Origin of the sequence: Enterobacter ludwigii, assembly GCA_023023105.1 — a bacterium.
In the GTDB taxonomy this organism is placed as follows: domain Bacteria; phylum Pseudomonadota; class Gammaproteobacteria; order Enterobacterales; family Enterobacteriaceae; genus Enterobacter; species Enterobacter adelaidei.
Genome location: CP083824.1, coordinates 865,071 through 922,741, shown reverse-complemented (window position 1 = coordinate 922,741; position 57,671 = coordinate 865,071). Strand labels below are relative to the sequence as shown.

Sequence of the window (57,671 nt, the reverse complement as noted above, 5' to 3'; positions counted from 1 at the left end):
CGATAAATGTCCCCAGCGGTACGCCTGTAACAAGCGCGACAGTCAGTCCACCAAACATAATCGCAATCGCTGATGCCGCTTTCTCTTTGGGTACCAGACTTGTGGCAATGGTAGAACCAATTGAGAAAAAGACACCATGAGCAAGGCCGGTCAGCAGGCGGGCAATCACCAGTGTGGTGTAATCCGGGGATTGCCAGGCCAGAACGTTACCCGCTGTGAACAACACCATTAGCGCCACCAACAGTTGCTTGCGAGGGAATCGACCGGTGAGTGCCGTCAATACAGGCGCACCGACAGCAACACCCAGTGCATAAATAGATACCAGCAGCCCGGCAGATGGCAGCGAAATCGCAAGCTGGTCGGCGATGGTAGGAACCAGTCCTACGATAACAAATTCGGTCGTGCCAATTGCAAAGGCACTGATCGTGAGGGCAAGTAGCGCCAGTGGCATAAAATACTCCGTCTCTTCAGGATTAAGATGACAGGCAGTATGCGCCAGTGCTTAAATAACAAAAATGGTCAAAATATCAATTGAATTTTGCAGGTGGTGCAACAATGAAAGCAACGTCGGAAGAGCTGACAATCTTTGTCGCCGTCGTCGAAAGCGGCAGTTTTAGCCGTGCGGCTGAACAGTTAGGGCAGGCTAACTCGGCCATCAGTCGCTCGGTGAAAAAGCTGGAGATGAAGCTTGGAGTCAGTCTGCTCAACCGTACGACGCGGCAGCTCAGCCTGACGGAAGAAGGAGAGCGCTATTTCCGCCGCGTGCAGTCCATCCTGCAAGAAATGGCCGCTGCAGAGACGGAGATTATGGAAACCCGCAGCACACCACGTGGATTGCTGCGCATTGATGCGGCCACGCCGGTTGTGCTTCACTTTCTGATGCCGCTGATCAAACCTTTCCGCGAACGCTATCCGGAGATGACGCTCTCTCTGGTCTCCTCAGAGACGTTTATCAATCTTATCGAACGGAAAGTGGATGTGGCCATCCGGGCAGGAACCCTCACAGATTCAAGCTTGCGTGCCCGTCCACTGTTTGCGAGCTACCGCAAAATTATCGCCTCACCGCAGTATATTGCAGAGCATGGAAAACCTGAGACGGTTGAAGAGTTAAAGCAGCATCTGTGCCTGGGCTTTACGGAACCTGTGTCGCTGAACACCTGGCCTGTCGCCTGCCCTGACGGTCAGTTACATGAGATCACCTGCGGGTTGTCGTCTAACAGCGGGGAGACGCTGAAGCAATTGTGCCTTGAAGGTAACGGGATCGCCTGTCTGTCTGACTACATGATTGATAAAGAGATTGCGCGTGGCGAACTGGTGGAACTGATGGCAGATAAACGTCTGCCGGTCGAAATGCCGTTTAGTGCGGTGTATTACAGTGACAGAGCGGTAAGCACGCGCATTCGTGCCTTTATTGACTTCCTGAGCGAGCATATAAAAACAGCTCCCGAAGGAGCTGTATGAGGGTTTCAGGATACAAAGGGTGGGGTCAAACTTAATCCCAGTGAGGGGCTAACCCTTCCGGGCTGACCTGGCGATCGTTGCAATCCAGTGCGGCGATCGCCTTTTTGTCTTCGTCGTCGAGCTGGAGATCCTGTGCTAACAGGTTGCTGGCCAGGTTTTCACGTTTAGTTGAAGATGGGATCACGGCATAACCTTCACCCATTGCCCACGCCAGGATGACCTGAGCTGCAGTCACATTATGTTTTGCTGCGATGCGTGCAATCACTTCATCTTTCAATGCTTTGCCATAAGCCAGCGTCATATAAGACGTAATATGAATGCCATGCTGTTTTGCCCAGTCAACAACTTTGCGGTTTTGCAGGTAAGGTGACAGTTCAATCTGGTTAGTCGCAATATTTTCTGCACCAACGGCCGCAATTGCTTTTTCCATCAGCGGAATAGTGAAGTTAGAAATACCAATTTCACGGGTTAAGCCCTGTTTTTTCGCCTCCAGCAATGCCTGCATGAATTCTTCCACTGAAACAGCATCATTCGGTGAAGGCCAGTGGATTAGAGTCAGATCGACGTAATCAGTACGCAGTTTTTTCAGACTCTCTTTCAGGCTGGGGATTAGCTTGTCTTTGCTGAGGTTTTCAATCCAGATTTTCGTGGTGATAAACAGTTCGTTACGCGGTACACCACTCTCTTCGATAGCCTGACCAACAGCAGCTTCATTTTCATAAATTTGTGCCGTATCGACGGCACGATAGCCAAGTTCAAGAGCAGTTTTTACAGATGCGATAACAACGTCGTCTTTCAGGCGGAAAGTGCCGAGACCAAATGCAGGGATAATCATGTAATTCCTCGTTAATCATAGTTTTCGTTAACTGAGGAAGATTATCGCTATTGTCGTTGTTCAGAAAAAGAGCGTAAAAAGCAGAGGATTTTTGCTAATTAAGCAATAATTATACGACAGATAAGAAAAAAGCCCTGAGCGTTAACTCAGGGCTTTTAATAAGTGGCGGAACGGACGGGACTCGAACCCGCGACCCCCTGCGTGACAGGCAGGTATTCTAACCGACTGAACTACCGCTCCACCGAAGACTACTGTAACCACCGGATTTATGCACCGGCTTACTACTTAATTTGATGCCTGGCAGTTCCCTACTCTCACATGGGGAGACCCCACACTACCATCGGCGCTACGGCGTTTCACTTCTGAGTTCGGCATGGGGTCAGGTGGGACCACCGCGCTAAAGCCGCCAGGCAAATTCTGTTAATCTGTATCAAAGCTGAAAATCTTCTGTCTCTCTTCGCCGAAACAGCTTCGGCGTTGTAAGGTTAAGCCTCACGGTTCATTAGTATCGGTTAGCTCAACGCATCGCTGCGCTTACACACCCGACCTATCAACGTCGTAGTCTTCAACGTTCCTTCAGGACTCTCAAGGAGTCAGGGAGAACTCATCTCGGGGCAAGTTTCGTGCTTAGATGCTTTCAGCACTTATCTCTTCCGCATTTAGCTACCGGGCAGTGCCATTGGCATGACAACCCGAACACCAGTGATGCGTCCACTCCGGTCCTCTCGTACTAGGAGCAGCCCCCCTCAATTCTCCAGCGCCCACGGCAGATAGGGACCGAACTGTCTCACGACGTTCTAAACCCAGCTCGCGTACCACTTTAAATGGCGAACAGCCATACCCTTGGGACCTACTTCAGCCCCAGGATGTGATGAGCCGACATCGAGGTGCCAAACACCGCCGTCGATATGAACTCTTGGGCGGTATCAGCCTGTTATCCCCGGAGTACCTTTTATCCGTTGAGCGATGGCCCTTCCATTCAGAACCACCGGATCACTATGACCTGCTTTCGCACCTGCTCGAGCCGTCACTCTCGCAGTCAAGCTAGCTTATGCCATTGCACTAACCTCCTGATGTCCGACCAGGATTAGCTAACCTTCGTGCTCCTCCGTTACTCTTTGGGAGGAGACCGCCCCAGTCAAACTACCCACCAGACACTGTCCGCAACCCGGATTACGGGTCTACGTTAGAACACCAGCCATTAAAGGGTGGTATTTCAAGGGCGGCTCCACGCAGACTGGCGTCCACGCTTCAAAGCCTCCCACCTATCCTACACATCAAGGACCAGTGTTCAGTGTCAAGCTATAGTAAAGGTTCACGGGGTCTTTCCGTCTTGCCGCGGGTACACTGCATCTTCACAGCGAGTTCAATTTCACTGAGTCTCGGGTGGAGACAGCCTGGCCATCATTACGCCATTCGTGCAGGTCGGAACTTACCCGACAAGGAATTTCGCTACCTTAGGACCGTTATAGTTACGGCCGCCGTTTACCGGGGCTTCGATCAAGAGCTTCGCGTTACCGCTAACCCCATCAATTAACCTTCCGGCACCGGGCAGGCGTCACACCGTATACGTCCACTTTCGTGTTTGCACAGTGCTGTGTTTTTAATAAACAGTTGCAGCCAGCTGGTATCTTCGACTGATTTCAGCTCCACCCGCAGGGGCTTCACCTACATATCAGCGTGCCTTCTCCCGAAGTTACGGCACCATTTTGCCTAGTTCCTTCACCCGAGTTCTCTCAAGCGCCTTGGTATTCTCTACCTGACCACCTGTGTCGGTTTGGGGTACGATTTGATGTTACCTGATGCTTAGAGGCTTTTCCTGGAAGCAGGGCATTTGTTACTTCAGCACCGTAGTGCCTCGTCATCACACCTCAGCGTTAATAAGGTACCGGATTTACCTGGAACCTCCGCCTACATGCTTAAACCGGGACAACCGTCGCCCGGCTAACATAGCCTTCTCCGTCCCCCCTTCGCAGTAACACCAAGTACAGGAATATTAACCTGTTTCCCATCGACTACGCCTTTCGGCCTCGCCTTAGGGGTCGACTCACCCTGCCCCGATTAACGTTGGACAGGAACCCTTGGTCTTCCGGCGTGCGGGCTTTTCACCCGCATTATCGTTACTTATGTCAGCATTCGCACTTCTGATACCTCCAGCATCCCTCACAGGACACCTTCAACGGCTTACAGAACGCTCCCCTACCCAACAACGCATAAGCGTCGCTGCCGCAGCTTCGGTGCATGGTTTAGCCCCGTTACATCTTCCGCGCAGGCCGACTCGACCAGTGAGCTATTACGCTTTCTTTAAATGATGGCTGCTTCTAAGCCAACATCCTGGCTGTCTGTGCCTTCCCACATCGTTTCCCACTTAACCATGACTTTGGGACCTTAGCTGGCGGTCTGGGTTGTTTCCCTCTTCACGACGGACGTTAGCACCCGCCGTGTGTCTCCCGTGATAACATTCTTCGGTATTCGTAGTTTGCATCGGGTTGGTAAGCCGGGATGGCCCCCTAGCCGAAACAGTGCTCTACCCCCGAAGATGAGTTCACGAGGCGCTACCTAAATAGCTTTCGGGGAGAACCAGCTATCTCCCGGTTTGATTGGCCTTTCACCCCCAGCCACAAGTCATCCGCTAATTTTTCAACATTAGTCGGTTCGGTCCTCCAGTTAGTGTTACCCAACCTTCAACCTGCCCATGGCTAGATCACCGGGTTTCGGGTCTATACCCTGCAACTTAACGCCCAGTTAAGACTCGGTTTCCCTTCGGCTCCCCTATACGGTTAACCTTGCTACAGAATATAAGTCGCTGACCCATTATACAAAAGGTACGCAGTCACACCACGAAGGTGCTCCCACTGCTTGTACGTACACGGTTTCAGGTTCTTTTTCACTCCCCTCGCCGGGGTTCTTTTCGCCTTTCCCTCACGGTACTGGTTCACTATCGGTCAGTCAGGAGTATTTAGCCTTGGAGGATGGTCCCCCCATATTCAGACAGGATACCACGTGTCCCGCCCTACTCTTCGAGTTCACAACCTGTGCATTTTCGTGTACGGGACTATCACCCTGTACCGTCGGACTTTCCAGACCGTTCCACTAACACACAAGCTGATTCAGACTCTGGGCTGCTCCCCGTTCGCTCGCCGCTACTGGGGGAATCTCGGTTGATTTCTTTTCCTCGGGGTACTTAGATGTTTCAGTTCCCCCGGTTCGCCTCGTTAACCTATGTATTCAGTTAACGATAGTGTGACGAATCACACTGGGTTTCCCCATTCGGACATCGCCGGGTCAAAGGTTCATATCACCTCGCCGGCGCTTTTCGCAGATTAGCACGTCCTTCATCGCCTCTGACTGCCAGGGCATCCACCGTGTACGCTTAGTCGCTTAACCTCACAACCCGAAGATGTTTCTTTCGATTCATCATCGACTTGCGAAAATTTGAGAGACTCGAACACACATAACATGTGTGTCGTTTCAATTTTCAGCTTGATCCAGATTTTTAAAGAGCAAAACTTCGCAGTGCACCTTTTCAGGTTCACTCTGAAGTTTTCTTGGGTTCGCAGTAAAGGATGGTGGAGCTATGCGGGATCGAACCGCAGACCTCCTGCGTGCAAAGCAGGCGCTCTCCCAGCTGAGCTATAGCCCCATCGTTTGCAATCTCTGTACCGCTCATCCTTTAAAAGGAGTTTGGTAGGCCTGAGTGGACTTGAACCACCGACCTCACCCTTATCAGGGGTGCGCTCTAACCACCTGAGCTACAAGCCTGCAGAGATTTTTACTGCTGTTTTTCATCAGACAATCTGTGTGAGCACTACAAAGGCAGGTTCTTTAAGGTAAGGAGGTGATCCAACCGCAGGTTCCCCTACGGTTACCTTGTTACGACTTCACCCCAGTCATGAATCACAAAGTGGTAAGCGCCCTCCCGAAGGTTAAGCTACCTACTTCTTTTGCAACCCACTCCCATGGTGTGACGGGCGGTGTGTACAAGGCCCGGGAACGTATTCACCGTAGCATTCTGATCTACGATTACTAGCGATTCCGACTTCATGGAGTCGAGTTGCAGACTCCAATCCGGACTACGACGCACTTTATGAGGTCCGCTTGCTCTCGCGAGGTCGCTTCTCTTTGTATGCGCCATTGTAGCACGTGTGTAGCCCTACTCGTAAGGGCCATGATGACTTGACGTCATCCCCACCTTCCTCCAGTTTATCACTGGCAGTCTCCTTTGAGTTCCCGGCCGGACCGCTGGCAACAAAGGATAAGGGTTGCGCTCGTTGCGGGACTTAACCCAACATTTCACAACACGAGCTGACGACAGCCATGCAGCACCTGTCTCAGAGTTCCCGAAGGCACCAATCCATCTCTGGAAAGTTCTCTGGATGTCAAGAGTAGGTAAGGTTCTTCGCGTTGCATCGAATTAAACCACATGCTCCACCGCTTGTGCGGGCCCCCGTCAATTCATTTGAGTTTTAACCTTGCGGCCGTACTCCCCAGGCGGTCGACTTAACGCGTTAGCTCCGGAAGCCACGCCTCAAGGGCACAACCTCCAAGTCGACATCGTTTACGGCGTGGACTACCAGGGTATCTAATCCTGTTTGCTCCCCACGCTTTCGCACCTGAGCGTCAGTCTTTGTCCAGGGGGCCGCCTTCGCCACCGGTATTCCTCCAGATCTCTACGCATTTCACCGCTACACCTGGAATTCTACCCCCCTCTACAAGACTCTAGCCTGCCAGTTTCGAATGCAGTTCCCAGGTTGAGCCCGGGGATTTCACATCCGACTTGACAGACCGCCTGCGTGCGCTTTACGCCCAGTAATTCCGATTAACGCTTGCACCCTCCGTATTACCGCGGCTGCTGGCACGGAGTTAGCCGGTGCTTCTTCTGCGGGTAACGTCAATTGCTGAGGTTATTAACCTCAGCACCTTCCTCCCCGCTGAAAGTACTTTACAACCCGAAGGCCTTCTTCATACACGCGGCATGGCTGCATCAGGCTTGCGCCCATTGTGCAATATTCCCCACTGCTGCCTCCCGTAGGAGTCTGGACCGTGTCTCAGTTCCAGTGTGGCTGGTCATCCTCTCAGACCAGCTAGGGATCGTCGCCTAGGTGAGCCGTTACCCCACCTACTAGCTAATCCCATCTGGGCACATCTGATGGCAAGAGGCCCGAAGGTCCCCCTCTTTGGTCTTGCGACGTTATGCGGTATTAGCTACCGTTTCCAGTAGTTATCCCCCTCCATCAGGCAGTTTCCCAGACATTACTCACCCGTCCGCCGCTCGTCACCCGAGAGCAAGCTCTCTGTGCTACCGCTCGACTTGCATGTGTTAGGCCTGCCGCCAGCGTTCAATCTGAGCCATGATCAAACTCTTCAATTTAAAAGTTTGATGCTCAATGTTTCTTTATTTCTAAAGAAAAGAACTTCGTAATGAATTACGTGTTCACTCGTTGAGACTTGGTATTCATTTATCGTCCGAGGACGTTAAGAATCCATGTCACTTTGAGTGCCCACACAGATTGTCTGATAAATTGTTAAAGAGCAGTGCAACGTGGCTTTCAGCTCACCGTTGCGAGGTGGCGTATATTACGCTTTCCTCTTTCAGAGTCAACCCGTTATTTCAGGATTTTTTCTCTTCAACCGACCGGGTTGTTTGTGAAGTGATTCACATCCGCCGTGTCGATGGAGGCGCATTATAGGGGGCCGCCGAGGAATGACAAGCGGAAAAATGCATTTTTATTTCAACCGCTCACCTTTTCACCAAAAAGGTTATTTTTGGTGCTTTTTGATCTCTTTTGGCAGTTCAGCCAGACTATTAATCACCCAATCCGCTGCATTCTCTGCTTCTGGCGTCACTGGCTTACCGGTGCGTACTAATATTTTGGTGCCTACGCCAGCTGCGGTTGCCGCCTGCATGTCTTCAAGTTTATCGCCCACCATATAAGAAGCAGCCATATCAATGTGCAAAAATTCCTGCGCAGAGATAAACATGCCTGGATGAGGCTTACGGCAGTCGCAGGTCTGGCGATACTCTTCGACTGTTCCTTGCGGATGATGCGGACAATAATAGATACCGTCGAGATCAACACCGCGATCGGCCAGCGACCAGTCCATCCATTCTGTCAGCGTTTCGAACTGCGCTTCGGTAAATTTACCGCGAGCAATACCAGACTGGTTGGTGACAACCACCAATGCATAGCCCATCTCTTTCAGCTGACGCATTGCATCTATTACGCCTTCGATAAACTCGAACTCATCAATCTCATGGACATAACCGTGATCCACATTAATAGTGCCATCACGATCGAGAAAAATTGCGGGTACTGATTTTGCCACCGGTTTGCTCCTGAAAAAGGCATGTCCGGCTAGTATCTCATGAATCGCAGCGCAATAAAGTGCTCATCGTACAGAGTTGGATTGATTTAGACGTCTGGATGCCTTAACATCCGTTTTGTTTACGGTCATCACCCGTATATGGCAGAAGAAAATGCCACGGCTAACTTACATACGATAAAAATAATCTAATGATTAAACTTTCCAATATCACCAAAGTGTTCCAGCAGGGGAACCGAACCATTCAGGCGCTGAACAACGTCAGCCTGCATGTCCCTGCTGGTCAAATTTATGGCGTCATTGGCGCATCGGGTGCAGGTAAAAGCACGCTGATTCGTTGTGTTAACCTGCTTGAGCGCCCAACCCAGGGCAGCGTAGAAGTTGGCGGCCAGGAACTTACCGCCCTCTCAGAGAAAGAACTCACCAAAGCGCGTCGTCAGATTGGAATGATCTTCCAGCACTTTAACCTGCTGGCCTCCCGCACCGTTTTCGGCAACGTCGCCCTGCCGCTTGAGCTGGATAACACGCCAAAAGAAGAAGTGAAGCGTCGCGTCATCGAACTGCTCGACCTCGTGGGTCTGGGAGACAAACATGATAGCTACCCGGCCAATCTGTCCGGTGGGCAAAAACAGCGTGTGGCCATTGCCCGCGCGCTGGCCAGTAATCCAAAAGTACTGCTGTGTGATGAAGCCACCAGCGCATTGGATCCCGCCACTACACGTTCAATTCTGGAACTGCTGAAAGACATTAACCGTCGTCTGGGCCTGACAATTCTCCTTATTACGCATGAAATGGACGTGGTGAAACGCATCTGTGACTGCGTCGCAGTGATCAGCAACGGCGAACTGATTGAGCAGGATACGGTAAGTGAAGTGTTCTCTCATCCGAAGACACCGCTGGCACAGCAGTTCATTCAGTCCACGCTGCATTTGGATATCCCGGAAGATTATCTGGAGCGTTTGAAAACTGAACCCACTGCAGACAGCGTCCCGATGCTGCGCATGGAGTTCACGGGCCAATCTGTCGATGCTCCCCTGCTTTCCGAAACCGCGCGTCGCTTTAACGTGAACAACAACATCATCAGCGCGCAGATGGATTACGCCGGTGGCGTGAAGTTCGGCATCATGCTGACAGAAATGCACGGCACACAAGAAGAAACCCAGGCCGCGATTGCCTGGCTGCAAGAACACCACGTAAAAGTAGAGGTACTGGGTTATGTCTGAGCCGATGATGTGGCTGCTGGTTCGCGGCGTTTGGGAAACGCTGGCAATGACCTTTGTATCTGGCTTCTTTGGGTTTGTGATTGGTCTCCCGGTCGGCGTGCTGCTGTATGTGACACGTCCGGGGCAAATCATTGAGAACGCGAAACTATACCGCACGCTCTCTGCGCTGGTGAATATCTTCCGTTCTATCCCGTTCATTATTCTGCTGGTATGGATGATTCCATTCACCCGCGTGATTGTCGGTACCTCTATCGGTCTGCAGGCTGCCATCGTTCCCCTGACTGTCGGCGCTGCGCCGTTTATCGCACGTATGGTTGAAAACGCCCTGCTGGAAATCCCGACAGGTTTGATTGAAGCCTCCCGCGCAATGGGTGCCACACCGATGCAGATCGTACGCAAGGTGCTGCTGCCGGAAGCACTGCCAGGGCTGGTCAACGCGGCTACCATTACGCTTATCACCCTGGTGGGTTATTCCGCGATGGGGGGTGCAGTTGGCGCTGGCGGTTTAGGCCAAATTGGTTACCAGTACGGCTATATTGGATATAACGCTACCGTGATGAATACCGTTCTGGTATTGCTGGTTGTGTTGGTTTACTTAATCCAGTTCTCTGGCGATCGCATCGTCCGGGCTGTTACGCACAAATAACGTTACACACAACACAAACTCTACGAGTTAAGGATAAAACATGGCGTTTAAATTAAAGACCTTTGCAGCAGTAGGCGCGCTAATCGGCTCTCTGGCACTGGTGGGTTGCGGTCAGGACGAAAAAGATCCAAACCACATTAAAGTGGGCGTTATCGTGGGTGCAGAACAACAGGTTGCTGAAGTCGCTCAGAAAGTCGCAAAAGAGAAATATGGTCTGGACGTTGAACTGGTCACCTTCAACGATTACGTTCTGCCGAACGAAGCGCTGAGCAAAGGCGATATCGATGCTAACGCCTTCCAGCATAAACCGTACCTGGATCAGCAGATCAAAGATCGTGGCTATAAACTGGTTGGTGTGGGTAACACCTTCGTTTACCCAATTGCGGGTTACTCCAAGAAAATTAAATCTTTGGACGAACTGCAGCCAGGTTCTCAGGTTGCCGTGCCTAACGACCCAACCAACCTTGGACGCTCTCTCCTGCTGTTGCAGAAAGTGGGTCTGATCAAACTGAAAGACGGTGTTGGCCTGCTGCCAACCGTTCTGGATGTCACTGAAAACCCGAAAAATCTGAAAATTGTTGAGCTGGAAGCACCACAGCTGCCACGTTCTCTTGACGATGCGCAGATTGCCCTGGCCGTTATCAACACCACTTACGCCAGCCAGATTGGCCTGACGCCAGCCAAAGACGGTATCTTCGTTGAAGATAAAGACTCCCCGTACGTTAACCTGATCGTGACTCGCGAAGACAATAAAGACGCGGAAAACGTGAAGAAGTTCGTTCAGGCCTATCAGTCTGATGAAGTTTACCAGGAAGCGAACAAAGTGTTTAACGGTGGCGCTGTTAAAGGCTGGTAATCTCACCTCAGTGTAATATCATCAGGACGGGCTTATGCCCGTCTTGTCATTTGTGCAGTCAACTGATTCAATATCTGACGTTTTGATTATCCATTGAGGAACTATTATGCGTGCTTTACCGATCTGTCTTTTAGCACTCATGTTGAGCGGCTGTTCTATGCTAAGCAGATCTCCCGTTGAACCTGTTCAAAGCACGGCAACCCCGCCAAAAACAGAGCCTGCGAAACCGAAAGTGGTTCGTCCTGCACCGGTTCGCATTATCACTAAGGCTGATGAGCTCGTCGGTAAACCGTTCCGTGAACTGGGTGAAGTGAGCGGTGAGTCCTGCCAGGCGACCAACCAGGACTCTCCACCGAATATCCCGACAGCGCGTAAACGCATGCAGATCAATGCCGCAAAAATGAAAGCTAACGCTGTTCTGCTGCACAGCTGCGAAGTGACCAGCGGTACACCGGGCTGCTACCGTCAGGCAGTATGCATCGGTTCTGCGCTGAATATTACGGCGAAATGAGTGCATTTCAGTTCGAGCAAATAGGCGTTATCCGCTCGCCCTATAAAGAGAAGTTCGCCGTACCTCGCCAGCCCGGTCTTGTCACCAGCGGAAGCGGTGAACTTCACCTGATTGCACCTTACAATCAGGCCGATGCGGTACGCGGACTCGACGCTTTCAGCCATTTATGGGTGGTATTTGTGTTTCACCAGACGATGGAAGGTGGCTGGCGTCCAACCGTACGCCCACCCCGGCTTGGTGGAAATGCGAGAATGGGGGTGTTTGCGACGCGTTCGACCTTCCGTCCAAACCCGGTTGGAATGTCGCTGGTCGAACTGAAGGGTATACGTTGCCAGAAGGATCAGGTGATACTCGAGTTAGGCAGTCTTGATCTTGTGGATGGCACACCGGTTATCGACATCAAACCCTATTTGCCTTTCGCCGAAGCTCTCCCGGACGCGCGCGCAAGTTATGCTCAGGATGCCCCCCAGGCGGACATGCCTGTATATTTTACGCCTGAGATAGCAACTCAGCTGAGTCAACTGGAGAAACACTATCCTCGTTTGCAGAATTTCATCACCGAAGTTCTGGCGCAGGACCCCCGTCCCGCTTATCGCAAAGAAGAGGAAGCCGGGAAAACCTACGCTGTCTGGCTGCTGGATTTTAACGTTCGCTGGCGCGTCACACAGGCAGGTTTTGAAGTGTTTGCCCTGGAACCCAGGTAATTTTAATCTCCTCTCTTTTGGCATCTTTGCCACACTGGTAAACTAAACCACTTTTTTTGTGTCAGGTTGACCTTTCAGCCTGTCTCACTAGTCGAAACGGAACCGTAACAACATGCGTACTAGCCAATATCTGCTCTCCACTCTGAAGGAGACGCCTGCCGACGCCGAAGTGATCAGCCATCAGCTGATGCTGCGCGCCGGGATGATCCGCAAGCTGGCCTCCGGGTTATACACCTGGCTGCCGACCGGCGTGCGCGTCCTGAAAAAAGTCGAAAACATCGTGCGTGAAGAGATGAACAACGCCGGTGCTATCGAGGTGTTAATGCCGGTTGTTCAGCCCTCTGAGCTGTGGCAGGAGAGTGGTCGCTGGGAGCAGTACGGTCCGGAACTGCTGCGAATTGCCGATCGAGGCGATCGTCCGTTTGTCCTCGGCCCAACGCATGAAGAAGTCATTACCGACCTGATTCGTAATGAGCTGAGCTCTTACAAACAGCTGCCGCTGAACTTCTTCCAGATCCAGACCAAATTCCGTGACGAAGTTCGCCCACGTTTCGGCGTCATGCGCTCTCGCGAATTCCTGATGAAAGATGCTTACTCTTTCCATACCTCTCAGGAATCCCTGCAAGAGACCTACGACAAAATGTACGAGGCATACAGCAAAATCTTCTCCCGCATGGGTCTGGATTTCCGTGCTGTGCAGGCTGATACCGGCTCCATCGGTGGTAGCGCATCCCATGAGTTCCAGGTACTGGCGCAGAGCGGTGAAGACGATGTGGTCTTCTCTGACTCCTCAGATTACGCGGCAAACATCGAATTTGCAGAAGCGCTGGCACCAAAAGAGCCACGTGCAGCTGCAACACAAGAGATGACGCTGGTTGATACGCCAAATGCAAAAACCATTGCCGAGCTGGTTGAGCAGTTCAACCTGCCTGTCGAAAAAACCGTTAAAACGCTGCTGGTGAAATCCACCGAAGGCAGCGCTTATCCGCTGGTTGCCCTGCTGGTACGTGGCGATCATGAGCTTAACGAAGTGAAAGCAGAGAAGCTGCCGCAGGTTGCCAGCCCGCTGACGTTCGCGACGGAAGCTGAAATCCGCGCTGTGGTCAATGCTGGTCCAGGCTCTCTGGGTCCGGTAAACATGCCTGTGCCTGTTGTTATTGACCGTACGGTAGCGGCAATGAGCGACTTCTCTGCAGGTGCCAACATCGACGGTAAACATTACTTCGGCATCAACTGGGATCGCGATGTGGCGACACCTGAAGTGGCTGACATCCGTAACGTCGTTGCTGGCGACCCAAGCCCGGACGGACAGGGTACGCTGATGATCAAACGCGGCATCGAAGTCGGTCACATCTTCCAGTTGGGTGATAAATACTCTCGTGCGATGAACGCTGCCGTTCAGGGCGAAGATGGTCGTAACCAGATCCTGACCATGGGTTGCTACGGTATTGGGGTAACACGTGTTGTGGCCGCAGCGATTGAGCAGAACTATGACGAGCGTGGTATCGTCTGGCCGGACAACATCGCACCGTTCCAGGTCACGATTCTGCCAATGAACATGCACAAGTCTTACCGCGTGCAGGAACTGGCTGAGAAGCTGTACGCTGAGCTGCGCGCTCAGGGTATCGAAGTGCTGATGGATGACCGTAAAGAGCGTCCAGGTGTGATGTTTGCTGATATGGAACTGATCGGTATCCCACATACCATCGTCATCGGCGACCGTAACCTCGACAGCGACGAAATTGAATACAAATACCGTCGTAACGGCGAGAAACAGATGATCAAGACCGGCGACATTCTTGATTACCTGGTGAAAGCCATTAAAGGTTAAGAAACAAAAAACCCCGCTCCGGCGGGGTTTTTTAATGGGGCTATGTCGGCTTACTTGCTGTTGCAGTCTTTACCCGCGACAAACTTCGCGTCTTTATCTGCCACCAGCGTTTTCACCATCTCTCCGCTATCCGGGTTTGGCTCCAGCGTAAAGTGACCGTCGACCGTCAGCAATACCGGCTTACTGTCATTTCCGCGCGCAACAGCGTAATCACGCTCAAGCTGTGCGTTGTTCGCCACGCTGACTTTCCTGCCGGTTGCACAGTCGGTAAAGATCGCCGCATCAGCCATATAGAAATACATGCCCCGCATTGCCATCGGCGTGGCAGGCAGGGCCGCCTTTACCGGTGCCAGCGTGTAATTGAACTGGGACTCAATCGGATTACCTTCGCGGTCGAGCATCTCCATCCCCTCGCCTTTAGCGCGGAAATAGGTTTTCTCACCTGTGGTATCCGTCAGGACCAACTTCTCAGCCGTACGCGCCCATGTCCCGTAAGTCGCAAAAGAAGACGGTTCTTTAGCGCCCTGATACCTCTGATTCATGACCCAGGTACCGTCTTTTTGCAGGAACAGAGACGTTTCAATACCCTCACAGTCTGCGCAAGGCAATACGCCGCGCCAGCTCTGCTGCATGGGCTTTAACTCTTCATTCTGCGCGGGCTGCAAAACCTGCGTTTCAGAACGGTTGTTACACCCGAAAAGCGCAAACAGCGTACTCACTGCCAGCGCTGATAATAATGCTTTTTTCACAATGAATTCCTTCTGAAAATTGTGTTCCCTTTCGTCACTCTGTCGGGCGACGAACTTTACCGCGTAGTGCTTTCACTGTGGATTTTTGGGCCTTCGACGACAGCCGACGCTCTTTCGATGCGCGAGTGGGCCGTGTTGCCCGACGGCTCTTTTGTACCGCGGTTAATTCTTTGATTACCGCCACTAGCCTGGCGATGGCCGCTTCCCGGTTGAGCTCCTGGCTGCGGTATTCCTGAGCTTTGATCACCATCACGCCATCGCTGGTGATCAGGTGATGGCTGGCAGCAAGCAGGCTTTCTTTATAATACTCTGGCAGGCTTGAGGCCCGAATGTCAAAACGCAAGTGGATAGCCGTAGAAGCCTTATTGACGTGCTGCCCCCCTGCCCCCTGAGCACGAATGGCGGTGATCTCCAGCTCATTGTCAGGAATGTTGACGTTTCGGGATAAGACGATCATGAGGCGGGTTGCCACGCCGTCAAATGAATTTCCAGATTATTCTGAGAATCAGAGAGCCAGATTGCGCCATCCTGAATCGTCGCCTGCAGGATCATGGTCCGGCTGGCAAAGGCACTCAACTGCGCCAGTTGCTCATCATCCAGATACCAGACGGTAAGATTGGCAAACTGCCTGCATTTGCTTTTATTTTGCTGCCACCAGATCTCCGCAGCACGCTGATTATACGCAAATAACGCGACTTCAGCGGACTGGGTGCAGGCCTTTTTAATACGACGTTCATCCGGCAGGCCAAGTTCAATCCACAGATCGATACCCAGATGATCGTTGCGCAGCCAGGCTTCTGGCTCGTCCTCTGCGCTTAAGCCTCGGGTAAATTGCAGTCGCTCGTCAGCATACTTAATCCACGCCAGCAGGCGCAGCATCATGCGTTCCTGAGTTTCTGAGGGGTGGCGTGCCAGAGTAAGCGACGCATCCAGGAACTGGTTGCGATCAAGATCGGCCACATTGACCACTGCTTTATAAATTGTCGCTTTCAGCGCCATGAGAGAACTCCATTCGAATCAGGCGCACATTGTAGCGAAAACAGCGGCAAAAGGCTGTTACTGGGTGATAAATACACCACTATCAAGGCTCTGATATTGCTTAAATGAGTATGGTATAGTCACCTTGCTAAACCGAGTTTATCTTCGTAGGCTTAATGATATCTCACAGTAAGTCAGTGCGCTGGCGGGAGGGGATGTGAATAATTATTGTGAGTTAATTCGCAAACGGTATGCGGAAATCGCCAGCGGGGATCTGGGGTATGTCCCGGACGCGCTGGGCTGTGTATTGAAAGTGCTTAATGAAGTGGCCTCTGATGAGAGCCTTTCAGAGTCGGTCAGGGAGAAAGCAGCGTATGCTGCGGCGAATTTACTGGTGAGCGATTATGTCGATGAATGATACTTATCAACCCATCAATTGTGATGACTATGACAACCTCGAACTCGCCTGCCAGCATCATTTATTACTGACGCTGGAGCTAAAAGATGGCGAAGTGTTGAAGGCGAAAGCCAGCGATCTGGTTTCGCGTAAGAATGTGGAATATCTGATCGTGGAAGATGCCGGTGCGACGCGTGAGCTGCGTCTGGACAAAATAGCCAGCTTCAGCCACCCGCAAATCGGCACCGTCGTGGTGAGCGAATCCTGATGACACTAACGGGCAGCCAGGCTGCCCGTTACGCTTTCTGCCATGCAAAACTAACACCCTCTTCTGCCCATCCCTCTTCCGTGATGAAAACCCCTGCAGCAGCAATCAGCGTTTCGCCGTAGAAAAGGAGTGGCGTTGTATCGCGCAGCCACGGTGGCACGTTACACTCCTGCCATATTTTCTTCAGCTTCCGCCCCCCGTTGCGCCCGACGATATGCAGCATGCCGCCAGCCTTAAAGCGCACGGTAACCTGTTCACCGCCATTCGGTAGGCGTACATGGCCAGACGATACCAGAGAGACTCGTCCTGCATCACAGGGCAATATCAGCGGTAATTCGGGTGACGCCCAGTTGAGTACGACATCGCTAAAAGAGGGGGTAGATTTTATCCACCAGAGCTTCCCTTTATAGCGCCTTACGTCATAACCATTCAAATGTACGCACGGGGACGCATCCTCCCGCGACCGAGCAACTTCGTCCCAGATACGGCTCAGCATTGCCCGCGATGGCATTGCGGCGCGATGAGTGGCCAGCCAGCGTCGTAACAGTGCCGCCCGACGCACCGGGCTCATCGCTTCCAGCGGTGCGATCGCCAGCGATCCGTCTTCAGAGATCAGTTGAGCCAGCTCTTCACTCAACAACTCATCCAGCAATGCTTCCTGTTCGGCGCACAGCATGGCGCTTCTTGCTGTGGCGTCAGCAAAATGCGGCCAGCGCTCGCTCAAAAGCGGGAGGACATGCAGACGCAGAAAATTACGGTCGTAGCTGTCATCCTGATTGCTCTCATCTTCAATCCAGTTCAGCTGATATTCCCGTGCCCAGGCTTCCAGCGACGCACGTGTCTCACCCAACAGCGGACGAAGTAATGTCGTCCCGGCAAATTCAGCACGTTCGGGCATGGCAGAAAGCCCCGCCGGCCCGCTGCCCCGCTTTAGCGCCAGCAAAAAGGTTTCGCACTGGTCATCCAGATGCTGCGCCGTAACCAGCGCTTCGCCTGGCTGTATTACGCTGGCAAAAGCGGCATAACGCGCTTTACGTGCTTGTGCCTCAATCCCCAGCCCTTCGTCCTGAAGCGTGACGCGCTCAGCAATGAACGGGATCGCCCACGCGGCACACAGCGCCTCACAGTGCGCCACCCAGGCATCGGCATGAGAACTCAATCCGTGGTGGATATGTATCGCCCGAAGCTGAACATCAGGCTCCCGATCGCGCCAGAGCTTCAAACGATGAAGCAGAACGGTAGAATCCAGGCCACCGCTAAACCCCACCAGCAGCTGGCGGTACGGTGAAACGGCTTTGGCGATAGCGGGTAAGGTCATAGGAAATTACACATAAAAAATGCCCGAACTGAGCGGGCATTATCACACAGGAAAATCATTACTGCTGATAAAGCTCCAGCGGCAGGCCGTCCGGGTCGCTGAAAAAGGTGAAACGCTTGTCGGTGAACGGATCGACGCGTATCGCTTCGCACGCCACACCGTGCGCTTCCAGATGTTTTACTGCGCTGTCCAGGTCATCAACGCTAAAGGCAAGATGGCGCAGACCACAGGCTTCCGGGCGTGACGGGCGTGCAGGTGGGAAGGGAAAGGAGAACAGTTCAATCACATATTGCCCGTTTAACGCGAGATCCCCCTTCCAGGAATCACGTTCCTCACGATAGGCCTCGCTCAACAGCGTAAAGCCCAGGATATCGCAGTAGAAGGCCTTACTTTTCGCGTAATCGGTCGCAATGATCGCAATATGATGAACAGCTTTTAAACCCAGCATAGCTTCTCCTTTTTATGATCCCTGAACGTTACAACCGAAAACCCGCACCTGGCAAGTGGCCATCTTTATTTTAGGACTCGCACCCAGTAAACGCCGTTCTCATCGCGCTTCGCACCGTGGATATCCGTCTCAAATCCTGGATAGTGACGCCCTACCGAGCAAAGCATCAACAGGAAATCGAGCACGGCCCGGCTTTCCTCGGTAATCATCTCTCCCGGCATCAGGAGCGGTACGCCCGGCGGGTAAGGCAGGATCATGTTGGCCGATACGCGCCCGACAAGATTTTCCAGCTCAACGGTTTCGACCTCCCCTTTCACCTGCCGCTGCCATGCCTTGTGCGGGGTAAGCTTCATTTCTGGCAAAACATCGAACGCCTGCAGCATCAGACGCGGCAGATCGTGCTGCCGAATAAGCCGATGGATCCCCTGAGCGAGATCCTGAATACGCATATTGCGATAGAAGTCAGGATCCTCTGCATAGAGATCCGGCAGCATGTTTTTCACCCGCAAGTTGAGATCATAAGCGCGCTTAAACTCCATCAGGCCGCGCAATAGCCCCATCGCCCGGGTTTTATCAATACCAATACTGAACAGGAACAGCAGGTTATAAGGACCCGTTTTTTCAACCACCACACCCCGTTCATCAAGAAATTTCGCCACCAGCGCGGCGGGGATCCCTTCGTCGCTCATCTTACCCTGCTCATCCATGCCCGGCGTCAGGATCGTGACTTTTACCGGGTCGAGGAACATATGGTCGCGATCAGCTTCGCGGAAACCATGCCAGTTTTCACCGGGTGAGACGGGCCAGCATGCTGCTTCATCAATCTCTTCCGGTTGCCAGATATCGAAGAACCAGCCGTCAGCTTCATCTTTAAGTCGCTGAACCTCTTTACGAAAATGCAGTGCTCGTTCAACCGAGCGGTTAATCAAACGCTTACCAGGATTACCGCGCAGCATTGCCGCGGCCGTTTCAATGGAGGCAACCAGCGGATAGCTCGGCGAGGTCGTGGTATGCATCATAAAGGCTTCGTTAAACGTCTCTTCGTCGTACTCGCCTTTAATGTGAATTAGCGAAGCCTGGGAAAAGGCGGCCAGCATTTTGTGCGTCGACTGCGTTTCGAAGAACACTTTACCCGGCACGCGTTCACCGCTCATGCCGCTTTTACCCGCGTAAATCGGGTGGAAGTTGGTGTACGGCACCCACGCGGAATCGAAGTGGATCGACGGCACGTCCAGCGTTTTTTTAATCCAGTTAGTGTTGTACAGCAGACCGTCATAGGTCGAGTTGGTGATCACCGCATGGACAGGCCAGCTTGCGCCGGGCACTGCCGCGACCTTGCTTTCAATGGCTTCATGCGTAAACTCCCGGCGCGGAATGCCGCCAAGAATACCGAGCGCGTTACGCGTGGGTGACAGCCAGAGCGGTACGACGTCGCTCATCATGAGCAAGTGCGCCAGCGATTTATGACAGTTCCGGTCAATCAGCAAGGTGCTACCAGCGGGGGCGGCGTACATCCCGACAATTTTGTTCGAGGTCGAGGTGCCGTTGGTCACCATATAGCTTTGCTCAGCGCCGAACGTGCGGGCGATATACTCTTCAGCTTCCAGATGTGGGCCTGTATGGTCGAGCAGAGATCCCAGCTCAGTGACCGAAATCGACACGTCCGCTTTTAGCGTATTGCCACCAAAGAAATCATAGAACAGACAGCCCACCGGACTTTTTTGATACGCCGTTCCCGCCATATGTCCGGGCGTACAGAAGGTATATTTACCTTCTTTCACATAGGTGAACAGCGCGCGGGTAAACGGTGGCGTGATGTTATCGAGATATTCACGCGTGTACTGCTGAATACGGGTCGCAATATCGTCCGCGACGCCAAGCGAATATTCAAAGAACCACAGCGCCATACGCATATCATGGGCGCTGACATCCATCGTCGAGTGGGTATTGATAAACGCGTACAGCGGGAGATATTCGTTCAGCTTGTTGATATCGCTGCACAGCTCGAGGTCGTACTCATCCCAGTCGAAGATTACCCCGCAGATACGCGGGTTGTGCTCAATAAATTTCAGCAGATCGGCGCTATTGTGTGGCCAGATCAGCTGGTACCCGCGCGACTGCAGGGTTTGTTCCAGCTCCTTGATGGGCTCGTCTTTATAAAAGACGCCGTGCGGCCCCATAATGGCAATAATGTTCACGGTTTACCTCCTTGAAAAATATTAGCTAAGCATAGTTAAGGTAAACGGCAGGTATAAAAAAAGCCGCAACATTGTGCGGCTTTTCAGACAATTGTGAATCTTAGGCGTAACCGTAGGTCATCAGACGCTGATAACGACGGTTCAGCAAATCTTCTTTACTCAGCACGTCGAGGTCTGCCAGGTCTGCCAGCAGCTGTGCTTTCAGGGAAGCCGCCATCACTTCAGGCTTGCGATGCGCGCCACCCAGAGGTTCCGGGATAACGGTATCGATCAGCTTCAGCTCTTTCAGACGTGGAGCAATAATGCCCATCGCCTCTGCGGCCAGCGGCGCTTTGTCGGCGCTTTTCCACAGAATGGACGCACAGCCTTCCGGAGAGATAACGGAATAGGTGCTGTATTGCAGCATGTTAACTTTATCGCCAACGCCAATCGCCAGCGCACCACCGGAACCACCTTCACCGATAACGGTACAGATGACCGGCACGCTCAGGCGAGACATCTCACGCAGGTTGCGTGCGATAGCTTCAGACTGGCCACGTTCTTCCGCGCCCACACCCGGGTATGCACCCGGCGTGTCGATAAAGGTGATGATTGGCATGTTGAAACGCTCAGCCATCTCCATCAAACGCAGAGCTTTACGGTAGCCTTCTGGTGCAGGCATACCAAAGTTACGACGGATTTTCTCTTTGGTTTCACGACCTTTCTGATGACCAATGATCATCACCGGGCGTCCATCCAGACGAGCAATACCACCGACGATAGCTTTATCGTCAGCGTATGCGCGATCGCCGGCCAGTTCGTCAAATTCATCAAACGCCAGGCGGACATAATCCAGGGTGTACGGACGCTGTGGGTGACGCGCCAGCTGGGCAATCTGCCATGCGCCGAGATCGGCAAAGATTTTGCGCGTCAGTTCTACGCTTTTTTCGCGCAGACGATGCACTTCTTCGTCGATGTTAATATCCAGTTTTTCATCCTGACGGCTTACCGCTGTCAGAGAATCGATTTTCGCTTCCAGCTCAGCAATCGGCTGTTCGAAATCAAGGAAATTCAGACTCATAGTATTCCTGTATTAGTCAAACTCCAGTTCCACCTGCTCCGAACCAATGAGGCCACGGAGATCGTTAAGTAAACGATCGCTCGGAGAGACACGCCACGTTGCACCAAAGCGCAACCGCGCACGTGCATCCGCCCTCTGATAGTAGAGATGTACTGGAATTGTCCCCGAGCGGTGGGGTTCCAGAGACTGACGGAGTCGGTTTAAAAGCTGGTCATCAATTTGCCTGTCCGTCAGCGAGATAGCAAGCCCGCGAGCATATTTTTCCCGGGCTTCGTCAATGTCCATCACTTCGCGGGCGGTCATTTTAAGCCCCCCGCTGAAGTCATCAAAGCTGACCTGTCCGCTGACGATAAGTATGCGGTCTTTTTCCAGCAATTGCTGGTATTTATCCAGCGCGTCGGTGAACAACATCACCTCCAGACGCCCGGAACGGTCATCCAGCGTACAGATGCCGATACGATTGCCGCGCTTGGTGACCATTACCCTTGCAGCAATCACGAGCCCCGCAGCCGTGGTGATTTTACCACGTTCTGTCGGATGCATGTCTTTCAGCCTGTAGCCTCCGACATAGCGCTCAATTTCTTTGATGTACTGGTTGATCGGGTGTCCTGTCAGGTACAAACCTAACGTTTCACGCTCGCCATCCAGCACCACCTGTTCTGGCCACGGCAGGCAGCTGGCGTATGACTGCTCGATCTGCTCTGGCTCTTCTGCCAACACACCGAACATATCCGCCTGGCCAATGGCTTCCGCTTTCGCATGTTGATCAGCTGCTTTCAGCGCATCGCCGAGCGAGTTCATCAGTGCGGCACGGTGCGGCCCCAGCCTGTCGAACGCGCCAGACATGATCAGTTTTTCCAGCACGCGGCGGTTCAGTTTTTTGGTATCCGTACGGGCGCAAAGATCGAACAGCTCACGGAAATAACCACCGTTGTTACGGGCTTCGATGATCGCTTCGATCGGCCCCTCACCTACGCCTTTGATCGCACCGATCCCGTAGACAATTTCCCCGTGCTCGTTGACGTGGAAATGGTAAAGACCTGAGTTGATATCCGGCGGCAGGATCTTCAGCCCCATGCGCCAGCACTCATCCACCAGACCAACCACCTTCTCGGTGTTGTCCATATCGGCGGTCATAACCGCCGCCATAAACTCAGCCGGATAGTGCGCTTTCAGCCACAGCGTCTGATACGAAACCAAAGCATAGGCGGCAGAGTGAGATTTGTTAAATCCGTACCCGGCGAATTTCTCCACCAGGTCGAAAATTTTCATCGCCAGTTCGCCGTCAACGCCGTTCTTTTTCGCCCCTTCTTCGAAGGTGCCACGCTGCTTGGCCATCTCTTCCGGCTTTTTCTTACCCATCGCACGACGCAGCATGTCCGCACCGCCAAGGGTATAACCAGAGAGCACCTGGGCAATCTGCATAACCTGTTCCTGGTACAGAATGATGCCGTAGGTCGGTTCCAGTACTGGTTTCAGGCTTTCATGCTGCCACTGAACGTCCGGGTAGGAAATCTCTTCGCGCCCGTGCTTACGGTCGATAAAGTTATCTACCATCCCTGACTGAAGGGGCCCCGGACGGAACAGCGCCACCAGTGCGATCATATCTTCGAAACAGTCAGGTTGCAGACGTTTAATCAGGTCTTTCATGCCGCGGGATTCAAGCTGGAAGACCGCGGTGGTCTCCGAGCGCTGCAGCATGTCGAAACTTTTCTTGTCATCCAGCGGGATAGCGGCAATATCCAGCGGCGGCTCGCCGTTCTTCTCACGGCGGGCGTTGATCATCTCCAGCGCCCAGTTGATGATGGTCAAAGTACGCAGACCGAGGAAGTCGAACTTCACCAGCCCGGCGTATTCCACATCGTTCTTGTCAAACTGGGTAACCGGATGCTGACCTGCTTCATCACAGTAAAGCGGCGCAAAATCGGTAATTTTGGTTGGAGCAATAACCACCCCACCCGCATGTTTTCCGGCGTTACGCGTGACCCCTTCCAGCTTACGCGCCATGTCGATCAGCGCTTTGACTTCTTCGTCAGCTTCGTAAATTTCCGGCAGTTGCGGCTCGGCTTCGAACGCTTTCGCCAGCGTCATGCCCGGATCGGGCGGGACCAGTTTCGAGATACGATCAACAAAGCCGTACGGATGTCCCAGCACGCGGCCTACGTCGCGGATAACCGCTTTTGCCGCCATCGTACCGAAAGTAATAATCTGCGATACCGCATCACGACCGTACATATCCGCCACGTGCTCGATAACCTGGTCGCGTTTCTCCATGCAGAAGTCGACGTCGAAGTCGGGCATGGAGACACGTTCCGGGTTAAGGAAACGTTCGAACAGCAGGTCGAATTCCAGCGGATCGAGGTCGGTAATTTTGAGTGCGTAAGCAACCAGTGAACCCGCACCGGAACCACGTCCCGGACCTACCGGCACGCCGTTATCCTTCGACCACTGGATAAACTCCATAACGATCAGGAAGTAGCCTGGGAAGCCCATCTGGTTGATCACCTGGAGTTCTATATCCAGGCGTTCGTCATATTCAGGACGACGTTTTTTGCGTTCTTCTTCATCCGGGAACAGGAATTCCAGACGCTCTTCCAGACCCTCTTTGGATTTCACGACCAGGAAATCTTCCGTGGTCATATCTCCCGTCGGGAACTGCGGAAGGAAGTATTCTCCGAGGCGCACGGTAACGTTGCAGCGTTTTGCTATCTCGACGCTGTTTTCCAGCGCTTCCGGAATATCGGAGAAGAGTTCGCACATTTCCTCTTCGCTGCGCATATATTGCTGCGAGGAGTAATTACGCGGACGCTTTGGATCGTCGAGGGTGAAGCCATCGTGGATAGCGACGCGGATTTCGTGCGCGTCAAAATCACCGGACTCCAGGAAACGCACGTCATTCGTTGCCACCACGGGCAAGCCGCGCTCTTCAGCCAACGCGACAGCAGCGTGCAGATAATTCTCTTCGTCAGGGCGGCCAGTACGAATCAACTCCAGATAATAGCGATCCGGGAAGTACTCTTCATAAAACGAGATGCACTGATCCACCAATGCGCTGTTGCCACGCAGCAGGCATTTACCGACATCACCCATACGGCCGCCAGAGATGAGCAGCAGCCCTTCATTTAGCTCAGCCAGCCAGTCGCGGTCGATCCACGGCCCCAGCGCGCCATAGCCGCGTTGATAGGCTTTTGAGATAAGCAGTGTGAGGTTTTGATAACCCGTGTTGTTCATCGCTAACACGGAAATTTGCGTCATTTCATCGCCGATGAGATCGCTCTGCACATGAAAATCTGCACCGACGATAGGCTTCATCCCCGCGCCATGCGCCGTTCCGTAGAACTTCACCAGGCCACACAGGTTGGTAAAATCGGTGATCGCCAGTGCAGGCATGCCAAGAGAGGCCGCCTTTTTAACCAGCGGTCCGGTCTTCGCCAGCCCATCGATCATGGAGTAGTCACTATGCACCCGCAGGTGTACGAAACGTGGTTCAGCCATCTTCAGATTCCGCGTTACTTAATTGCTTGCGTATTGATTCAGGACACCAGTCCCAGCGCGCGTTTCACCGGGCCAAAGCTGCGCCGGTGATGTTCGGTTGCGCCATGTTCAGCCAGCTTTTCCAGATGGAAAGCTGTTGGATACCCCTTGTGCTGGGCGAAACCATACTGAGGGTAAGTGAGATCCAGCGCGGCCATTTCGGCATCGCGTGTCACTTTGGCAATAATAGAAGCGGCACTGATTTCTGCGACGCGGCTATCGCCTTTGACCACGGCCATCGAAGGCATAGGCAATGACGGACAACGGTTACCGTCAATCAGGACGTATTCCGGGGGTATTTTCAGACCCGCCACCGCACGCTGCATCGCCAGCATCGTGGCATGCAAAATATTCAGCTCGTCGATTTCATGCGGTTCAGCGCGCCCCAGGCTCCAGGCCAGCGCCTTCTCCTGAATCTCACTAAACAGCGCCAGTCGACGCTTTTCGGACAATTTTTTAGAGTCGTTCAGTCCAATAATCGGGCGGGTCGGATCGAGGATCACCGCTGCGGTCACTACAGCCCCCACTAACGGCCCACGCCCCACTTCATCCACACCCGCCACAAGGTGGGTATGAGGATATACAAATTCCATCATCTAGCTAACTCCAGCACCGCATCAGCCGCTTGCTCATCGGCATTACAGCGGATCTGCTGATGCAGTTCACGGAACGTATCATGCATCTGGTGGCTGGTCTTGCCGTCGGCGAGCAGCGGCAGCAACGCATCGGCAAGCGCCTGTGGCTGGCACTCATCCTGCAACAGCTCTTTCACCAGCTCGCGCCCGGCAAGCAGGTTTGGCAGGGAGACATAATCCGTTTTCACCAGACGTTTTGCCAGCCAGAAGGTGAACGGCTTCATGCGATAGCCGACCACCATCGGGCATTTCGCCAGCATACATTCCAGCGCCGCCGTGCCGGAGGCCAGCAGCGCGGCATCGCTCGCATACATCGCTTCCCGCCCTTTCCCGTCCAGAAGACGAACGTGAAGATCCGGGGCGACTTCCGCTTTGATGCGCTCAAACTGCTCGCGGCGTTTGGCATTCACCAGCGGAACAACGACTTCCAGATCGGGGTATGTCTGGCGAAGAATTTGCGCCGTTTTGAGGAAATCGGCGCTCAGCATCTCAACTTCTGCGCCACGGCTGCCTGGCAGCAATGCCAGACAGTGCGCATCATGCGGGATGCCGAGCACGTCGCGCGCCGCTTTTTTATCCGGATCCAATGGCATCGCATCCGCCATGGTATGACCGATAAAACGGCACGGAACATTAAATCTGTCGTAAAACGCTTTTTCGAAAGGCAGGAAAGCCAGCACCAGGTTGGTGGACCGTCCGATTTTGAAAACACGTTTTTGTCGCCACGCCCAGACGGACGGACTGACGTAATGAATGGTTTTTATGCCCTGCTTTTTCAGATTCCCTTCGAGGGTAATGTTGAAATCAGGTGCATCGATACCGACAAACACATCGGGTTTCAGTTCGGTAAAGCGGCGAGTAAGATCGGCACGAATATGCAGTAAACGGCGTAGCCGCCCCAGCACCTCAACGATGCCCATCACAGCCAGCTCTTCCATTTCATACCAGGCTTCACAGCCTTCGGCCTGCATCAGCGGGCCAGCAACGCCAACAAATCGTGCATTGGGTACACGCGCCTTAAGCGCACGGATAAGACCTGCACCAAGAATATCGCCGGAGGTTTCTCCGGCGACCAGGGCTATCGTAAGCGGACGACTGTCGACCATTAACGAATCAGACCCCTTGTTGAACGGTCAAAGAATTCCATGAACGCGTTCACCTCCGGGTACTTATTCGCCAGCTCGGCAATTTCCGGCTTCGCCTCTTCCAGCGTTTTGCCGCTACGGTACAGCAGTTTGTACGCGTTGCGGATGGCAGTAATCGCTTCGCGGCTAAAGCCACGACGCTTGAGGCCTTCGATGTTCACGCCAAACGGCGTGGCATGGTTGCCCTGCGCAATCACATACGGTGGGACGTCCTGCGCCACACCGGAGCATCCGCCGACCATCACGTGTGCACCAATAATGCAGAACTGATGGACTGCGGTCATGCCGCCAATAATTGCGAAGTCATCAACCGATACGTGTCCTGCCAGCGTTGCGTTGTTGGCAAGAATACAGCGGTCACCCACGGTACAGTCGTGCGCGATATGCGCATTAACCATAAACAGGTTATCGCTGCCCACCTTCGTCAACCCACCACCCTGTACTGTTCCACGATGAATGGTGACGCTTTCGCGAATACGGTTACGATCGCCAATTTCCAGACGGGTCGACTCACCAGCATATTTAAGATCCTGGTTAACTTCGCCGATGGAGGCGAACTGATAGATCTCGTTATTGCAGCCAATGGTCGTGTGACCATTCACGACAACGTGAGATTTCAGTACTGTACCCTCACCAATTTCGACATGCGGTCCAACAATACAAAACGGGCCAATGTGGACGTTAGCGCCAATGATGGCACCGGTTTCCACAATCGCGGTAGGATGAATAAAGGCGGATTTATCAATCACGTATCAGGACTCCCGGCTACGAGCACACATCATCGTCGCTTCGCAAACAACTTTGCCGTCAACCAGCGCTACGCCTTTGAAGCGAGTCAGGCCACGACGCGTTTTTTCAAAAGTGACTTCCATGATCATCTGATCACCAGGCACGACAGGGCGCTTAAAGCGCGCTTCATCAATACCCGCGAAGTAATACAGCTCACCTGGCTCCAGTTTGCCAACGCTTTTAAACGCCAGAATACCGGTAGCCTGAGCCATCGCTTCCAGAATCAACACACCCGGGAAGATAGGCTTACCAGGGAAGTGCCCCTGGAAGAACGGCTCGTTCACGGAAACATTTTTCACTGCGCGCAGAAAACGACCTTCTTCAAAATCCAGCACACGGTCTACCAGCAGAAACGGGTAGCGGTGCGGCAGAAGTTCTAAAATCTCTTCAATATGCAGAGTATGAGTGTCAGTAGTCAAAATACTCTTCCTGTCAAAATGTACTGATAACAATAATAACACGGCCTGCCGGTTTATTAGAAAGCCGACAGGCCGGGAAAAATAGCGTTAAACGGATGACGTTTAGTCTTGTTGATCGATCTTGCGCTCAAGAGACTTGAGACGCTTGCTCATATCATCAATGTTCATCACCAGAGCTGCTGTTTTACGCCATACCTTGTTGGGTTGCAGCGGGATGCCGGAGGAATAGACGCCAGGTTCAGTGATAGGGCGCATTACCATGCCCATTCCCGTCACTGTGACTTTGTCGCATATTTCCATATGGCCATTAATCACGCTCGCGCCGCCAATCATGCAGTAACGGCCAATTTTCAGGCTGCCAGCCATGATGACGCCCCCCGCTACCGCGGTATTGTCGCCAATCACAACGTTATGCGCAATCTGGCACTGGTTATCAATGATAACACCATTGCCAATGATCGTGTCGTCAAGCGCGCCACGGTCAATAGTGGTACAGGCCCCGATCTCCACACGATCGCCAATGATCACGCGACCAAGCTGTGGGATTTTAACCCAATTACCACGATCGTTAGCGTAACCAAAGCCATCCGATCCAATCACTGTACTGGACTGGACGAGGCAATTTTCGCCAATTTCAACTTCATGGTAAATGGACACATTGGCCCATAAACGGGTCCCGGCGCCGATTTTCGTATTTTTCCCAACGAAGCAACCCGGTCCGATAACGACGTTATCGCCCAACACTACGCCAGACTCGATAACGGCATTCGCACCAACCGCTACGTTGTTACCCAACTGAGCCGTCGGATCAATCGCTGCACTGGCAGCAATGTTCTGGGCCGGCTGCGGCGTGGTGTCAAGAATTTGTGCCATGCGTGCATAAGTCAGGTAGGGGTTTTTCACTACCAGTGCGCTTACAGTGGCATATGGAAGATCGTCCTGCGTCAGAACAACAGCTGACGCCTGGCATTGAGCCAGTTGCTCACGGTACTTAGGGCTTACCATGAAGGTAATCGTGCCAGCTTTAGCAGATTGCATGGACGCAACAGCGGTGATGACGATATCGCCATCACCGTGTAATTCTGCATCCAACTGCTGAGCTAAATCAGCCAGTCGAATTGAAGGCATTACTTATTTAACCTGTTTCAGAACATCAGCGGTGATGTCTTTAACATCTTTGCTGTTGAAAGCGACGGCGTTCGCATCAACAACCAGATCGATGCTCTGATCGGCAGCCACTGCTTTAACAGCAGTCTGAATGCGAGTTACCAGCTTGCCACGTTCTTCGTTAGAACGACGCTGACGATCCTGCTCGAAAGCCTGCGCTTTCTGAGAGAACGCCTGGCGCTGAGCCATTACGTCTTTTTCCAGCTTGCTGCGATCGCTTGCTTTCATGGTAGAACCATCACGCTGCAGACGCTGCATTTTGGACTGAAGATCGTTTTCCATACCCTGCAGTTCGCTTGCACGGCCTTTGAATTCGTTTTCCAGAGTCGCAGAAACGCCAGTTTTCTGTGCAACCTGCTGGAACAAATTACCCATGTTGACGATTGCAATTTTGTCTGCTGCCTGAGCAGAAGTTGCCATCGCTAAACCGAGACCTGCAGCTAATAACCACTTTTTCACAATTAACTCCTTACCATCCCATTGGCACCAGAAGGTACCGTTCTTTGCGTGGCAAGGCGACCGTGTTACCGATCGCCAGTTGTCAGCGCTACACTGCCAACGCATTCCTTTGCAGCGGATTATTACCAGGTTTTACCAATGTTAAACTGGAATTGCTCCGACTTATCTCCATCATATTTCTTAAACGGCTGGGCGTAAGAGAAGACCAACGGCCCCAGCGGTGACATCCATTGTAATGCGATACCGGCAGACATGCGAATATTGCTCGGATCGCTGTAGTCAGGAATACCTTCTGCACGCATCTGAGCAGTATTCTGCCAGTTGGTATCCCACACAGTACCGGCATCCCAGAAGAAGGACGTACGGACTGAGTTCGCATATTTATCACTGATAAACGGCGTTGGTGTGATGAACTCCAGGCTGGCAACGGCCATGGCGTTACCGCCCACAGCATCATTGGAGCTACAAACGTCGGAAGTCGAGGACTTATTACAATTATCTTTGTCGTTTCCGCCGTAGTAGACCGCTTTCGGACCAATGTTGTTGGACTGGAAGCCACGAACGGTGCTGGAACCACCGGCATAGAAGTTCTCATAGAATGGCAGTTCCTTGCCACCCAGACCATCACCATAGCCCCAACGGGTACGACCCAGAACCACCCACTTGTGGTCGTCATCAATTGGGAAGTAAGACGCGGTATCCAGCGTGACCTTATAGAACTCGTTATCGGAACCCGGTACGGTCACTTTACCGTTCAGGTTGACACGAGAACCTTCCGTCGGGAAGTAACCACGGTCAAGACGGTTATAGGTCCAGCCGTAGTTAAAGGTGAAGTCATCCGCGGCAAAGCCGTTGTCATGACCGCTTTTGCTGGTTGGCTGGCCAATAGAGTCCAGATAACGCCACATCGCCACCTGCGGTTGCATGTTGGACAGGTCGTTATGCACGTAACCTAAGCCCGCACGCAGCGTGTTGTATTCGTTGACAGGGAAGCCAAGCGTACCATCTGCACCGTAACTCTTGTTGGTGTAAGAGGACAGATCCGCGTTGTCAGCTTTAAAGTCGTTATAGAAGATACGACCGCCCAGGCTCACACCGTCTACGGTGAAGTATGGGTTAGTGACAGAGAACTCAGAGTAGGTCTGGTAGTCGTTTTTGGTACCATTAATACCAACAGAGTAACCCGTACCCAGCCAGTTATCCTGCTGTACACCAACCTGGAAGCTCACGCCGCTTTCAGTACCGTAGCCCACACCAAAGTTGAAGCTACCGGTGTTACGCTCTTTCACTTTATAGACGACATCAACCTGATCCGGGCTACCTGGCACGCGCTGGGTATCCGTATCTACGGTTTCAAAATAACCCAGACGGTTCAGACGCTCTTTCCCCTGATCAACGAGGTCGCTACCCAGCCATGCGCCTTCCATCTGACGCATTTCGCGGCGCAGAACGGAATCTTTAGAGGTGTCGTTACCAACGAAGCGGATCTTACGCACGTAGAAACGGTTACCCGCATCAACATTCACGTGCAGCTTAACGGTTTTATCCGCGTCGTTAATTTCCGGCTGTGTTTGTACGCGAGGATAGGCATAACCATAGCGGCCGAGCAGCTTCTTAATGCTGTCTTCCATTTTGGTGACCTTGGAACCACTGTACAGATCGCCTGGCTGAATTTTGGTCAGCGATTCGATCTCAGCAGAATGCCCTGCCAGGTTACCACTTACTTCAACACCAGAAAGCTTGTACTGATCGCCTTCAGTGATGTTAATCGTAATGTAGATCCCTTTCTTGTCCGGCGTCAGACTGACCTGGGTTGAGTCAATGTTGAAACGGGCATAACCACGATCCAGATAGTAGCTGCGCAGGGTCTCAAGGTCGCCCGCCAGTTTCTGTTTCTGGTATTTACGATCGCCCACCACGTTCCACCACGGCACTTCATCGCGCAGTTGGAAGGTCGAGATCAGTTCGTCGGTGCTAAACGCGTGGTTGCCGACAATGTTGATCTGTTGGATCTTCGCAGAAACACCTTCCTGGAAGACCAACTTCAGGTCAACACGGTTACGTGGCAGAGGTGTTACCACTGCTTTCACGCTGGCACTGTATTTACCCACGCTGTAGTAGAAGTCTTCCAGACCTTTCTCAATGTCTGAAAGGGTTGTGCGGTCCAGAGACTCGCCCACACGAACACCCGATGCTTCAAGGTTTTGCTTGAGCATGTCATCTTTCACCGACTTGTTACCGGAGAAAGTGATACTGGCAATCGTTGGACGTTCTTTTACCTGTACCAGCAGCGTATCACCATCGCGCAGGACGCGGACATCCTCGAAGTTGCCGGTGGCAAACAGAGCACGGATGGTGTTACTGATATCATCATCATTGACCGTATCGCCGGGGCGTACAGGCATACTGAGGAGGGCCGCACCAACGGCGACACGCTGGAGGCCTTCGAAATGAATGTCTTTCACTACGAACCCGTCAGCACCGTATACGGTGGCGCTGCTAAACAGCAGCGACGCTATGAGCAACTTTTTCATCGCCATCGTTATTATGCGTTCTTCCTAACACTCTCTTACAACCGAGAGAAATCATTGAAAAGTGCAAGCCCCATTAACAGCACCAGCAAAATCGAGCCAATGCGATAACTAAAGTCTTGAACTCGCTCGGATACCGGTCCGCCTTTTAGCTTTTCAATCGCTAAAAACAGCAGATGACCCCCGTCTAAAACGGGAAGCGGGAACAGGTTGATTATCCCAAGGTTCACGCTAATCAGCGCGAGGAACATGAGATAGTAAATCACCCCGAATTCCGCTGACATCCCAGCCCCCTGAGCAATCGAAATTGGCCCACTGAGGTTGTTCAGTTTCACATCACCGGTTATCAATTTCCCCAACATGTTGACCGTCAGCTTCATCAGTTGCCATGTTTTATCCGTGGCTTCAAGGATGGCGCTGAACGGCCCATACTGGCGTATTGTCTTGTACTCATCTGGCAGCGGGATCACTTTTGGCACAACGCCTGCAAACCCTTCTGCCTTTTTGCCGACCGACTTCGTATCCGGGATCAGCGTCAGCGAAAGCGGACTACCTTTCCTCTCAACTTCCAGTGCGAGGGACGTTCCCGGATTATCGCGCACCAGAGTAACAAAGGTCATCCACTCTGTTAATGGTTGACCATCGACTTTAACGATCCTGTCGCCCGCTTGCAAACCCGCTTTGCTCGCCGCCGAATTTGCCTGTACTTCGGCTAACACCGGCTCAATCTGAGCGCCACGTGGACGAATGCCCAGTGCAGCGACGGGATCTTCTTTGTCTGGCTCGAAACGCCAGTGACGTAAATCGAGCACTTTGTCCTGACGCGTGTCGGAACCAAACGGTGATACGCTGATGGTTGTCTGCTGATCACCAATTTTGGCTACCAGTTGCAGTCGCACGGCATCCCAATCAGGGGTTTCGATGCCATCAATCGCTTTAAGTTCCATCCCTGACGTAATTTGCGCACTCGCCGCGATGGAATTGGGGGCAATTTCACCTACCACAGGGCGCACGCCGGGGACGCCAATGATAAACACCAGCCAGTAAGCGAAAATAGCAAAGATGAAATTGGCTACCGGTCCGGCAGCGATGATGGCGGCGCGTTGTCCAACCGTTTTGTTGTTGAATGCGCTGTGTCGTAATTCAGGTGCGACAGGCTCAACGCGCTCGTCGAGCATTTTAACGTAGCCGCCCAGCGGGATAAGGGCGATGACAAATTCCGTACCGTGACGGTCGGTGCGCGTCCAGAGTGATTTACCGAAACCGATGGAAAATCGCTCTACCCGCACACCACAACGGCGAGCAACCCAGAAATGGCCAAATTCATGCACGGTAATCAGTACACCCAGTGCAACAATGAACGCCGCCAGATTCCAGAGAATGCTCAGCATAAAACCTTCCGTTAAATCGTCCCAAATACCAGTAAAAGCAAGCAAGCAAATACCGGAACAGCCGCTGTCAGGCTATCAATGCGATCCAGTATACCGCCATGCCCTGGAATCAGGTGTCCGCTGTCCTTAATCCCTGCTTCACGCTTAAACATACTCTCGGTTAAATCACCGAGCACTGAGGCAAGCGCAGCAAAAATCGAGCACACCAGCAGTATTGACGGTGCCACTTCCAGATTCGCCCAGACGCCGTAGCCCCAGGAGATAATCGCTGCCGTAAACAAGCCACCGATGAAGCCTTGCCAGGTTTTACCCGGGGAAACCTTCGGCGCCAGTTTATGTTTGCCAAACAGTTTACCAAACATATAGGCCCCGGAGTCAGCCCCCCAAACGAGAATCATCACATAAAGCAGCCAGATCGCGCCGCTGTAGTGGTTTTCGTCATAGTGCCAGGCACGCAGTGCGACCATACCCCAGAAAAATGGAACAATCGTGAGCAAACCAAAAATAAGCCGCAGCACTTTTGAATTACGCCAGATTGCCGCAGAGCCGGGGTAGAAAAGCACCAGCAGCAGAGCAGCAACCCACCAGGCCAGCGATACCCACAGGGAACCAGCAACCAGCGGTTGATGAATATCATGATGATATTCAGGCAACGTAAACAGCATTATGGCCAGGATAAAGCCACAGAGTACCGCAAGCCATACTCGCTGACTGCGTGAGGTAAAGCCGCTAAACTGTCCCCATTCCCACGCGGCGAGCATACAGACCACCAGCGTAACAATAGCGAATCCCACTGGGGGCAGTAAAAACAGCGCCGCAATGACAATGGGTATTAATACAAAAGCGGAAATCAGGCGATACTTCAGCAAAAGCTACCCCCATCAGGCTTTGTCGCCACCAGGCTCGGTGCCGCCGAAACGACGCTCTCGATTGGCAAAGGCATGCAGCGCACCTTCAAAGTCTTGTTCATCAAAATCGGGCCAAAGAACATCCGTAAAGTAAAGTTCGGCATAGGCAATTTGCCATATCAAAAAGTTACTTATGCGATGTTCCCCCCCTGTCCTAATTACCAAATCCACAGGTGCCTGTTCATTCATGCAGATTTGCTTGTTCAGCGCCTCTTCATCAATTTGGTCGGGTCTCAACAGCCCTTCCTGAACCTGTTCGGCAAGATGCCGAACGCCCTGGATAATATCCCAGCGTCCGCCGTAATTCGCCGCAATATTGAGCGTCAGACCCGTATTATTCTCAGTCAGCGCTTCTGCTTTACGAATCCGTTCCTGCAAACGTGAGTTAAAACGACTGGTATCGCCAATGATACGCAGGCGGACGTTGTGGCGGTGCAGGCTTTTTACTTCGCTGTCGAGCGCCCACACAAACAATTCCATCAACGCGGTTACTTCCTGCGGAGGTCGATTCCAGTTTTCACTGCTAAAAGCATAGAGCGTTAACGCATCAATGCCGTTATTGGCGGCAAAAGAAACGGCGCGGCGAACAGATTTCGCCCCAGCTTTATGCCCAAAGGCTCGTATCTTCCCTTGTCTTTTCGCCCAGCGGCCGTTGCCATCCATAATGATTGCTACATGACGACAGCCATGAGCTGGCAAGTTTTCGCTTATTGGTTGATTCGCAGACAACATAACGCGTTTTTTGTCCCTGAAAAGGATTTAACGGTACTCAGGAATACTGAAGCCTATACATAAAAAAGCCGTGTCAAACCACGGCTTACCTGACCACATTAAGTCAAATACCTGCGATCAGGTGGCGCAGACTATATCACTGAAGCCCAACGCTAACAAATAGCACGACGACTAGTGCTTGCTTTATCACCAGCTTGCGGGACGTGTCACTTGTTTACGCGCAATATCACGAGCCGCTGTATCTACCGCCAGCACCTCTTCCACACTTTGTGGTTCACGCAAATCCATCATTTCCAGTACCGATAAATTCAACACTGCAATATCGGTAAAACGGATCTGCTGATTCAAAAATGCCTCAACGGTAATTTCATTAGCTGCATTCAGTGCCGTCGTCGCCGCCTGCCCCTGGTCAAAGGCATGCATCGCAAGCTTCAGACACGGATAGCGATCGTAATCTGGTTCGCTAAATGTCAAAGAACTTAACTTGCAGAAATCAAGCGGCTTCACGCCAGATTTCACTCGATTTGGCCACGCCATTGAATGGGCAATTGGCGTACGCATATCCGGCTCGCCCAACTGTGCCAGCACACTGCCATCCTGATAGCGCACCATCGAGTGAATCACCGATTGCGGGTGGATCAGTACTTCCATCTGTTTCGCTGACGCATTAAACAGCCAGCGCGCTTCAATGTATTCCAGACCTTTATTCATCATGGTGGCAGAGTCAACGGAGATTTTACGCCCCATTGACCAGTTCGGATGACGGCACGCCTGATCCGGCGTCATTGCGCTCAGTTCAGACAGTGGCGTTTCGCGGAACGGGCCACCAGACCCGGTAAGCAGAATAGACACCACACCATTCTGCTCAAGGTCAGCGTACCCCAGGTTCTGTTGAAAAGGTTGCGGTAAACTCTGAAAAATCGCGTTGTGCTCGCTATCGACCGGTAAAAGACGCGCCCCGCGCTGCTTCACCGCTTCCATAAACAAACGTCCGCAGGTAACCAGAGACTCTTTATTGGCTAGCAGAACATCCTTACCGGCATCAATTGCGGCAAGTGTTGGCAACAGCCCAGCCGCCCCGACGATGGCCGCCATAACCTGGTCAACCTCATCCAGCGCAGTCATCTCACAAGCTGCCTGTTGTCCACTCAGAACCTCAGTTCGACAGCCCTTTTCACGCAGTTGCACTTTCAGCAGACGCGCACTCTCTTCGTCATCCATCACCGCATAGCGGGGTGAAAACTCCAGGCACTGCTCGACCATTCGCTGCACATTCTTACCGGCCACCAGCGCTGTCACGGTGTAAAGTTCAGGATTATGGCGAACGACGTCGAGAGTACTGCAACCGATAGAGCCGGTTGAGCCGAGGAGTGTTAAATGCTTCATGAGATGCCCGAAAAAAGTTAGACCAGATAAAAGCAAAACGCCGCCAGCAAGACCCGAAGTCCCTCTGAACGGCGTTTATCAGTGTACGACAGAAATCAGAACTGCATCAGTTCCGCTTCTTTATCTGCCAGCGCCGCATCAATTTTCTTGATGGCAGCATCAGTCATTTTCTGAACATCGTCCTGTGAACGACGATCGTCATCTTCACTGATCTCTTTTTCTTTCAGCAGCGCTTTGACTTTATCGTTCGCGTCGCGACGTACGTTACGAACGGAAACGCGACCCTGCTCAGCTTCGCCACGAACGACTTTGATCAGGTCTTTACGACGCTCTTCCGTCAGCGGAGGAAGTGGAACGCGGATATCAGCGCCCGCAGAGCTTGGGTTCAGACCGAGGTCAGACGCCATGATCGCTTTCTCAACGGCCGGGCCCATAGAACGATCGAATACGTTGATTTTCAGCGTACGGGTATCTTCAACCGTCACGCTTGCCAGCTGACGCAGAGGGGTTGGCGTACCGTAGTATTCTACGATGATGCCATCCAGCAGGCTTGGGGAAGCACGGCCAGTACGGATTTTGCTGATTTGGGTTTTGAACGCTTCTACGCATTTTTCCATGCGTACTTCAGCATCTTTTCTGATGTCGTTAATCACGTTACGAATCCTTGAAAACTTGTCTCAGGCAGACTATCCGCCAGCACAGCGCTACAGGTGTGCTAAGTATAGTCGCGTTTAATTCATGACAACGCCAAAGGCGCGCCCGGGTAAGATACCACTACAAAATAAAGCGGAATCTTACCTGTATTTAGCGTCAACGGAAATTATTCCGTGATCAAAGTGCCTTCTTTTTCACCCATGACCACGCGACGCAGTGCGCCTGGCTTGTTCATGTTGAAGACACGGATCGGCAGTTTGTGGTCGCGAGCCAGCGTGAAGGCGGCAAGATCCATCACTTTCAGCTCTTTATCCAGCACTTCGCTGTAGCTCAGCTGATCGTACATGGTGGCAGAAGGATCTTTTGCCGGGTCGGCAGTAAACACGCCGTCTACTTTGGTCGCTTTCAGTACCACATCGGCTTCGATCTCGATACCGCGCAGGCAGGCAGCGGAATCGGTTGTAAAGAACGGGTTACCCGTACCGGCGGAGAGGATCACCACGCGGTTGTTGCGCAGCAGGCTAATCGCTTCTGCCCAGCTGTAATTATCGCATACGCCATTCAGTGGAATCGCGGACATCAGGCGGGCATTCACATAGGCGCGATGCAGTGCATCACGCATTGCCAGGCCATTCATGACGGTTGCCAGCATACCCATGTGGTCGCCCACAACGCGGTTCATCCCCGCTTTCGCCAGACCAGCACCACGGAAAAGGTTGCCACCGCCAATGACCACGCCAACCTGGATACCCAGTTCGACCAGTTCTTTGATTTCCTGTGCCATGCGATCAAGGATGCTTGCGTCAATACCGAAGCCTTCCGATCCCTGCAGCGCTTCGCCACTCAGCTTAAGCAGAATGCGTTTGTACACGGGTTTTGCATTGGTAGCCATGTTTCTTTCCTGAGACTGTCAACGATTAAGATGGGGGTTAATTCTGGCGACATGATATGCCGCAAATCAGCACAGCGATACTGGAGCCTGTCTGATTTCCTGTGACGGGTGACAAAAAGAAGCCGCCCTCAGGCGGCTCCTTTTCAATCATTAAGACTGCTTGGACATTGCAGCAACTTCTGCTGCGAAGTCAGTCTCAACTTTCTCGATGCCTTCGCCCACTTCGAAGCGGATGAAGCCAGTTACGTCAGCGTTGTGCTCTTTCAGCAGCTGAGCAACAGACTTGCTTGGATCCATTACGAATGGCTGGCCAGTCAGAGAAACTTCGCCGGTGAATTTCTTCATGCGGCCTTCAACCATTTTCTCTGCGATTTCTTTTGGTTTACCAGACTGCATCGCGATGTCCAGCTGAACCTGGTACTCTTTCTCTACCACTTCAGCAGACACGTCTTCTGGCTTAACGAATTCTGGTTTGCTTGCAGCGATGTGCATAGCCAGCTGTTTAACCAGCTCTTCGTCAGCACCTTTAGCAGCAACCAGAACGCCGATACGCGCACCGTGCTGGTAAGAGCCCAGAACGTCACCTTCCAGAGAAGCAACACGACGGATGTTGATGTTCTCACCGATTTTAGCAACCAGCGCAACACGTTCTTCTTCGAACTGTGCTTTCAGAACTTCAACGTCAGTGATTTTGCCAGCAACTGCAGCGTCCAGAACTTTGTTAGCAAATGCCTGGAAACCACCATCTTTAGCAACGAAGTCAGTCTGGCAGTTAACTTCCAGAATGATGCCGTAAGTGCCGTCGATTTTAGTGATGATCACGCCGTCAGCAGCAACGTTGCCTGCTTTTTTAGCTGCTTTGATCGCACCGGATTTACGCATGTTTTCGATTGCCAGCTCGATGTCGCCGTTCGCTTCAGTCAGCGCTTTTTTGCAATCCATCATGCCTGCGCCAGTACGCTCGCGCAGCTCTTTTACCAGGGATGCGGTAATTTCAGCCATTCTTAAATCCTCGGGAGATGTGAACTGCCCGGCCTGCGGCCAAACAGTGTAAATTGAAAAAAGGGGCCGATAATGGGCCCCTATTCATACACGGTACTAATAAGGGGTGAAACCTTATTATTCAGCTTCTACGAAGCTTTCTTCCGCCTGAGAAGCCAGATCCTGGGAACGGCCTTCACGAACGGTAGCAGCTACAGCGCTCAGGTACAGGCTAACAGCACGGATTGCGTCGTCGTTACCCGGGATAACGAAGTCAACACCGTCCGGATCGGAGTTGGTATCAACGATAGCGAATACCGGGATACCCAGGTTGTTAGCTTCTTTGATTGCGATGTGCTCGTGGTCTGCATCGATTACGAACAGCGCGTCTGGCAGGCCGCCCATATCTTTGATACCGCCCAGGCTGTTTTCCAGCTTGTCCAGCTCACGAGTGCGCATCAGCGCTTCTTTCTTAGTCAGCTTGTCGAAAGTACCGTCCTGAGACTGGGTTTCCAGATCTTTCAGGCGTTTGATTGACTGACGAACAGTTTTCCAGTTAGTCAGCATGCCGCCCAACCAGCGATGGTTCACGAAGAACTGGTCGCAGCTGTTAGCAGCATCTTTCACAGCTTCGCTTGCAGCGCGCTTAGTACCAACGAACAGAATCTTACCTTTACGGGAAGAGATCTTGTTCAGCTCAGCCAGGGCTTCGTTGAACATTGGTACAGTTTTCTCAAGGTTGATGATGTGAACTTTGTTACGTGCGCCGAAGATGAAAGGCTTCATTTTCGGGTTCCAGTAACGGGTCTGGTGACCAAAGTGAACACCAGCCTTGAGCATGTCGCGCATGGAAACAGTTGCCATGTTTAAAACCTCTATATTGAAAGTTGGGGTTATGCCTCCACGTATCCCATATTACCGACCCCGAAGGGCACCCCGGAATATGTGCCGATACGTGTGTGTTGTTACACAAAGTGAGATTTGTCGCTTCCGTCCAGCTTGTGTATCTGAGATGGATCGGAAGTCCGGCGCGCTTTATACCACAAAACACGACCAGAAACCAACAGTTGTTGGCGGAGTGTGCTGTTAATGATTCTCAATTTGGCACGAGGTGTGCCTGACTGATACCATTGGCGACACTTAGACTAGTATTGTCGAAAAAATCGACACCGATGGACAGATTACATGGCTATCTCTATTAAGACACCTGAAGAAATTGAAAAGATGCGCGTCGCCGGTCGTCTGGCCGCGGAAGTGCTGGAAATGATCGAGCCGTTCGTGAAGCCGGGCGTCAGCACCGGTGAACTGGACCGCATCTGTAACGACTATATTGTGAACGAGCAGCATGCGGTATCCGCCTGCCTCGGCTACCACGGTTTCCCGAAATCCGTCTGCATTTCTATTAATGAAGTGGTTTGCCACGGTATTCCGGACAACGAAAAACTGCTCAAAGATGGCGACATCGTCAACATCGACGTGACGGTCATTAAAGATGACTACCACGGTGACACCTCTAAGATGTTCATCGTTGGCAAGCCAACCATTCTGGGCGAGCGTCTGTGTAAAGTGACGCAAGAGAGCCTCTACCTGGCGCTGAAAATGGTGAAACCGGGTATTCGCCTGCGTACCATTGGTGCCGCGATTCAGAAGTTCGTGGAAGCGGAAGGGTTCTCCGTCGTTCGCGAATACTGCGGTCACGGCATTGGCCGTGTGTTCCACGAAGAACCGCAGGTTCTGCACTATGATGCAGATGATGGCGGCGTAGTGCTGCAAAAAGGCATGACCTTCACCATCGAGCCGATGGTCAACGCCGGTGACTACCGCATCCGCACCATGAAAGATGGCTGGACGGTGAAAACCAAAGACAGAAGCTTGTCTGCGCAGTACGAGCATACTATTGTGGTAACAGACAACGGCTGCGAAATTATGACGTTGCGCAAGGATGACACTATCCCGGCGATACTGACGCACGATGAATGATAAAAAAGCCGGCAAATGCCGGCTTTTTTAATGGCTATAGCTTTTTCTTATGGGTGGCGCACGATGAGTAATCTTTTACCCGAACAGTATGCTAACACAGCACTTCCCACCCTCCCCGATCAGCCCGATAACCCGGGCGTATGGCCGTCGCACGAGCTGACCTGCGCGCATATTAAAGCCCATATGGATGTTTTCCATCGCTGGCTGGGTAGTGCGTTCGACGCAGGCGTATCAGCCGAGCAGCTCATTGAAGCGCGCACCGAATTTATCGACCAGTTGCTGCAGCGCCTGTGGATCGATTACGGTTTTGGGCAAATCAGTGACGTTGCACTGGTTGCCGTTGGGGGCTATGGCCGCGGTGAGCTGCATCCGCTTTCCGACATTGATTTACTGATCTTAAGTCGCAAAAAACTGCCGGACGAACAGGCTCAAAAAATTGGCGAACTACTGACCCTGCTCTGGGATGTGAAGCTGGAAGTCGGCCACAGCGTACGCACTCTTGAAGAGTGCCTGCTGGAAGGGTTATCTGACCTGACCGTCGCCACCAACCTGATTGAAACCCGCCTGTTGATAGGCGACGTGGCGCTGTTTCTGGAGCTACAAAAACATATTTTCAGTGACGGTTTCTGGCCGTCAGAAAAGTTCTTCGCCGCGAAGGTTGAGGAACAAAACCAGCGCCACCAGCGCTACCACGGCACCAGCTATAATCTGGAGCCTGATATCAAAAGCAGCCCCGGCGGTCTGCGCGACATCCACACCCTGCAGTGGGTGGCCCGTCGCCACTTCGGCGCGACCTCGCTGGATGAGATGGTGGGCTTTGGCTTTTTAACCGAAGCCGAGCGTAACGAATTAAATGAGTGTCTGCACCTGCTGTGGCGCATTCGCTTTGCCCTGCATCTGGAGCTTAATCGCTACGATAACCGCTTGCTGTTTGACCGTCAGCTCAGCGTAGCTCAACGTCTGAATTACCAGGGCGAAGGCAACGAGCCGGTTGAACACATGATGAAGGATTTCTTCCGCGTCACCCGCCGCGTTACCGAACTGAACCAGATGCTGTTGCAGCTATTCGATGAGGCAATTCTGGCCCTGACGGCAGATGAAAAGCCCCGCCCTATCGACGACGAGTTCCAGCTGCGCGGCACCCTTATCGACCTGCGCGACGAAACGTTATTTATCCGCGAACCGGAAGCGATCCTGCGCATGTTTTACACCATGGTGCGTAACAGCGCGATCACCGGGATCTACTCCACCACTCTGCGCCATCTGCGCCATGCGCGCCGCCATTTGACGCAGCCGCTGTGCTATATCCCGGAAGCGCGTTCGCTGTTCCTGAGCATGCTCCGCCACCCGGGGGCCGTCAGCCGCGGCTTGCTGCCGATGCACCGCCACAGCGTGCTGTGGGCCTATATGCCGCAGTGGTCACACATTGTCGGGCAGATGCAGTTCGATCTGTTCCACGCCTACACGGTAGATGAACACACGATCCGCGTGATGCTCAAGCTGGAGAGCTTTGCCAGCGAAGAGACGCGATCTCGCCATCCGCTGTGCGTGGAATTGTGGCCGCGCCTTACTCATCCGGAATTGATCCTGATTGCTGCCCTGTTCCACGATATTGCCAAAGGTCGCGGCGGTGACCATTCGGTGCTGGGTGCCCAGGACGTGCTCAAATTTGCTGAACTGCACGGTCTGAACTCACGTGAAACACAGCTGGTCGCCTGGCTGGTACGCCATCACCTGCTGATGTCGGTCACCGCACAGCGTCGTGATATTCAGGATCCTGAAGTGATCAAGCAGTTCGCGGAAGAGGTGCAAACGGAAAACCGTCTGCGTTATCTGGTCTGCCTGACGGTGGCGGATATTTGTGCCACCAACGAGACGTTGTGGAACAGCTGGAAGCAAAGCCTGCTTCGCGAGCTGTACTTTGCCACCGAAAAACAGCTGCGCCGCGGGATGCAAAATACCCCGGACATGCGCGAGCGTGTGCGCCACCACCAGTTGCAGGCACTGGCTCTGCTGCGGATGGATAACATTGATGAAGAGGCACTGCATCAAATTTGGGCGCGCTGCCGTGCTAACTATTTTGTTCGCCACAGCCCAAATCAGCTTGCCTGGCATGCGCGGCATCTGCTGCAACATGATTTGTCGCAGCCGATGATCCTCCTCAGTCCGCAAGCCACGCGCGGTGGCACGGAGATTTTCATCTGGAGCCCGGACCGACCTTATCTGTTTGCCGCCGTCTGCGCCGAACTGGACAGGCGTAATCTGAGCGTTCACGACGCACAGATTTTTACCACCCGCGACGGCATGGCGATGGATACCTTCATTGTGCTGGAACCGGACGGCAGCCCGCTGTCGTCGGACAGGCACGAAGGAATACGCTTCGGTCTGGAACAGGCCATCACCCAGCGCAGCTGGCAACCTCCTCAGCCGCGTCGTCAACCTGCAAAATTACGCCACTTTACCGTCGATACCGAGGTCAATTTCCTGCCGACCCACACCGACCGTAAATCGTTCCTGGAGCTGATCGCGCTCGACCAGCCAGGGCTGCTCGCCCGTGTCGGCCAGGTTTTTGCCGATCTGGGAATTTCGCTTCACGGGGCCAGAATTACAACCATTGGCGAGCGAGTAGAAGATTTATTTATAATCGCCACCGCAGACCGGCGTGCCCTTAATAATGACCTGCAACTTGAAGTGCAACAACGGTTGACAGCAGCCCTCAATCCAAACGATAAAGGGTGACGTGTTTTTTAGTGAAATGGAAAGAGTAAACAATGCAGCAGTTACAGAACGTTATTGAGTCCGCTTTTGAGCGTCGCGCCGAGATCACCCCGGCCAATGTGGATACCGTGACCCGTGAAGCGGTAAACCAGGTTATTTCCCTGCTGGATTCCGGCGCATTGCGTGTGGCAGAAAAAATCGACGGTCAGTGGGTCACTCATCAATGGCTGAAGAAAGCCGTGCTGCTCTCTTTCCGTATCAACGATAACCAGGTTATCGACGGAGCTGAAAGCCGCTACTTCGATAAAGTGCCAATGAAATTCGCTGACTATGACGAAGCGCGTTTCCAGAAAGAAGGTTTCCGCGTGGTTCCACCAGCGGCAGTTCGTCAGGGTGCTTTTATCGCGCGCAACACCGTGCTGATGCCATCCTACGTGAACATCGGTGCCTACGTTGACGAAGGTACCATGGTGGATACCTGGGCTACCGTTGGCTCCTGCGCGCAGATCGGTAAGAACGTTCACCTGTCCGGCGGCGTCGGTATCGGTGGCGTCCTGGAGCCACTGCAGGCTAACCCAACCATCATCGAAGACAACTGCTTCATCGGCGCACGCTCAGAAGTGGTTGAAGGTGTGATCGTGGAAGAAGGCTCTGTGATCTCCATGGGCGTTTACATCGGCCAAAGCACCCGTATCTACGACCGTGAAACCGGTGAAGTGCATTACGGTCGCGTTCCGGCGGGCTCCGTGGTGGTTTCCGGCAACCTGCCGTCAAAAGATGGCAAATACAGCCTGTACTGTGCGGTTATCGTGAAGAAAGTCGATGCGAAAACTCGTGGCAAAGTTGGCATCAACGAACTGCTGCGCACCATCGATTAATCGGGTATAACAAAAAGCGGGGGCAACCCCGCTTTTTTTATATCTGAGGGTGGCGAAAATAGATTTTTTCGTTAATTATTCAAAGGTTATGTTGAGATCAAGGGTACCGCTATGTACGATAATCTGAAAAGTCTGGGCATTACCAATCCTGATGAAATTGATCGTTACAGCCTCCGTCAGGAAGCCAATAACGATATTCTGAAAATCTATTTTCACAAGGACAAAGGAGAGTTTTTCGCCAAGAGCGTGAAGTTTAAATATCCACGCCAGCGTAAAACCGTCGTCGCTGACGGTGTAGGACAAGGGTACAAAGAAGTTCAGGAAATCAGCCCTAACCTGCGCTACGTGATCGATGAACTCGATCAGATCTGCCAGCGCGACCGCACTGAAGTCGATCTCAAGCGTAAGATCCTCGACGATTTGCGTCACCTTGAAAGCGTTGTGACGAATAAGATCAGCGAGATTGAAGCGGATCTTGAGAAATTAACGCGGAATAAATAAGTCAGGTGCGGCCTGTTGCCCTCACCCCAGCCCTCTCCCACAGGGAGAGGGTGAAACTCTTATCTCTGCTCATCCAGCTGCAGCGCCACATACAGCAGCAGTCTGTCGTCAAAACTCCCCAAATCCAGCCCCGTCAGCTCCGAAATCCGGTTAAGCCGATATTCAAGAGTATTGCGATGAATAAACAGCGCTTTCGAGGTCGCCAGCGGCTGCACATTATGACGAAACCACGCCTGTAGCGTCCGGCGCAGTAAGCCATTGCTGTCCATGGCCTTCAGGCGCGCTAATGGCCGTGCCAGCTCATTAGCCTGCCAGCCCCCGCGCAGGCTGTCGAGCAGCACCGGCAGCATCAGATCCTGATAAAAATAACTGCGGCTTTCCGGCATCCGCTGCTTGCCCACCATCATGGTGGTGCGTGCAGTACGCCAGGAGCGGGCAATGCTGCCCGGTCCGGTAAAGTAATTGCCCAGCGCAACGCGAAAACGCAGTTGACCATTTTCCTTCATCCGGGAGATCAGCAGCTCCACGCGACGACGATGATCGTCCGCATCCCAGCGGCCGAATGCATTGAGCGCCGGTTTGAGCACCACCATTTCCGTCAGAGACACAATTGCCACCAGGTTATCGCGCTCCGGCGTCGCCAGCGCATTTTGTAGCTGCTGCAGCTCAACCATCGCACTGTCGACCCCAAGCTGGCCGCTATCGACCTCAATCACCGCCACCACACGCGGCTGGTTCAGATCAATCCCCAGACGCTGCGCCCATTCGCTCAGTGCCGGCGTGTGTTCTTCCGCCTGGATCAGATTCATCACCAGCTCTTCACGCAGGCGGCTGTCCTGGGCGAGCAGGTGCATCAGGCGCGACTGTTCCAGCATCATCTCTGCCGTCATGCAGACCAGCTCGCCGTATTTACGCAGGGACTCCGGCTCGCCTGTCAGGCCAATTACCCCCACAATCTCGCCTTCAAGGCGCAGCGGCAAATTAATGCCCTGACGGACGCCGTGCAGGTGTTTCGCTACCGCATCGTCGATATCCACGACCCGCCCCTGGGAGAGCACCAGCAACGCACCTTCGTGCAATTCACCAATACGCTCACGATCGCCGCTACCAATAATGCGCCCACGAGCATCCATTACGTTGATATTGGTATCAATGATTCGCATGGTGCGCGCCACAATATCCTGCGCCATTTTGGTATCAAGGTGCCAGCCAGCCATGTAACCCTCCTCTGAGCAGAGCTCAAGCATAGGGAAGTTCAGCGGCGGCTGCATTGTGCGAATGCACAAAGAGAGAGGAAGATATATGGAGTTGTGGTAAGAGTCACAGAAACGAGAAAGCCCCTGCGTACAGGGGCTTTAGAGGATTACTGCATCAGCAGGTAGAGAGAGGTATCCCCACGCTGGATATTCAGCGCCAGCACGGAAGGCTTGCTGTCGAGAATTTTGCGCAGTTCAGCAATGTTTTTCACCGGCTGCTGGTTAGCACCCATGATGACATCACCTTTTTTCAGGCCGATACGTGCAGCCGGTGAATTCGCTTTCACGTTGTTCACCACCACACCTTTATCCGCACCTTTATTGCTCATCTCGGCACCTTCAATACCGCTGAAGATGGTGCTGGAATCCACCTGATTCTGGCTGCTCTGCTGCAGTTCCAGGCTCACATTAACCGGCTTACCGTCACGCAGCAGGCCAAGGGTCACTTTGCTGCCAATCGGCATAGAGCCCACTTCCGCACGCAGGGCGGCAAAGCTGCTGATCGGTTTACCGTTCAGAGAGGTGATCACATCCCCCGCTTTAATACCCGCTTTTGCCGCAGAGGAGTTCGGCATCACCTGGCTGACGAATGCCCCACGCTGAGCGTCAACTTTCATCGCCTTAGCCAGTTCGGAGTTCAGTTCCGTACCGAGGATACCGAGCTCACCGCGTTTCACCTGGCCGTACTGCACCATCTGCGCGGTCAGGTTTTTCACCATGTTACTTGGAATAGCAAAGCCGATGCCGATGTTGCCACCGTCCGGGGCCAGGATCGCGGTGTTGATCCCGATCAGTTCACCGTTCAGGTTAACCAGCGCACCGCCGGAATTACCGCGGTTGATCGCCGCATCCGTCTGGATGAAGTTTTCGTAGTTTTCCGCATTCAGACCGCTGCGACCAAGAGCGGAGACGATACCCGAGGTGACGGTTTCACCCAAACCGAACGGGTTACCGATCGCCACAGTGTAGTCACCCACGCGCAGCGCGTCGGAGTCGGCAATTTTAATCGCCGTCAGGTTTTTCGGATCCTGAATCTGGATCAGCGCGATATCAGAGCGCGGATCTTTACCCACGACTTTTGCATCGAATTTACGGCCGTCGCTCAGCTGAACTTTAATGGTGCTGGCGTTATCAACAACGTGGTTGTTCGTCACCACGTAGCCTTTCGCCGCATCAATAATCACCCCAGAACCAAGCGCCATGAATTTCTGCTGCTGGCCGCCGCCCTGGCTGTCATCCCCAGCGCCACCGCCCTGACAGAACGGAGAACTCTGGAATGGCGAACCGTCCTGGCAGAATGGTGAGTTGTCACCAAAGAACTGCTGGAAGTTACGCGGCATACGCGGCGTGTTGACGGTCGTGCTGCCCTCAACGTTAATACTCACCACCGATGGCATCACTTTTTCGAGCATCGGTGCCAGGCTTGGCATCTGCTGCGCGGTTGCTGACGACGACGCGGTCTCGGCTGCCGTAGCCGTCAGAGGAGACAGCGCTAAACCTAAACTCAGAGCCAGTGCACTCATTGCTAATGTGGTTTTTTTCATGTTTCTCAATCTCGATTTACAGGTAACGCATAATTGCTGTGTAACTCAGATTCGTTTTATACCGCTTAGTTCCGGCGATAAGTTTATGGAAAAGGTAAAAATTTATTGGCCGTCTTTACAAAACTCAGCGTTTATTCCACAGCCATGAGCTTGCGGTATTCATCCCAGGCATACAAATCTGTCATACCGCTGATATAGTCCTGGATAAGACGACAGCGATAATAATATTCCATCACTGGCCATTGGGGAGAATGGCGATCCAGCTTACCGACCGCTTCAACATACGCCAGCCGATGACGGGTTGAGAGTTTCTGATAAAGGCGGGATTCGATGGGTATTCCACGCACGCGTTCTTTTTCCACCAGTTCACTGAACTCATCGACCGATAACTGAAGCAATGGAGAGTAAATTTCCAGTAACCCACTGATCACCCGGTATCCCTGTAGCTCTAGCTGTTCGACATCCGGATGGCTAAATACATGTCGCATTGCCACATGCTTATAAAGCTCAAGGAGTTGACTGAAACTGCTGTCATCTTCCAGCAGCGCGTGATTGAATTCCCCGCTGAAAATTAGCGGCAAATTATCAATAAAACGCGACGCGGCATACGGCACCAGTTTATTTAGTGTATTGACCCGTAAATACATAAAGAACTGATCTTCCGTGCTGCGGCTTAACGTATTTGAGCGCGATTTCTCCCAGGCATTTTCGACAACCTGAGCAAACAGCGACCCTTTTTCATGCTTTCCCCAGGCAGTATAAAGATGCTGATAAAGCTCCTCGACGCTGAATATTCTTTTCTCAACGGCATCTTCCAGGTCGGCAACACAATAGGAAATATCGTCTGCGGCTTCCATAATCCAGGTTAATGGAAAACGGCCGTTTGGCGTCAATGAAAGTTCTTTACGTAGCCGTTCAATATAGGCTTCTTCAGAAAGGTAATAGCCCGGCTTTTTCATCAAATAGCTGTGGGATGCGGGCGTCTCTCCCATCCACCAGGCAGGACGCGTATATTTCAGGATACAGCCGACCTGTGCCCAGGTCAGGTTCATACGCATCAGGGAATGGACCAGTCTGATCCCCTGCGCATTACCTTCGAAGTGACACAGATCCTGGCGCACTTTGCGACGCAGATCGTTCAGCCCCTCTTCGCCTTCGCGCAGGCGTAGATCGCGTACGATGCAGCGGTCATCACTAAGCGGCTGGCTTACCGCATCCGAAGGGTAAAGTCGTTGTTTAAACCAGTCATTGATTGCCGCTTCACCAAAGTGACCAAACGGCGGGTTGCCGATGTCATGCATCAGGCAGGCCATCTCAACGATGCTCTCAAAGGGGCCTGTCAGTTCGTCCAGCCCATAGGTTTCCAGCAAACGTTGCTCTTTGAGACGGCTCAAAATCTCTTTGGCAATGTAACGGCCAACCTGCTGCACTTCCATTGAGTGGGTTAAGCGAGTGCGCACTGCAGCGTTACGTTCAAGCGGAAATACCTGAGTCTTTTGCTGCAGACGACGGATGGCGGGCGAGTTAATGATCCGCCCGCGATCGCTTTCGAAGATACGCAGGATCTCATGTTCGGTCTTGTCGCCCTGCGGCGAACGGAAACGTCGGTGCCAGTTAATTTTGGTGCGAAAATCGATCTGCGCCATGTGCTCCCCCGCGTGAGAAATGCGCTTCCACTAAAGCCCATGATAGACTATGCATCTTAACAAGGCACATCGCGAGTAAATCTATGAAAATCGGCATTATTGGTGCAATGGAAGAAGAAGTTACGCTGCTGCGTGACAAAATTGAGAACCGTCAGACGCTCTCTCTGGGGGGTTGTGAGATCTACACCGGCCAACTGAACGGTGTTGACGTGGCTCTGCTGAAATCAGGCATCGGTAAAGTGGCTGCTGCACTGGGTGCAACCCTGTTGCTTGAGCGCTGCAAGCCAGACGTGATCGTTAATACCGGCTCTGCGGGCGGTCTGGCACCGTCGCTGAAAGTAGGTGATATCGTCGTCTCCGACGAAGCACGTTACCACGATGCTGACGTCACCGCATTCGGCTATGAGTACGGCCAGCTCCCGGGTTGCCCGGCAGGGTTTAAAGCTGACGATAAACTGATTGCGGCGGCAGAAACCTGCATTGCCGAGCTGAACCTCAACGCTGTGCGTGGTCTGATTGTGAGCGGTGATGCCTTCATCAATGGTTCTGTTGGCCTGGCAAAAATCCGCCATAACTTCCCGCAGGCCGTTGCCGTTGAGATGGAAGCGACCGCGATCGCTCACGTTTGCCATAACTTCAACGTACCGTTCGTGGTGGTTCGCGCCATCTCTGACGTGGCAGATCAGCAGTCTCACATCAGCTTCGACGAGTTCCTGACCGTTGCGGCAAAACAGTCCACCGTGATGGTGGAACGCCTGGTGCAGAAACTGGCACGTGGCTAAACATACCGTCAGGGCGCTGGCCGCCCTGCTTCTGCTTACGCCGGTATGGCTCTATGCTGTGCCGCGCGTGATTACACTCTCTCCCGCCAACACCGAACTGGCATTTGCCGCCGGGATCACGCCCGTTGGCGTAAGTAGCTTTTCAGATTACCCCCCGCAAGCGGCAGGTATTGAACAGGTTGCGACCTGGCAGGGAATGAACCTTGAGCGCATCGTCGCACTTAAACCGGATCTGGTGCTGGCGTGGCGTGGCGGTAATGCCGAGCGGCAGGTCAACCAGCTCACCTCGCTTGGGATCAACGTCATGTGGATTGATGCCGTGAGCATTGAACAAGTCGCTCAGGCGCTACGCTCTCTCGCCCCTTATAGCCCAACGCCCAAAAAAGCCGAGAGCGCGGCGAAACAGATGCTCAGCGACTATGCCGCGCTAAAATCGCGATACGACACTCCAGTTAAAAAGCGCATCTTCCTGCAGTTTGGTAGCCAGCCGCTGTTCACCACCGGTAAAGGCTCAATTCAGAATCAGGTGTTGGAAGTTTGCGGCGGTGAAAATATCTTTGCTGCCAGCCGGGTACCGTGGCCTCAGGTCAGCCGAGAACAGGTACTGGCACGCCAGCCACAGGCGATTGTCGTGGTCGGAAATGCGAGCGAGATTCCTAAAATTGAACAATTCTGGCGAAACCAGCTAAAAATTCCGGTGATCCCACTCAACAGTGACTGGTTTGAACGCGCCAGCCCGCGTATTATCCTCGCCGCAAAACAGCTCTGTGCCGCGCTGGCAGAGAGTCACTAACATAAGACCCTGTTCGAGGATTTAACGATGCTCGTCTATTGGCTGGATATTCTTGGCACAGCCGTTTTTGCTATCTCCGGTGTCCTGCTGGCCGGGAAACTACGCATGGATCCGTTTGGCGTGCTGGTACTGGGCGTTGTGACCGCCGTTGGCGGCGGGACTATCCGCGATATGGCGCTGGCGAATGGCCCCGTGTTTTGGGTAAAAGATCCCACCGACCTGGTGGTGGCGATGGTTACCTGCCTGTTAACCATCGTCCTGGTGCGTCAGCCCCGCAGATTACCAAAATGGATACTTCCGGTGCTGGACGCCGTCGGCCTGGCCGTGTTTGTGGGTATTGGGGTCAATAAAGCCTTCAATGCGGGAACAGGCCCGATGGTGGCAATCTGCATGGGGGTCTTAACCGGCGTCGGCGGCGGGATCATTCGCGATATTCTGGCGCGTGAAGTGCCGATGATTCTGCGTACCGAAATCTATGCTACGGCCTGCATTATTGGCGGGATTGTTCACGCCACGGCGTACTACACCTTTGCTGTTCCGCTGGAAAACGCTGCTATGCTGGGCATGGTGGTGACGTTGGGAATACGTTTAGCGGCGATACGCTGGCATCTGAAGCTGCCGACGTTTGCGCTGGATGATAACGGAAGGTAAAAGCAAAACGGTAACCGCCAGGTTACCGTTTTTTGGTCATCAGATGCTGAACGACGAACCACATCCGCAGGTGCTGGTTGCGTTCGGGTTGGTCACAACAAAGCGTGAACCTTCCAGACCTTCAGTGTAATCCACCGAACCGCCTACCAGATATTGCAGGCTCATCGGGTCAACCACCAGCGCAACGCCCTGCTTCTCGATAGTCATATCGCCATCGTTAACCTGGTCGTCAAAGGTAAAACCATACTGGAAGCCGCTGCAGCCGCCACCGGTAATATAGACACGCAGTTTCAGATCCGGATTGTCTTCATCGGCAATCAGGGTTTTCACTTTGTTGGCTGCTGCTTCGGTAAATTCCAGCGGCAGCGCTACGTCATCACTCATCTTATGCTCCCATGAATACTGCTATTGGGCAAAATTCACCCAATTCTTTATGTCATTATCTAATACCCTGGTATTTCATTCAAGTATTCTGCGTGGCCGCCCGTTCAGCCTCTTGTTTTGCCAGGGTACGTGCAAGGATGGTGGAGTATAGCGGTTTTCCACCCAGGAATTGGGCTAATAGTGTCGCGCCGAGGCAGGTAATGATCATTGGCAAAATGAGCTGGTAATTATCCGTCATTTCCAGCACCAGCACGATGCCGGTCAACGGCGCGCGCAAGGACGCGGCCAGCAGCGCCCCCATTCCGGCCACCGCAAACGTCCCGGCGTCCAGATGATAAGCCGGGAAACCCACTTCAGCCGCCATCCCAAACGCGGTCCCCAGCAGCGTGCCCAATGCCAGCATTGGCGCGAAAATCCCGCCGGGTGCACCGGAGGAGAAACACAACACCGTTGTGATGACGCGTGAAATAAACATAAACAGCAGCAGACCCACGCTGAAATTGCCCGCCGCCGCGATGGGAATCAGCCCGAAGCCACCGCCAGCGGCATTGGGCTCAATAAAACCGAGTAGACCACACATCCCACCCAGCAGGCCGCCCATCAGCACCCATTTGGTGGTATTTCCGCCGTGAATGCGCTGGAACATATCCTGAGCACGCAAAATAGAGGTGTTAAATAGCGGGCCAACCACGCCAAAAATCATACCGAGGATCAGGTAAAGCCACAGGGTATTCACCGGGGCATTGGTGAGTTTGCCGACCTCAATCACCGCGCCCTCGCCATTGAAGATGCGAAAAACGATGCTCGACATAATGACGCCAGTAAACACCGCTTTAATCGAAATCAGGTTGTAGCGAAACTGCGCGCGCATCTCTTCGATGATAAACAGGATCCCCGCCAGCGGCGCGTTAAACGCTGCCGAAAGCCCCGCCGCCGCGCCGGTTGCCAGCAGCGTATGGCGCGCTTCGGCGCTACGCATCCGAAACAGATCGCCCACCATGCGGCCGACGTTCCCGCCCAGTTGTACGGTTGGCCCTTCTCGCCCCAGAACCATGCCCGCCCCGAGCGTTCCCATACCCCCGATAAATTTTACCGGGATGACGCGCCACCAGCGCACCGGGCGTAACTCTTCCAGCGCACCTTCAATTTCCGGGATCCCTGAACCGCCAGCTTCAGGAGCAAATTTGCGCACCAGAAAGTAACCCACCATGGCAAACAGCGCCGACAGTCCGAACGCCCATACCCAAACCAGCCACCGACTATCGGCGAAACCGGCTACGGTGCCAACTCGCCAGTTCAGTACCGCATTGACCGCTTTTTCAAATAGTACACCCACCAGCCCGGCGACTGTACCGACCACGGCAGCAGCCAGCAGAATAGCCAGCGGGGTTTTATCGCGATTGAGCAAACGTCGAATGCTAATACGGTGCTGTATGCGTCTGAACTGTTGTTCTTCAAATGTGGGGATGTCTGCTTTCATTACCGTTTCTTATCGTCATACAAATAGCCCCAGGGATTCTACCAGAGTGCGCCATGTCATCCCGTGAAAAATACTTAACAATTGTTTAGGAATGAAAGAGGCAAAAATTTCATTACCTTCCGCGGATCACTTAGAATAGTGTGCTTAATCATTTTATACGAACCAGGAACGACGCCATGAGCAAGTCTGAAAACCTCTACAGTGCAGCCCGCGAGCTTATTCCGGGTGGCGTGAACTCACCTGTACGCGCCTTTACCGGCGTTGGCGGCACGCCGCTGTTTATCGAACGTGCTGACGGCGCGTATCTGTATGATGTCGATGGCAAAGCCTACATTGATTATGTCGGTTCCTGGGGACCGATGGTACTGGGGCATAACCACCCTGCTATTCGTAACGCGGTGATTGAAGCGGCTCAGCGTGGCCTGAGCTTCGGCGCGCCAACCGAGATGGAAGTGAGAATGGCGGAGCTGGTGACTGAACTGGTGCCCACCATGGACATGGTGCGCATGGTGAACTCCGGTACCGAAGCCACCATGAGCGCCATCCGTCTGGCGCGTGGTTTTACTGGCCGCGACAAAATCATCAAATTTGAAGGCTGCTACCACGGCCACGCGGACTGCCTGTTGGTGAAAGCGGGCTCCGGCGCGCTGACCCTCGGCCAGCCAAACTCTCCGGGTGTACCGGCTGATTTCGCAAAGCACACGCTAACCTGTACCTATAACGATCTGGATACCGTTCGCGCAGCGTTCGAGCAATATCCACAGGAGATCGCCTGCATTATCGTTGAGCCCGTTGCGGGCAACATGAACTGCATCCCACCGCAACCTGATTTCCTGCCGGGCCTGCGCGCACTGTGTGATGAATTCGGCGCGCTGCTGATCATTGACGAAGTGATGACCGGCTTCCGCGTAGCGCTGGCGGGTGCCCAGTCCTATTATGGCGTTGAGCCTGATCTGACTTGCCTCGGCAAAATCATCGGCGGCGGTATGCCAGTCGGTGCATTCGGTGGCCGTAAGGATGTGATGGAAGCCCTGGCACCAACAGGCCCGGTTTACCAGGCGGGAACGCTCTCCGGTAACCCAATCGCGATGGCTGCGGGCTTCGCCTGCCTGACCGAAGTGGCTCAGCCTGGTATTCATGAGACCCTGACTGACCTCACCACTCAGCTGGCAAACGGTCTGCTGGAAGCCGCCGAAGAAGCGGGTATCCCGCTGGTGGTGAACCATGTGGGAGGGATGTTCGGAATTTTCTTCACCGATGCGAAAACCGTCACCTGCTATCAGGATGTGGTGAAATGTGACGTCGAACGCTTCAAGCGTTTCTTCCACCTGATGCTGGAAGAAGGGGTGTACCTGGCTCCGTCAGCGTTCGAAGCGGGCTTTATGTCCGTGGCGCACAGCGAAGACGATATCAATAACACCATCGACGCGGCGCGTAAGGTGTTCGCGAAGCTCTAAGGGCATTGCCGGGTGGCGCTAACGCTTACCCGGCCTACCTGCTCTGCTTTCTTAACAGATAAATAAAGTACGGCGCGCCAATAAAGGTCGACAGCAGACCTGCCGGGACCTGATAGGGAAACAGCACCATTCTTCCGCACCAGTCCGCAAACACCAGCATTATCCCGCCCGTTAGCGCCGACATCACAATATGCGGCATGGTCCGGCGAAAACCCATCATTCTGGCGATATGCGGAGCCATCAACCCCACAAAGCTTAGCGGTCCTATCGTCATGGTGGCCGTCGCCGTCAGACACGCAGCCAGCAGAAGAAGCGCCACGCGCGTTGGCGTTAGCGCTAACCCGACCGCACGTGCAGTTTCGCCCCCCAGCGGCAGGATGGTCATCCAGCGACGACACAGCGGCACAACCGCCAGCAACACGATCATCACGATCCCGGTGTAAACAACCTGGCTGCCGGTAGCACTGTACGTTGAGCCGGAAATCCAGGTCAGAATCTTCGCCATACGCGGATCGCCACTCGCCTGAAGCAGCATCAGCAACATGGTAAATGCCGTGCTGAGCGCCATCCCGGCCAGCAGCATTCGGTGCGGGGAAAAACCGCCGCGACCAGAAGCAATCAGGATGATTAACAGCGTCACCGCCGCACCAATACTCCCCGCAGGCATCAACCAGCCGAATGCATTTCCCGGCACGAGGAACAACATCAGCACCACGCCGAACGCCGCGCCAGAGCTAATCCCCAGCACTTCCGGGCTGGCCATCGGATTGCCGGTCAGGCGCTGGATAATACAGCCCGCGACGGCCAACATGACCCCGGCAATTAACGCGGAAAGCACCCGCGGCCAGCGCCACTGCAGCAGTTCATGGAATAAATCGCCCGTTGCCCAGTGCCAGCCCGCCGCATCACGCCCAAAAGCGAATGCGGCAAACAAAGCAATAATCAGCACCGCCAGACCGGCAAGGCTAAACCACAGCACTGACTGACGTTCAGCATGAACCTTATCGCCAACATCCATCGCCGGCGCGCTAATACTGCGCAGACGCGGGAGTAGCCACAGCAGCAGCGGCGCACCTATAAGCGCGGTCACCGAGCCCGTCGACACTTCCCTCCAGACATGCGCCAGCCAGAGAATGATCTGATCGGAAAGCCAGAGGATCAGCGCGCCAATCAGAGGAGCCAGCATCAGGCGCGCCAGAAGACGCCGTGCGCCGAGCATTTTTGCCAGCAGCGGAGCAAAGAGGCCAATAAACCCGATGATGCCAACGGCGTTTACCAGCAAAGCGCTCAATACAATTGCCAGCGTCAGCGCCGCCAGACGAGCCAGCGACAACGCCAACCCCAGGTTACGCGCCACACCATCATCCAGCCCCATTAACGTTAACGGACGCAGGAGCAGCAGGGTCAGCAGTACACCGCCAATTAGCTGCGGCCACAGACGCTCAACACCACTCCAGTCAGTCTGGGTAAGGGTTCCGGTACTCCACAGGAACATGCTTTGCAGCTGATCGTGATGGAACAGCACCAGCAGTTGATTAATCGCGCCACAATAGAGACTGACCACCAGCCCGGCCAGGATTAGCGTCACGGGGGACAGGCGTTTACCCCAGGCCACGCCAAAGACCAGCGCCCCCACCACACATGCCCCCGCGAGAGCCGCAAACTGCGTGGTTAACGCGCCGGGCAGCGCCCACAGCGTGGTAATGGTGATCCCAAGCTGCGCACCTGTTGCAACACCCAGCGTCGTCGGCTCTGCCAGAGGGTTACGCAGTACCTGCTGGAACAAAACGCCCACCAGGCCTAACCCGGCCCCGACCAGCAGCGAGATCGCCAGACGCGGTAGCAGGCTGTAGTGGAACACCATCTGCTGAATGTTGTTGATATCCGGGGCTGTCAGAGCGGTGCCCCACTCCCCGCGCGGCAATGCCGTCGACAGGTTGAACCAGGTTAAAACCAGCGCAGCAAGGAAGAGTAAGGACAACAGCAGTGCCGGGAAGCGTGCAATACGCGTACTCATGCTTTACCTCCCAGCGCATTATCCAGCACGCGGGCAAAATGCATGGCCGACAGCGTCGCGCCGTAGAACCATACCGCTGGCACGCGCTGGAAACGCTGCTCACGCACAAACGGCATCGCCTGCCAGAGCGGAGTGGCCATCAGCGTTTGCATGC

Annotated in this window: 50 protein-coding genes, 3 tRNA genes and 3 rRNA genes (2 of these 56 cut by a window edge); 17 read left to right on the top strand and 39 right to left on the bottom strand. The window is 53.3% G+C overall.

The window, feature by feature from the left end:
• A protein-coding gene (locus LCD46_04280; protein UOY71556.1) for an MFS transporter crosses the window boundary here: on the bottom strand, window positions 1-451 show its 5' end (the start). The gene continues 725 nt to the left of window position 1, outside the view; the window shows 451 of its 1,176 coding nt (coding positions 1-451); its start codon is at window positions 449-451; the stop codon falls past the left edge of the window.
• A gap of 104 nt (window positions 452-555) precedes the next feature.
• Between LCD46_04280 and LCD46_04275 the strand changes: the two genes are divergently transcribed.
• Window positions 556-1,461 (top strand): LysR family transcriptional regulator, encoded by a 906-nt coding sequence (locus LCD46_04275; GenBank protein ID UOY71555.1) that lies wholly within the window; start codon window positions 556-558, stop codon window positions 1,459-1,461.
• 31 nt (window positions 1,462-1,492) lie between these two features.
• Here the strand turns inward: LCD46_04275 and dkgB are convergent, their stop codons facing one another.
• The 8 genes from dkgB to gmhB form a co-directional block, all read right to left on the bottom strand.
• Window positions 1,493-2,296, bottom strand: a complete 804-nt coding sequence (gene dkgB, locus LCD46_04270) for a 2,5-didehydrogluconate reductase DkgB (GenBank protein ID UOY71554.1) — start codon at window positions 2,294-2,296, stop codon at window positions 1,493-1,495.
• A gap of 163 nt (window positions 2,297-2,459) precedes the next feature.
• Window positions 2,460-2,536, bottom strand: a tRNA-Asp gene (locus LCD46_04265).
• Window positions 2,537-2,591: 55 nt separating this feature from the next.
• A 5S ribosomal RNA gene (gene rrf, locus LCD46_04260) occupies window positions 2,592-2,707 on the bottom strand.
• Between the two features lie 70 nt (window positions 2,708-2,777).
• Window positions 2,778-5,683 (bottom strand): 23S ribosomal RNA (locus LCD46_04255).
• A gap of 180 nt (window positions 5,684-5,863) precedes the next feature.
• A tRNA-Ala gene (locus tag LCD46_04250) sits at window positions 5,864-5,939 on the bottom strand.
• Window positions 5,940-5,981: 42 nt separating this feature from the next.
• A tRNA-Ile gene (locus tag LCD46_04245) sits at window positions 5,982-6,058 on the bottom strand.
• A 69-nt stretch (window positions 6,059-6,127) separates the two neighbouring features.
• A 16S ribosomal RNA gene (locus LCD46_04240) occupies window positions 6,128-7,667 on the bottom strand.
• Together the 16S, 23S and 5S rRNA genes with 3 tRNA genes alongside form the textbook arrangement of a ribosomal RNA operon.
• A 389-nt stretch (window positions 7,668-8,056) precedes the next feature.
• Window positions 8,057-8,623 carry a D-glycero-beta-D-manno-heptose 1,7-bisphosphate 7-phosphatase gene (gmhB, locus tag LCD46_04235; GenBank protein UOY71553.1) on the bottom strand — a complete coding sequence of 189 codons (567 nt, stop codon included), beginning with the start codon at window positions 8,621-8,623 and terminating at the stop codon, window positions 8,057-8,059.
• 188 nt (window positions 8,624-8,811) lie between these two features.
• Here gmhB and metN point away from each other — a divergent pair, with 188 nt between their 5' ends.
• From metN to proS, 6 genes are all read left to right on the top strand, one after another.
• Complete coding sequence (gene metN, locus LCD46_04230; GenBank protein ID UOY71552.1) at window positions 8,812-9,843, top strand: methionine ABC transporter ATP-binding protein MetN; 1,032 nt, start codon at window positions 8,812-8,814, stop codon at window positions 9,841-9,843.
• Window positions 9,836-10,489: a methionine ABC transporter permease MetI gene (locus LCD46_04225; protein UOY71551.1), complete on the top strand. Its 654-nt coding sequence runs from the start codon at window positions 9,836-9,838 to the stop codon at window positions 10,487-10,489. Before metN ends, LCD46_04225 begins: the two co-directional genes overlap by 8 nt.
• Before the next feature lie 40 nt (window positions 10,490-10,529).
• The gene (gene metQ / locus LCD46_04220; GenBank protein ID UOY71550.1) at window positions 10,530-11,345 is read left to right on the top strand and encodes a methionine ABC transporter substrate-binding lipoprotein MetQ; all 816 of its coding nucleotides are present in this window, start codon (window positions 10,530-10,532) and stop codon (window positions 11,343-11,345) included.
• 106 nt (window positions 11,346-11,451) lie between these two features.
• Window positions 11,452-11,856, top strand: coding sequence for an Rcs stress response system protein RcsF (gene rcsF, locus LCD46_04215; protein ID UOY71549.1), 405 nt, complete (start codon window positions 11,452-11,454; stop codon window positions 11,854-11,856).
• Window positions 11,853-12,560 carry a tRNA (N6-threonylcarbamoyladenosine(37)-N6)-methyltransferase TrmO gene (gene tsaA / locus LCD46_04210; GenBank protein ID UOY71548.1) on the top strand — a complete coding sequence of 236 codons (708 nt, stop codon included), beginning with the start codon at window positions 11,853-11,855 and terminating at the stop codon, window positions 12,558-12,560. Before rcsF ends, tsaA begins: the two co-directional genes overlap by 4 nt.
• Window positions 12,561-12,672: 112 nt before the next feature.
• Window positions 12,673-14,391 (top strand): proline--tRNA ligase, encoded by a 1,719-nt coding sequence (proS, locus tag LCD46_04205; GenBank protein UOY71547.1) that lies wholly within the window; start codon window positions 12,673-12,675, stop codon window positions 14,389-14,391.
• Between the two features lie 50 nt (window positions 14,392-14,441).
• Here proS and nlpE read toward each other — a convergent pair whose 3' ends face one another.
• The 3 genes from nlpE to LCD46_04190 are packed head-to-tail and all read right to left on the bottom strand — an operon-like array spanning window position 14,442 to window position 16,139.
• Window positions 14,442-15,140 (bottom strand): envelope stress response activation lipoprotein NlpE, encoded by a 699-nt coding sequence (gene nlpE, locus LCD46_04200; GenBank protein UOY71546.1) that lies wholly within the window; start codon window positions 15,138-15,140, stop codon window positions 14,442-14,444.
• Window positions 15,141-15,174: 34 nt separating this feature from the next.
• On the bottom strand, window positions 15,175-15,597 hold the full coding sequence (arfB, locus tag LCD46_04195) for an aminoacyl-tRNA hydrolase (GenBank protein UOY71545.1): 423 nt from the start codon (window positions 15,595-15,597) through the stop codon (window positions 15,175-15,177).
• A complete protein-coding gene (locus tag LCD46_04190) occupies window positions 15,594-16,139 on the bottom strand; it encodes a YaeQ family protein (GenBank protein UOY71544.1) in 546 nt (181 codons plus the stop codon). The genes arfB and LCD46_04190 overlap by 4 nt, the downstream gene beginning before the upstream one ends.
• A 196-nt stretch (window positions 16,140-16,335) precedes the next feature.
• Between LCD46_04190 and LCD46_04185 the strand changes: the two genes are divergently transcribed.
• Both LCD46_04185 and rof read left to right on the top strand, forming a co-directional pair.
• A complete protein-coding gene (locus tag LCD46_04185; GenBank protein UOY71543.1) occupies window positions 16,336-16,536 on the top strand; it encodes a YaeP family protein in 201 nt (66 codons plus the stop codon).
• A complete protein-coding gene (rof, locus tag LCD46_04180) occupies window positions 16,523-16,783 on the top strand; it encodes a Rho-binding antiterminator (GenBank protein ID UOY71542.1) in 261 nt (86 codons plus the stop codon). The genes LCD46_04185 and rof overlap by 14 nt, the downstream gene beginning before the upstream one ends.
• A 28-nt stretch (window positions 16,784-16,811) precedes the next feature.
• Here the strand turns inward: rof and tilS are convergent, their stop codons facing one another.
• The 20 genes from tilS to rpsB form a co-directional block, all read right to left on the bottom strand.
• Window positions 16,812-18,101, bottom strand: coding sequence for a tRNA lysidine(34) synthetase TilS (gene tilS, locus LCD46_04175; protein ID UOY71541.1), 1,290 nt, complete (start codon window positions 18,099-18,101; stop codon window positions 16,812-16,814).
• 58 nt (window positions 18,102-18,159) lie between these two features.
• Window positions 18,160-18,549 carry a VOC family protein gene (locus LCD46_04170; GenBank protein ID UOY71540.1) on the bottom strand — a complete coding sequence of 130 codons (390 nt, stop codon included), beginning with the start codon at window positions 18,547-18,549 and terminating at the stop codon, window positions 18,160-18,162.
• Window positions 18,550-18,614: 65 nt separating this feature from the next.
• A complete protein-coding gene (locus LCD46_04165) occupies window positions 18,615-20,747 on the bottom strand; it encodes a lysine decarboxylase LdcC (protein UOY71539.1) in 2,133 nt (710 codons plus the stop codon).
• 100 nt (window positions 20,748-20,847) lie between these two features.
• Window positions 20,848-21,807, bottom strand: coding sequence for an acetyl-CoA carboxylase carboxyl transferase subunit alpha (accA, locus tag LCD46_04160; protein UOY71538.1), 960 nt, complete (start codon window positions 21,805-21,807; stop codon window positions 20,848-20,850).
• A gap of 12 nt (window positions 21,808-21,819) precedes the next feature.
• Window positions 21,820-25,302 (bottom strand): DNA polymerase III subunit alpha, encoded by a 3,483-nt coding sequence (gene dnaE, locus LCD46_04155; protein UOY71537.1) that lies wholly within the window; start codon window positions 25,300-25,302, stop codon window positions 21,820-21,822.
• 38 nt (window positions 25,303-25,340) lie between these two features.
• A complete protein-coding gene (gene rnhB, locus LCD46_04150) occupies window positions 25,341-25,937 on the bottom strand; it encodes a ribonuclease HII (protein ID UOY71536.1) in 597 nt (198 codons plus the stop codon).
• The gene (gene lpxB, locus LCD46_04145) at window positions 25,934-27,082 is read right to left on the bottom strand and encodes a lipid-A-disaccharide synthase (GenBank protein UOY71535.1); all 1,149 of its coding nucleotides are present in this window, start codon (window positions 27,080-27,082) and stop codon (window positions 25,934-25,936) included. Before lpxB ends, rnhB begins: the two co-directional genes overlap by 4 nt.
• A complete protein-coding gene (lpxA, locus tag LCD46_04140; GenBank protein UOY71534.1) occupies window positions 27,082-27,870 on the bottom strand; it encodes an acyl-ACP--UDP-N-acetylglucosamine O-acyltransferase in 789 nt (262 codons plus the stop codon). Before lpxA ends, lpxB begins: the two co-directional genes overlap by 1 nt.
• A gap of 3 nt (window positions 27,871-27,873) precedes the next feature.
• Window positions 27,874-28,329 carry a 3-hydroxyacyl-ACP dehydratase FabZ gene (fabZ, locus tag LCD46_04135; GenBank protein ID UOY71533.1) on the bottom strand — a complete coding sequence of 152 codons (456 nt, stop codon included), beginning with the start codon at window positions 28,327-28,329 and terminating at the stop codon, window positions 27,874-27,876.
• A 102-nt stretch (window positions 28,330-28,431) separates the two neighbouring features.
• Window positions 28,432-29,457 (bottom strand): UDP-3-O-(3-hydroxymyristoyl)glucosamine N-acyltransferase, encoded by a 1,026-nt coding sequence (gene lpxD / locus LCD46_04130; GenBank protein UOY71532.1) that lies wholly within the window; start codon window positions 29,455-29,457, stop codon window positions 28,432-28,434.
• Between the two features lie 3 nt (window positions 29,458-29,460).
• A complete protein-coding gene (gene skp / locus LCD46_04125) occupies window positions 29,461-29,955 on the bottom strand; it encodes a molecular chaperone Skp (protein ID UOY71531.1) in 495 nt (164 codons plus the stop codon).
• A gap of 122 nt (window positions 29,956-30,077) precedes the next feature.
• Window positions 30,078-32,495 carry an outer membrane protein assembly factor BamA gene (gene bamA, locus LCD46_04120; GenBank protein UOY71530.1) on the bottom strand — a complete coding sequence of 806 codons (2,418 nt, stop codon included), beginning with the start codon at window positions 32,493-32,495 and terminating at the stop codon, window positions 30,078-30,080.
• Between the two features lie 29 nt (window positions 32,496-32,524).
• Window positions 32,525-33,877: a sigma E protease regulator RseP gene (rseP, locus tag LCD46_04115; protein UOY71529.1), complete on the bottom strand. Its 1,353-nt coding sequence runs from the start codon at window positions 33,875-33,877 to the stop codon at window positions 32,525-32,527.
• 11 nt (window positions 33,878-33,888) lie between these two features.
• Entirely contained in the window at window positions 33,889-34,746 is an 858-nt protein-coding gene (gene cdsA, locus LCD46_04110; protein UOY71528.1) for a phosphatidate cytidylyltransferase, read from the bottom strand.
• A gap of 12 nt (window positions 34,747-34,758) precedes the next feature.
• A complete protein-coding gene (gene ispU / locus LCD46_04105) occupies window positions 34,759-35,517 on the bottom strand; it encodes a (2E,6E)-farnesyl-diphosphate-specific ditrans,polycis-undecaprenyl-diphosphate synthase (protein UOY71527.1) in 759 nt (252 codons plus the stop codon).
• Between the two features lie 186 nt (window positions 35,518-35,703).
• Window positions 35,704-36,903 carry a 1-deoxy-D-xylulose-5-phosphate reductoisomerase gene (gene ispC, locus LCD46_04100; GenBank protein ID UOY71526.1) on the bottom strand — a complete coding sequence of 400 codons (1,200 nt, stop codon included), beginning with the start codon at window positions 36,901-36,903 and terminating at the stop codon, window positions 35,704-35,706.
• A gap of 95 nt (window positions 36,904-36,998) precedes the next feature.
• Window positions 36,999-37,556 carry a ribosome recycling factor gene (gene frr, locus LCD46_04095; GenBank protein UOY71525.1) on the bottom strand — a complete coding sequence of 186 codons (558 nt, stop codon included), beginning with the start codon at window positions 37,554-37,556 and terminating at the stop codon, window positions 36,999-37,001.
• Window positions 37,557-37,723: 167 nt separating this feature from the next.
• Window positions 37,724-38,449: a UMP kinase gene (pyrH, locus tag LCD46_04090; protein ID UOY71524.1), complete on the bottom strand. Its 726-nt coding sequence runs from the start codon at window positions 38,447-38,449 to the stop codon at window positions 37,724-37,726.
• A 150-nt stretch (window positions 38,450-38,599) separates the two neighbouring features.
• Window positions 38,600-39,451, bottom strand: coding sequence for a translation elongation factor Ts (tsf, locus tag LCD46_04085; protein UOY71523.1), 852 nt, complete (start codon window positions 39,449-39,451; stop codon window positions 38,600-38,602).
• A 117-nt stretch (window positions 39,452-39,568) separates the two neighbouring features.
• Window positions 39,569-40,294, bottom strand: coding sequence for a 30S ribosomal protein S2 (gene rpsB, locus LCD46_04080; protein ID UOY71522.1), 726 nt, complete (start codon window positions 40,292-40,294; stop codon window positions 39,569-39,571).
• Window positions 40,295-40,615: 321 nt separating this feature from the next.
• Here rpsB and map point away from each other — a divergent pair, with 321 nt between their 5' ends.
• The 4 genes from map (at window position 40,616) to LCD46_04060 (ending at window position 45,507) form a co-directional block, all read left to right on the top strand.
• Window positions 40,616-41,410: a type I methionyl aminopeptidase gene (gene map, locus LCD46_04075; protein UOY71521.1), complete on the top strand. Its 795-nt coding sequence runs from the start codon at window positions 40,616-40,618 to the stop codon at window positions 41,408-41,410.
• A 63-nt stretch (window positions 41,411-41,473) separates the two neighbouring features.
• A complete protein-coding gene (gene glnD / locus LCD46_04070; GenBank protein UOY71520.1) occupies window positions 41,474-44,149 on the top strand; it encodes a bifunctional uridylyltransferase/uridylyl-removing protein GlnD in 2,676 nt (891 codons plus the stop codon).
• 32 nt (window positions 44,150-44,181) lie between these two features.
• Window positions 44,182-45,006: a 2,3,4,5-tetrahydropyridine-2,6-dicarboxylate N-succinyltransferase gene (gene dapD, locus LCD46_04065; protein UOY71519.1), complete on the top strand. Its 825-nt coding sequence runs from the start codon at window positions 44,182-44,184 to the stop codon at window positions 45,004-45,006.
• Between the two features lie 111 nt (window positions 45,007-45,117).
• A complete protein-coding gene (locus LCD46_04060) occupies window positions 45,118-45,507 on the top strand; it encodes a DUF3461 family protein (GenBank protein UOY71518.1) in 390 nt (129 codons plus the stop codon).
• A 59-nt stretch (window positions 45,508-45,566) separates the two neighbouring features.
• On the opposite strand, the gene LCD46_04055 is transcribed toward LCD46_04060, so the two are convergent.
• The 3 genes from LCD46_04055 to dgt all read right to left on the bottom strand — a co-directional run bounded on the left by LCD46_04055 (window position 45,567) and on the right by dgt (window position 49,953).
• Window positions 45,567-46,724 (bottom strand): CdaR family transcriptional regulator, encoded by a 1,158-nt coding sequence (locus LCD46_04055; GenBank protein ID UOY71517.1) that lies wholly within the window; start codon window positions 46,722-46,724, stop codon window positions 45,567-45,569.
• Window positions 46,725-46,870: 146 nt separating this feature from the next.
• Complete coding sequence (gene degP / locus LCD46_04050) at window positions 46,871-48,307, bottom strand: serine endoprotease DegP (GenBank protein UOY71516.1); 1,437 nt, start codon at window positions 48,305-48,307, stop codon at window positions 46,871-46,873.
• Between the two features lie 131 nt (window positions 48,308-48,438).
• Window positions 48,439-49,953: a dGTPase gene (gene dgt / locus LCD46_04045; GenBank protein UOY71515.1), complete on the bottom strand. Its 1,515-nt coding sequence runs from the start codon at window positions 49,951-49,953 to the stop codon at window positions 48,439-48,441.
• A gap of 83 nt (window positions 49,954-50,036) precedes the next feature.
• On the opposite strand from dgt, the gene mtnN reads away from it, so the two are divergent.
• From mtnN to LCD46_04030, 3 genes are read left to right on the top strand one after another with little or no spacing between them, the layout of a single operon-like run.
• On the top strand, window positions 50,037-50,735 hold the full coding sequence (gene mtnN / locus LCD46_04040) for a 5'-methylthioadenosine/S-adenosylhomocysteine nucleosidase (protein UOY71514.1): 699 nt from the start codon (window positions 50,037-50,039) through the stop codon (window positions 50,733-50,735).
• A complete protein-coding gene (gene btuF, locus LCD46_04035; GenBank protein UOY71513.1) occupies window positions 50,728-51,528 on the top strand; it encodes a vitamin B12 ABC transporter substrate-binding protein BtuF in 801 nt (266 codons plus the stop codon). Before mtnN ends, btuF begins: the two co-directional genes overlap by 8 nt.
• Window positions 51,529-51,555: 27 nt before the next feature.
• Window positions 51,556-52,179 carry a TRIC cation channel family protein gene (locus tag LCD46_04030; protein ID UOY71512.1) on the top strand — a complete coding sequence of 208 codons (624 nt, stop codon included), beginning with the start codon at window positions 51,556-51,558 and terminating at the stop codon, window positions 52,177-52,179.
• A 39-nt stretch (window positions 52,180-52,218) separates the two neighbouring features.
• On the opposite strand, the gene erpA is transcribed toward LCD46_04030, so the two are convergent.
• Together erpA and clcA are read right to left on the bottom strand one after the other, a co-directional pair.
• Complete coding sequence (gene erpA, locus LCD46_04025) at window positions 52,219-52,563, bottom strand: iron-sulfur cluster insertion protein ErpA (protein UOY71511.1); 345 nt, start codon at window positions 52,561-52,563, stop codon at window positions 52,219-52,221.
• Window positions 52,564-52,642: 79 nt separating this feature from the next.
• Entirely contained in the window at window positions 52,643-54,043 is a 1,401-nt protein-coding gene (clcA, locus tag LCD46_04020; GenBank protein ID UOY71510.1) for a H(+)/Cl(-) exchange transporter ClcA, read from the bottom strand.
• A 176-nt stretch (window positions 54,044-54,219) separates the two neighbouring features.
• Between clcA and hemL the strand changes: the two genes are divergently transcribed.
• The gene (hemL, locus tag LCD46_04015; protein UOY71509.1) at window positions 54,220-55,500 is read left to right on the top strand and encodes a glutamate-1-semialdehyde 2,1-aminomutase; all 1,281 of its coding nucleotides are present in this window, start codon (window positions 54,220-54,222) and stop codon (window positions 55,498-55,500) included.
• 34 nt (window positions 55,501-55,534) lie between these two features.
• Here hemL and fhuB read toward each other — a convergent pair whose 3' ends face one another.
• Complete coding sequence (gene fhuB / locus LCD46_04010; protein ID UOY71508.1) at window positions 55,535-57,517, bottom strand: Fe(3+)-hydroxamate ABC transporter permease FhuB; 1,983 nt, start codon at window positions 57,515-57,517, stop codon at window positions 55,535-55,537.
• A protein-coding gene (gene fhuD, locus LCD46_04005; GenBank protein UOY71507.1) for a Fe(3+)-hydroxamate ABC transporter substrate-binding protein FhuD crosses the window boundary here: on the bottom strand, window positions 57,514-57,671 show its 3' portion. It continues 733 nt past the right edge of the window; 158 of the gene's 891 nt are visible here — the last part of the coding sequence; the start codon falls outside the window, past its right edge — the gene reads right to left on this strand; it ends in the stop codon at window positions 57,514-57,516. The genes fhuB and fhuD overlap by 4 nt, the downstream gene beginning before the upstream one ends.

Excerpts from the sequence above, each read along its gene's own strand:
- accA (UOY71538.1), bottom strand. The coding sequence starts at position 21,807 with ATGAGTCTGAATTTCCTTGATTTCGAACAGCCGATTGCTGAGCTGGAA.
- bamA (UOY71530.1), bottom strand. The coding sequence starts at position 32,495 with ATGGCGATGAAAAAGTTGCTCATAGCGTCGCTGCTGTTTAGCAGCGCC.
- LCD46_04055 (UOY71517.1), bottom strand. The coding sequence starts at position 46,724 with ATGGCTGGCTGGCACCTTGATACCAAAATGGCGCAGGATATTGTGGCG.
- glnD (UOY71520.1), top strand. The coding sequence starts at position 41,474 with ATGAGTAATCTTTTACCCGAACAGTATGCTAACACAGCACTTCCCACC.
- degP (UOY71516.1), bottom strand. The coding sequence starts at position 48,307 with ATGAAAAAAACCACATTAGCAATGAGTGCACTGGCTCTGAGTTTAGGT.
- pyrH (UOY71524.1), bottom strand. The coding sequence starts at position 38,449 with ATGGCTACCAATGCAAAACCCGTGTACAAACGCATTCTGCTTAAGCTG.
- arfB (UOY71545.1), bottom strand. The coding sequence starts at position 15,597 with ATGATCGTCTTATCCCGAAACGTCAACATTCCTGACAATGAGCTGGAG.
- mtnN (UOY71514.1), top strand. The coding sequence starts at position 50,037 with ATGAAAATCGGCATTATTGGTGCAATGGAAGAAGAAGTTACGCTGCTG.
- erpA (UOY71511.1), bottom strand. The coding sequence starts at position 52,563 with ATGAGTGATGACGTAGCGCTGCCGCTGGAATTTACCGAAGCAGCAGCC.
- dkgB (UOY71554.1), bottom strand. The coding sequence starts at position 2,296 with ATGATTATCCCTGCATTTGGTCTCGGCACTTTCCGCCTGAAAGACGAC.
- tsf (UOY71523.1), bottom strand. The coding sequence starts at position 39,451 with ATGGCTGAAATTACCGCATCCCTGGTAAAAGAGCTGCGCGAGCGTACT.
- metQ (UOY71550.1), top strand. The coding sequence starts at position 10,530 with ATGGCGTTTAAATTAAAGACCTTTGCAGCAGTAGGCGCGCTAATCGGC.
- LCD46_04225 (UOY71551.1), top strand. The coding sequence starts at position 9,836 with ATGTCTGAGCCGATGATGTGGCTGCTGGTTCGCGGCGTTTGGGAAACG.
- rcsF (UOY71549.1), top strand. The coding sequence starts at position 11,452 with ATGCGTGCTTTACCGATCTGTCTTTTAGCACTCATGTTGAGCGGCTGT.
- tilS (UOY71541.1), bottom strand. The coding sequence starts at position 18,101 with ATGACCTTACCCGCTATCGCCAAAGCCGTTTCACCGTACCGCCAGCTG.
- dgt (UOY71515.1), bottom strand. The coding sequence starts at position 49,953 with ATGGCGCAGATCGATTTTCGCACCAAAATTAACTGGCACCGACGTTTC.
- tsaA (UOY71548.1), top strand. The coding sequence starts at position 11,853 with ATGAGTGCATTTCAGTTCGAGCAAATAGGCGTTATCCGCTCGCCCTAT.
- LCD46_04030 (UOY71512.1), top strand. The coding sequence starts at position 51,556 with ATGCTCGTCTATTGGCTGGATATTCTTGGCACAGCCGTTTTTGCTATC.
- fhuB (UOY71508.1), bottom strand. The coding sequence starts at position 57,517 with ATGAGTACGCGTATTGCACGCTTCCCGGCACTGCTGTTGTCCTTACTC.
- LCD46_04060 (UOY71518.1), top strand. The coding sequence starts at position 45,118 with ATGTACGATAATCTGAAAAGTCTGGGCATTACCAATCCTGATGAAATT.
- lpxB (UOY71535.1), bottom strand. The coding sequence starts at position 27,082 with ATGGTCGACAGTCGTCCGCTTACGATAGCCCTGGTCGCCGGAGAAACC.
- rof (UOY71542.1), top strand. The coding sequence starts at position 16,523 with ATGTCGATGAATGATACTTATCAACCCATCAATTGTGATGACTATGAC.
- dapD (UOY71519.1), top strand. The coding sequence starts at position 44,182 with ATGCAGCAGTTACAGAACGTTATTGAGTCCGCTTTTGAGCGTCGCGCC.
- map (UOY71521.1), top strand. The coding sequence starts at position 40,616 with ATGGCTATCTCTATTAAGACACCTGAAGAAATTGAAAAGATGCGCGTC.
- rpsB (UOY71522.1), bottom strand. The coding sequence starts at position 40,294 with ATGGCAACTGTTTCCATGCGCGACATGCTCAAGGCTGGTGTTCACTTT.
- dnaE (UOY71537.1), bottom strand. The coding sequence starts at position 25,302 with ATGGCTGAACCACGTTTCGTACACCTGCGGGTGCATAGTGACTACTCC.
- LCD46_04170 (UOY71540.1), bottom strand. The coding sequence starts at position 18,549 with ATGCTGGGTTTAAAAGCTGTTCATCATATTGCGATCATTGCGACCGAT.
- rnhB (UOY71536.1), bottom strand. The coding sequence starts at position 25,937 with ATGATGGAATTTGTATATCCTCATACCCACCTTGTGGCGGGTGTGGAT.
- lpxD (UOY71532.1), bottom strand. The coding sequence starts at position 29,457 with ATGCCTTCAATTCGACTGGCTGATTTAGCTCAGCAGTTGGATGCAGAA.
- LCD46_04190 (UOY71544.1), bottom strand. The coding sequence starts at position 16,139 with ATGGCGCTGAAAGCGACAATTTATAAAGCAGTGGTCAATGTGGCCGAT.
- clcA (UOY71510.1), bottom strand. The coding sequence starts at position 54,043 with ATGAAAGCAGACATCCCCACATTTGAAGAACAACAGTTCAGACGCATA.
- rseP (UOY71529.1), bottom strand. The coding sequence starts at position 33,877 with ATGCTGAGCATTCTCTGGAATCTGGCGGCGTTCATTGTTGCACTGGGT.
- metN (UOY71552.1), top strand. The coding sequence starts at position 8,812 with ATGATTAAACTTTCCAATATCACCAAAGTGTTCCAGCAGGGGAACCGA.
- proS (UOY71547.1), top strand. The coding sequence starts at position 12,673 with ATGCGTACTAGCCAATATCTGCTCTCCACTCTGAAGGAGACGCCTGCC.
- ispC (UOY71526.1), bottom strand. The coding sequence starts at position 36,903 with ATGAAGCATTTAACACTCCTCGGCTCAACCGGCTCTATCGGTTGCAGT.
- hemL (UOY71509.1), top strand. The coding sequence starts at position 54,220 with ATGAGCAAGTCTGAAAACCTCTACAGTGCAGCCCGCGAGCTTATTCCG.
- ispU (UOY71527.1), bottom strand. The coding sequence starts at position 35,517 with ATGTTGTCTGCGAATCAACCAATAAGCGAAAACTTGCCAGCTCATGGC.
- LCD46_04275 (UOY71555.1), top strand. The coding sequence starts at position 556 with ATGAAAGCAACGTCGGAAGAGCTGACAATCTTTGTCGCCGTCGTCGAA.